The organism is Bartonella sp. PS7NMGDW (assembly GCF_042193585.1).
GTDB lineage: Bacteria > Pseudomonadota > Alphaproteobacteria > Rhizobiales > Rhizobiaceae > Bartonella > Bartonella grahamii.
In genome coordinates this window covers 57,672-115,342 of record NZ_JBHILX010000009.1, presented here as the reverse complement: position 1 = coordinate 115,342, position 57,671 = coordinate 57,672, and the positions used below count along the sequence as shown (strand labels likewise).

Here is a 57,671-nt window from a genome sequence, read left to right as displayed (position 1 = left end):
ACAGTCTTTCCCTGTTATCTTTAGAATATATGCATAGATATAGGCAATTTCTTCTAGCTTTGAAAAACGTCCAGCTGCACCAGCGTGCCCTGAATCCATATTAATACGTAATAAAATTGCATTATCGTCTGTTTTTAAGTCTCGTAATTTTGCCACCCATTTTGCAGGCTCCCAGTAAGTTACACGAGGATCTGTTAATCCTGCCATCACAAGTATAGGGGGATAGTTTTGAGCTTTGACATTATCGTAGGGCGAATAGGAAGCAATAAGCTTATAATCTTCTTCTGATTCAAGAGGATTCCCCCATTCGGCCCATTCTGGAGGTGTGAGTGGCAATGAAGCATCTAACATTGTCGCTAAGACATCAACAAAAGGCACATTCGCTACGATTCCAGCAAAATCCTGTGGAGCTATATTGGCAATGGCTCCCATCAACATGCCCCCTGCTGAACCACCATGAGCAATAAGCCGGTCGTGAGAAGTGAATTTATTGTTTACGAGGTAACGCCCACAAGCAATAAAATCTGTAAATGTATTGTGCTTAAAGAGATGTTTTCCTTTCTCATACCATTCTACTCCCTTTTCTTTTCCTCCGCGAATATGAGCAATCGCGTAAATAAAACCTCTGTTTACTAGAGAAAGTATATTACTATTGAAACTGGCAGGAATAGAGATCCCATAAGCACCATAACCGTAAAGCAGACAAGGCGCACCACCATCAAGAGGAGTGTTTTTGTGATAAAAAAGTGAAATAGGAATCTTCTCACCATCGTCTGCTATTGCTGTAATACGTCGTGTTACATATGCATCTTTATTATGCCCAGAGGGAATTATTTGCGTTTTTAAAAGCATTCGTTTACGACTTTTCATCTCATAATCAAACACTTGATCAGGTGTTGTCATAGACGAATAGGAAAAACGAATAGTTGGACTGTTATATTCTGCAACCCCTTGTAGACCTAAAGAATAAGCCTCTTCAGTAAAAGCAATGGAATTAACTTGTTTAGTGGTACGTTCCATTACCTTTATACGTGGAAGCCCCTCAAACCGTTCGATCCAGACAAGAAAATCTTGATAAGCATCATGGGATAAGATTAGGCACCCAAGCTGATGTGGGACAAACTCAGACCAATTTTCTGATTGTGGGGATGTATATGGCGCTACCATAATTTTGAAATCTTTTGCATTATCTAGATTGGTCAGAATATAGAAGACATCACCACCTGCTGTAAGTGAATATTCAATACCTTTTTGTCGTTTCCGTACACATTGGGGATTAGTAAAAGGCGCCTCAGCAGGAATCAACCAGATCTCTGATGTTTCATGATCATGAATATTAATATAAATAATATCGTTAAGCTTAGAGCCGCTTACATCTAAGAAAAAACTTGGATTGTCTTCGCGAAAAATAAGCTTATCTTGTGATTGATCAGTGTTTAATCGGTGATAATAGAGCTCTGAAGGTCGGTGATTTTTATCCATTTTAGTATAGAAAAAACCTTCAGATTTAGCATCCCATACAATTTGACCAGATGTATCAGTAATTGTGTCCATACAGTCAGACAATGTCTCAAAATTACGAATTTTAGCTGTATAGAATTCTGATCCTTTGTCATCATAGGTCCATACCACATGTATATGGTCAGGAGATTCTTGAACTGAACCAAATTTGAAATATTCTTTGCCTTCTGCCAAGACATCACCATTAAGGTACACGTTTTTTTCTCCGCCATTCCTTGGTGTCCGAAAATAATGTGGTTGTTGGCCTCCGGTAACATAAGAGAATCCGTAAGCAAAAGGACCATGTTTTATAGGAACAGAACTATCATTCTCGTGGATCCTGTTTTTCATTTCGGTAAAAAGCAAATCTCGTAATGGTTTTGTATCAGCCATTTGAGCTGATTGATAAGCATTTTCTTTTTCAAGATAATGTCGAATATTTGGATCAAGACAGTTAGGATCTTTAAAAACATCTTGCCAGTTAGACGCACGTAACCAATGATAGGGATCATCACGAAAAATACCATGATATATTTCCTTATGAGTGATTCTAGATGCTTTGGGAGGAATTGCAAAAGTGCGGGTCATACACAATCCTATATTAAAATATGTTAACAGCTTCGTTTATATGTTAGAATCACAATTATTGATGCAAGTGTAAAAATCTATAAGTTCTATTCACTTGTAAAAATAGCGCCATGATAATTTTTAAAACTAATATCTTTCTGTCCATTACATATCACAGCTATTGTTTTCTAGGGATATAATACCATTTTTATAACGAAAGTGACTGGTAAGACAATTAAACTATGAGAAAAAGAATTGATTTTTTTTGAAACAGTATAATCTTATAACTTTATAGAAAGCAATAAGTATATTTAAAGTGTTTTCGTTTGTGTATAAAACATAAAAATATTATATGTCGTTTTAATGAATAGTTTTATATTATAAGTAATTCCACTGTGTCTTATTTATAATATAGATTGTTATTTATTATTAAATTTAATAAGTATAAATAATAAAAATAAATTTAAAGTTTATTAAAAATAAAATTACTCAATTATAAATATTCAAAATAAAAAATACTAATTTATATATTATATTTTTATAATTAGTAATTTTATTTTTACATTATCAAAAAAAATAAATAAATTTTATCCTATATTTTTTTATATTTGTAATGTATTGTATATTATGTATGATATGTTATAGGGTAAAAATATATTTTAGCATGTAATAATTTCGTTTTTCTTATTTTATATTATGACAAAAAAGAGGTATTTATTTGATTTTTTTGTGTTTTGGCAATTTTATAGAATAATTGAATTGACAAAAAAGATTTTTGTACAATATGAAACTCTTGTGCATGAGATCTTTATATCATGAGTATATGCACTATATCTCGATTTTGAATTACTCAATTTTAAATTAAAGGAAACAAGAATGGAACATCGTGCAGTCTTAGAGACTGAAAGCAATTTAGTTATTACATTGGTTGCTGATATTGTTGCTGCCTACGTGAGTAATAATTCTATTCGACCGACTGAAGTGCCAAGTTTAATTGCTGATGTCCATGCTGCTTTTCGTAAAGCAGGAAATCTAGAGTTAACAGAAGTCGAAGTTGAAAAACAAAGGCCTGCCGTTAATCCAAAGCGTTCAGTATTTCCTGATTATCTCATTTGCCTTGAAGATGGAAAGAAATTTAAATCTCTAAAGCGTCATCTCATGACACATTATGGAATGTTGCCAGAGGAATATCGTGAAAAATGGCAGTTAGATAGTTCTTATCCTATGGTGGCGCCTAATTATGCAAAAACACGATCAGCTTTGGCCAAAGAAATGGGTCTTGGACGCAAAAGTAAACGGAAAAAAACTAAATAATCTTATTTTGCGAAAATAATGGTTTTGTGTATAAATTTGATTTTAGTATACATGTTTTGTGTGAAGCTTTTGTATATATAATAATTTCTACCAAGGGGATTATATATAGCTTTCGTTACGAATCCGTTTAATCATTGATTTCAGACCATTTGATCGTTGTGGTGTAAGATTTTCATTTAAACCAAGTTTTTCAAAGAGCTCTTGAGCATCAGAATTGCGAATTTCAGAAGCTTTTTTGCCTGAATAAAAAGCAAGAAGTATGTAAATAAGTCCACGCACAATATGAGCATCGGAATCACCTTGAAACGTCAATATTGGATCTTCTGAGTTATTACGTGAAGATAAAAGCCACACTTGGCTAACACAACCAGGAACTTTGTGAGCATCGTTTCTAGCGCTTTCCGGAAAAGGTGGCAATTCATGACCAAGCTCAATGACATAACGATAACGATCTTCCCAATTATCCAAAAGCGAAAAGTTCTCTATGATATTACCGATTGTTTCCGCCATTATTTTAGTCCTGTTTCGTTTGAATAATCATTCTTAAATACACTTATAAAAAATAAATATTTATTCTTCCTAACATAAATAACACAAAGAACGTTAAAAATCCTTATTTCAAGATAACATTGTATGGCTTTATAAGAACTCTTGTATTGCGATTTTGCAAGAAACATTAGGGGAAATCTCTGATATTATTGTTGTTCCCTAATATGTTGCCTAAATATTCATAAGCAGCTCTCGCACCGTAATATGCGCGTTCACCAAGTGAACTTAAAAATGATTTTCCTACTTTGCAGGTTTCTATATTACGGTCACAAAATGCTCCTAAGTCATTTAAAGCTTTCTTAAAAGCAATAATCACATCGCTCGTTGTTGTCTCATTATTTTTGGGGCTAGAAGAATGGTTACTGTTTGGATCTGCTACAAAAAATGAAATAATGACAAAAATAAAAAATAAAAAAAATGATAATTTGATTAAAAAACGTATCATGGGCAATCAATGTACCGCAGTGGTAAATACAATAAAAGAAGCATTTTATACACTGTTTCTTTATAAACAATTTATAAAATTTGTTTTTTATAAAATTGAGTATTCATTTATTGGATCTATATCATTGGCTTTTTTATAAATATGGCACAATGCCGCTGTATAAAATGGGATACATTGTCTATTCAGTAAAAATTTAACATCCCAATTATACACTTACAGGCTGATCATATTAATGAACATACCATGATAAAAAGTGAGAGATATAACCATGATCGTGCATAAGAGTTAAGAAATGTACCCCCCACATTTATAACCTTTTATTCCACAAGAAAGTGTAGCAATGAGATAAGGATTAAACACAGAGTCCAATTTCTTTTCCATATTGTGTACATACTTATTTTAAATAATAGTTCATCATCTTAGCTTAGTTGAAAAGGCTAAAAAGAGTCAGACTCTGTTATTCTGACTCTAGTAGTGATAAAATATTTATATTATCTATAAAACTTTTACTAGAACATCACCAACATGATCAATATGTCGATCAAAAGATCAAACAATACCTTCATCTCTTATAACTCCATCTCAATATCTCAAGACAAGTTTTTCTATAACATTGTAAACATCAATTTAATTGATACAAAAGTAGCTCCACTAAAATATAATAACCTTAAGAGACCAGTATTCTCACCAAACCGTTTACAGAAAAGTAACCCTATATATGTAAATTGTAAAGAATATAATGACTCTTATCTTTTTAACGTTATAGAAAAATAGTCTCTAACTTGTTTTTAAATGATAGGCAAACACCTGCGCCAAAAATGAAGAATAACGTGATATTATTATTGAGATGATTATATGTGATAATGCAGTTTGCAAACACTAAAATGCTCTTGAACGTTAATCATTCGATGTTCTCTTTATACATATTGAAAGATTTGTAAAATCTGAAATTAATGAAAATTGATAAGAGCTCTTGTTGATTGATCAACTTATACATTGATAGAATGAAGCTGCTTATTCTAGGAGTTTGAAAGGAAAAAACAATAATGTAAATGCATTTCTCTCTAGCGAAAAGTAAGAACTAATTTGCATTCGTTTCTTTGTGAAACATAAACGCAACTGAAAATAAAAATGATGACAAAAAAACGAAAGACGACCCGAAAAAAAACTGTAAAACACCGTAAATACTCTAGTAGTATTGTTATAACACTTCTTCTTATAATTTTTCATTTTATTTTTTGGATAGCAAAAACTCTTTATTTCTATACACGAAAAAATACTTTATTTTTTGTTGGATCTCTTCTTTTTAGCATTAGTTTTTTATTTATTTCATTTAATGCTTTATTTTCGCAAATGACAACGCATCAAAATATTTTAACTCAAATGAAATTTTCCTCCGTTCAAAGTATAGGAAAGAGCTCTACTTTATTGGAAAAAGAAGCAAAATCACAAGAACTCTCTCGTGTAACTTCTCTACATTCTCCAAGTCATCACCATACAAATTCACCTTTACCTCCTCAATCAGCAAGCATGCTGGAAAAGCAAAAAGAACTAGCAAAATTAGGACTTTATGATGGACCTTTAGATGGACTGGAAGGACCTAAAACACGCCGTGCCATCACTTTATGGAAACAACAAGCTGCTCAGAGAATGCAAAAGAATGTTCTATCTAATCCCGCAACAGATGAAATTGCGATATTAATTAAGCAGAGCGAAATAGAAACAAAAAATATGACGCACTTAAAAGAAGCTATTTCAGAGCCTTCTGTCGAAGATATTATACAAGTGCAAAAAGCTTTACATATTTTTGGGAATGAAGAGGTTATTGTCACAGGAATAGAAGATCAAAAGACGATAGAAGCCTTAAAACAATTTCAAAAAATGTTTGATCTTCCTGTAACAGGTAAAATTAATCACACAATTTTAATGAAAATGCGTGAAATTGGTTTATTAAATTGAAGCTAATCATCTATACTATAAAAATAATCTCTTAATTTATAATGATAATTCATCTTTCGCTTGTTTAATGCCCTCAAACATTCCTTCATCTCAAGCCCTCTTATATTCAATCGATCAGAATGGTTTTCTTACACATTACATATTGAGCCATACAACTTGCTGTAAGAAAACCACAACCGATTGCAGAAAAAAGAAATATTGCAAAATAGCAAACGCGGTCGTTCTAGAATTTTTATTGCTTCTGATGATAAAAGGACACGAAATTTTTGTAGTATCACGTAAACCTTTCATATTATCGAGCCACTAATTGTCCATATCTTATCGTCAATTTGATCTTTATAAATATGATGCAAAGAATTTGTGCAAACATCTGTAAGGATAAGTAGACGTAAAGCTAGTTGTATTATGGTTGTTGTTTCGCAAAGTGTCTGATAAAAAATCGGCAATTCTCTCCAATCTATTGCTGGAAAGTTTTGTGTTTTATGACGTTGTTTTCTAAGAGAACGTGTGCTTTTGGTGTCGCCTATAAATTAACATCTAAACCTAACGCAGCAGCATGTTTGAAGCAAATGTTAAGACAGTTTAGTACTTTCTCAACTGCTATAGCTTTTGTATGCCAAATAGGAGGCAAGGGCATTACGTATCTCTGTTTGTATACTCTCTGAAACAGAGAGACAGTCTAATTTGGGAAGAATATGAAATTTTAAGGGTAGAAACCAATTTTCATCTTTGCCATTTCCTTTTAATTCAGCTTTACGACTTTCAAAGACATCTAAAGCAATGTCTTTAAAATAATGGAGATTACCTATTGCCTCATGCTTTTTTTAGCTCGTATCTTTTTGGGCCCACGCCTCCTCACGTAAAACAAAATGTCCTAAACGGAATATATGTGGATTGCCATTCACGGGCTTTCTTAAAAAAACATTTCTAAAGCACCCAAGCCCATTTCGCAACAACGGCCCGTGAATAATAATAGCAACCCCACTTGTGCGCTATCATCTTTATGCTTGTGACGAAGCAAGCCGGGCACCATTACAACACTATACCTACCTTCAATTTGTGACAGCTCTTGACACTTGAGATGATTCATAAGAAGCATATCCTTGCTTTATTTTTATTCACAGACGCTAATTCCGCCTGTAACATGCAAAAAACATGGTTTTGATTGATTCATTATAAAAGAAGTTGAAATGATAAATTATCATTATAAATCAACATATTGTATAACTTTGATATTCCTTCATAAATGTAAAGATGGTAGTGCATAGTAGAGTTTATATACTTTGGGAAGATTTTTATAAACTTACGGGAAATTTTACACAATCCCCATTCCACGAATGTCAATGTGAAATGGGGCATCCACTGAGAAATGTCTATCTCAAACAGCATGATGTGCAAAAAAATGCATTTGTTTGGAGCATTCTATTTTGCGTGAGGAATTCATTCCCCTATAAAAAAGCAAACGTGTAAATTGACTGCACAATAACACATTTCTCTCTATCAAGAGGTTCGTCAATAGAAAGTGTATTAATAATACATCTTTGTCTATCCTGCTTCATATTTTCTCTCATAAACTTCTCAAAAAAACACTTTCTCGTGTAACATAACTTATCGTGCATTTTAGAAGCACTTTATTTCCTTTATTAAAGAAAATAAAAGAATATATAAAAATTTATTTTAGTAATAACTATACAACAAAAAAATATTAACCCATTATACCCTTTTTTGCTATTGCGGCTTGAGCTGCTGCTAAACGAGCAATTGGTACTCGAAAAGGAGAACACGAAACATAATCTAGGTTATTTTCTTCACATAAAGCAATAGAGGCAGGATCGCCTCCATGTTCACCGCAAATTCCCAATTTTATTTTTGCACGCTTTGATCGTCCACGCTGTGCAGCAATGGTAATAAGTTCTCCTACTCCATCACGGTCAATAGACACGAAAGGATCTTGCTCTAAAAGACCTTTTTGAAAATAGGTTGCCAAAAAAGGAGCAGCATCATCACGGGAAATCCCAAAAGTAGTTTGTGTCAAATCGTTTGTTCCAAATGAAAAAAATTCAGCAGTTTCAGCAATTTCATCTGCTCGAAGCGCCGCCCTTGGAAGCTCAATCATCGTCCCAACCATATATTGAATAGTGCTTCCCTTTTCTTTCATCACTTCCTCAGCAACCTGATCAATACGCGCTTTTACAAAATCGAGTTCAGATTTAAGCGCAACAAGTGGCACCATAATTTCAAGCATAACAGGAGATCCAGATTTTTGGGCAGCTTCTGCTGCTGCTTCAAAAATCGCCCGCGCTTGCATTTCTGCAATTTCAGGATAAGTAATAGCTAAACGGCATCCACGTAATCCAAGCATAGGATTAAATTCGTGCAACTGCTGAGCGCGTTCAGCAAGAACTTCAGCAGAAACACCCATAGCTGTTGCAACATCAAGAATTTCTGCTTTCGTTTTAGGTAAAAATTCATGTAATGGTGGATCTAGCAAGCGGATAGTAACAGGTAAACCACACATAATTTCAAATAATTCAATAAAATCTGAACGCTGCATTGGCAAAAGCTTATCTAGTGCTTTACGACGACCATTTTCATCATGGCTTAAAATCATTTCACGCATGGCCACGATACGTTCATCAGAAAAAAACATATGCTCCGTACGGCAAAGACCTATACCCTCAGCCCCAAAAGAGCGCCCCATACGGGCATCAGATGGTGTATCAGCATTAGCGCGAACTCTTATACGTCGCATCCCATCAGCCCATTCCATTAATTTTGCAAAGTCTCCGCAAAGCTGAGGCTGCAACATTGCAACTTTCCCTTTGAAAATTTCTCCACTTCCACCATCAATTGTGATAACATCACCTTTTTTAAAGCTTTCTCCTGAAGCAAACAGCGTATTTGTGTTATAATCAATCCGCACACTGCCAGCACCAGAAATACATGGTTTTCCCATCCCCCGCGCAACAACAGCAGCGTGACTTGTCATACCGCCACGCGTTGTTAAAATTCCTTCCGCAGCATGCATACCATGAATATCTTCTGGGCTTGTTTCTATACGGACCAAAATAACTTTGCGACCTTCTGCCGACACAGTTTCTGCCTCTTCTGAAGTAAAAACAATTTCACCAGTTGCTGCTCCAGGAGAAGCAGGTAAACCACGTCCTATAACAAAACGTTCTGCTTTGGGATCAAGTGTTGGATGCAAAAGTTGGTCAAGCGACTTTGCATCAATACGCATCACAGCCTCTTCACGGTTTATTAACCCCTCCTCAACCATTTCAATTGCTATCTTGAGAGCCGCACGAGCCGTGCGTTTTCCTGAACGAGTCTGAAGCATCCATAATTTACCTTTTTCAATGGTAAATTCGAGATCTTGCATATCCCGATAATGCTGCTCAAGCTTCTGCGCTATCTGACATAATTTCAAAAAAGCCTCAGGCATAATTTTTTCTAATGACGGCCTATTTGAGCCAGCAACAATACGCGCATTTTCTGTAATATTTTGAGGCGTTCGAATGCCCGCCACAACATCTTCCCCTTGCGCATTAACTAAAAATTCACCATAAAGCTCTTTTTTCCCTGTTGATGGATTGCGTGTAAAAGCAACACCTGTTGCCGAATCTTCACCCATGTTGCCAAAAACCATAGCTTGCACATTAACTGCCGTTCCCCAACTTTCAGGAATATTATGTAAACGGCGATAGGTAACTGCACGTGCTGTCATCCAACTTGAAAAAACGGCTCCAATTGCTCCCCATAACTGCTGTTCAGGATTTTGTGGAAAAGGTTTTCCTAATTTTTCTTCAACATATGCTTTATAAGAAGTAATAATGTTCTTCCAATCATCTGCTGTCATTTCTGTATCAATAGTGTAACCATTGCGTACTTTTGCTTCATCAAGAATTTCTTCAAAATACGAATGATCTAACCCCAAAACAACGTTAGAATACATTTGGATAAAACGCCGATAACTATCATAAGCAAAACGTTCATTATTAGCTTGTAAAGCAATGGCTTTTACAGTCTCATCATTCATGCCAAGGTTAAGCACTGTATCCATCATCCCTGGCATAGAAGCCCTAGCTCCTGAACGAACAGAAAGCAAAAGTGGCTTTTGCTCACTTCCAAATTCACGTCCTGTTTGTTCACCAACGCGTTTTAGTGCTTTCTTAACAGATTCCTGTAGCTCTTCTGGATATGATTTGTCATGGGCATAATAAAAATTACAAACTTCTGTTGTCAGCGTAAATCCGGGTGGTACGGGTAAACCAAGATTACTCATTTCTGCCAAATTAGCCCCTTTACCTCCGAGAAGGTTACGCTCACTTGCACTTCCTTCTGCCTTTCCATCTCCAAAACTATAAACCCATTTTTTCACTGTACAAATCCTCCCATATCAGCATCAAAACATCATTCAACCTAGGCTCACTTAAAAGCAATGATTTGATTCAAAATCGGCTTAACAAAAAATATTGCTTCATAAATGCATACTATTAATCCTTCCAAAAGCGATAATGACAAAAAGTATCACTATCCATCTTCTGGAAGATTAAGATTCATTTTTTAAGAAAACTATCAATCACCGAAAAAAAGTCTTCTACTTTCATGGCACCTTCATATTTACTACCATTAATAAAGAAAGTAGGCGTTGCTGTAACACCAAGCTCTTTACCACGCTCAAAGGATGCATTCACTTCATCTAAAATGGCTTGATTTTTCAAACATGCAGTAAAACTTTCATCTGTAAAACCAGCCATTAAGCCAATTTTTTTCAATGGTGTTAGAGCATCTTTTCCGAAAGCCCATTCATTTTGTTTTTGAAATAAAACTTCTATCAAAGGAAAATAGCGATCTTCTGGTGCACACCGTGCCAACATAAAACCTGCTGTTGCCCGAGGATCAAAAGCATAATCGCGGAAAATCAGTTTTACTTTTCCTGTTTTGATATATTTTTTACGAATTTGAGGAAGTATATCATTATAAAAATGCGCACAATGGGCACATGTCAACGAAGCATACTCAACAATGATGACCGGTGCATCCGCCTCTCCCTCAAAGCGATCCTTTACTTTATCCGATTGGAGAAGCTCTTCCATATCAACAGTTGCCACTGGTTTTGGATCACGCGCTAAAGCAACTGTTACACTGTTTTGTACAATCGTTATGAAGAGAAAAATTATCCCGAAAGATAAAAAAGAACGATATTTTACCATAAATAATACTTTTCTGTTGTTATTAACGAATAAGAATCCAATGCTTTCTCATATATTAAAGAAAAATATATAAAATATCTTTCTATTTATTATTTTTTTCCAAGAAAATGCAACAGCCAAGTTTATAAAGTGATTGGCGCAAGCTTTTATCTTCAATTCCTTCAAGCATTTCTCCCACGCATTTTTTGTCTTGTTCACTCAAAGATGATTTTAGAGGCAAGTGATTCATAAAAACCGACATACTCCTTTGCTCAATCTTGATGCGATCAATAGCAATATAGCCAAAAAATCCGTTAATTCTATGAAGTAACTCCTCTGTTTCATGCATCAATTTTAACGCAGCAAATCCTTCACATGCGACAACAAGTGTTGCTGGCTGAAAAACATCATCTTGATCTGCACGACGTTTCCAAATAATTTTAAGCGGCATTGTATGTTCACTGATATCATAGCCCGCAATTTGTGGCCAATGTTCTATAAGCGCTACATTAAGCCCTGTCCGTTTGCGTAAAACTGGATCAAGTATTTTGTATACCGTCTCAGAAAGAGAATAAAAGATATGTTTTTTAAGTTGTTTTCTCATTTTTAGATCATTGTTCAATCGCTTACTAAATTAAAATCATTTGTTTCATCTAAAAATTATTGCCTCCTCAATTTATGAAATATCAACAAAATAAATAATTTTTTCTTTTGCATTTTATATCTTCCTATGCTTGAAAACAATCATGTATGAAATTTCTTCGCACCTCCTTGCTTGGTACGATCAAAATCACAGACATCTCCCATGGCGGATTACCCCCGAAAAGCAAAAACAAGGTATCCGTCCTGATCCTTATCAAGTTTGGCTTTCTGAAATCATGCTTCAACAAACAACCGTTGAAACAGTTAAGCCTTATTTTAAAAAGTTTCTGAAACTATGGCCTGATCTTTCCTCTTTAGCAAAAGCCTCACAAGATGACATCATGAAAGCATGGGCTGGACTTGGTTATTATTCACGCGCACGTAATCTTAAAAAATGTGCGCAACAACTTGTTGAAAACTACGCAGGACAATTTCCACAATCTGTAAAAGAATTGCGAACTCTAGCCGGTATTGGAGATTATACTGCCGCAGCCATTGCTGCGATTGCTTTTAACCACCCTGTAGCAGTGGTTGATGGTAATGTCGAACGTGTGGTAGCGCGCCTTTTTGCTATCACTTCAATATTACAAAAAGCAAAAGTTGAAATTAAAGAAAAAACACAAAAAATTACTGCTTTAAATCGTCCTGGTGACTTTGCTCAAGCAATGATGGATTTAGGAGCAACAATTTGTACTCCACGCAAACCATCTTGTTATATCTGCCCTCTTCAATGTTTATGTAAAGCAGCAAAGACGCAACAACCGGAATCTTTTCCAGTCAAAGCCCCTAAAAAAGAACGCCCTTTAAAAACAGGTATTGCTTTTGTGGTCCTTAATAAAAAGAGACAAATTTATTTGGAAAAACGACAGACGCAAAAGCTCCTTGGTGGAATGACCCAAATTCCTAACAATATTGGCTTAAACAACGAAAATGGGCTCCAAAACGCACCCTTTACTGCCAATTGGCAATTCAAAGGACAAATTACGCATGTTTTTACTCACTTTTCTCTAAAACTCGATGTTTACTATACTGAGGATGTTCATGAAATGAATTGTGAAAATGGTTGGTGGTGTAACATTCAACATCTTGCCGAAGAAGCACTACCTACTGTTATGAAAAAAGCCATTTCTGTAGCACTTCCCAATTCTTTCAGATTTAAATAACCTTCCCTATTCGTAAAAATGTTTTCTAACAGAGACTTTTGTATCTCTAGCAACCATTTCTTAATCTGTAAAAGAAAAATTTAAAAAAATGAAATAACCAATTTTTCCTACAGATAAGAATTAAGGAGGGATAGAAAAGCTTAGATTTAAATTTCAGGATCTATCCTTTTTTCGCTTATGAAGGAGCAAATCCGTACCATCATTATATTTACCAGTCCCCTAAAACAGCCCTTGGCACTTGAAACGGTTCATAAAAGGTACTTTTAATTTTTTCTTTAACAATTTTTATTCACACGCCAACTCCGCTGATGACATGTAAGCAAGTAAATTTCATTGATTCAATATGGAACATGTTTGAAATAAGAAAATTTGACGATATTCGGGGAAACTCAATGTGAGTAACGCTAAATTATCTTTATAAATAAATTACATCATACACACTTTACAGATGTACGTATTATCTCAAAAAAGCACTTAATTTTGAACTTCTGAATGAGCCTTTTAATTCTAGTCTTTCATTTTCATAAAATTATATTGAAATTTTACTGTTTTGGAACTCAAATTAGAACATAGAGTGAAAGTTTCTCATTTTAATTTCTTCTACAAGAAGCATAAAAATACTCGCTTGCCGCTTACAAGCGAGATTAGTGTGTCAATAAAAAACATCTAAGAAAGGCATAAAACGGCTCCACCTCCATCTCAATCAAGATCAGGTACATTGGTGATCAATAGAATGAAGCAATCAGCTTAGTTCATAAAACACCCGTTTTTAACATTTGTGAACGTATGATCATTCTTAAATGATCTATGGACTTCAAGCGTCCATTTTCCTCATAATACCAAAAAGTCCAACCATTACAACTCTGCGAATCTTGAGCCTTTCTTCCCATTGCGTGAATTGAACCCGCTTCACCACCATGCATAATCGTACCATCAGCTCTTACAATAGCAGATACTTGCTTCTTGCGATCATAAAGAACTTCTCCGGGATAGAGTAAACCTGCTTCAAGCAAACTGTTGAATGCTACGCGCGGTTCTGCTTTTTTTCTATCCAAAATCGCTAGTTCTGGTTGCGCTAAAGGTTTAACCGATGCAATTCTCTCACATGCTGCATCAATGTAATCTTGCTCGCGTTCAATCCCAACAAAATCACGCCCTAAAAGCTTGGCAACAGCACCTGTTGTTCCCGAACCAAAAAACGGATCAAGAATAACATCACCAGGTTTACTAGAAGCCATAATAATACGCGCTAATAACGCTTGCGGTTTTTGTGTTGGATGTAATTTACGCCCTGAATCATCCTTTAAACGTTCAGCTCCAGTGCAGAGAGGGAAAAGCCAATCTGAACGCATTTGTAGATCTTCATTTGCCGCTTTTAAGGCATCATAATTAAATGTGTACTTTTTATCTTTTTGATCTCGTACGGCCCAAATAAGCGTCTCATGAGCATTTTGAAAACGGCGTCCTCGAAAATTAGGCATCGGATTATTTTTGCGCCAAATAATATCATTAAGCATCCAAAAACCTAAATCTTGTAATGCCGTCCCAACTCGAAAAATATTATGGTAAGATCCGATAACCCAAAGTGTTCCGTTGGGCTTTAATACACGACGACAAGCAAGCAACCATGCACGGGTAAAAGCATCATAAGCAGCAAAACTCTCAAACTGATCCCATGCATCATCAACCGCATCAACAAGCGAATGATCTGGACGGTATAAAGCTCCGTCCAATTGCAAATTATAGGGTGGATCCGCAAAAATCATATCAATGGAATGTTTTGGAAGTTTTTCTAGAACAGAAACACAATCTCCTTTAAAAATTTTATTGCGCCATGGCATCTGTGAGGGGGTACGAAGAAAATCTTTTTGAAGCTGAATAACTGTCATGAAAAACCCAACAAAATTAACTGAATTTGCCCTATAATCAACCAAAATAGTTTATAGGCCCGCATTACCAATCCATATTTACAAAATAGCGTAAACGTATCGTTAAAATTATACAAAATTGATAATTGTTTTTGTTTTTTTAAGTAAAAAAACTTTCATATGAATGAAACCTTATTTTTCTTTTTTTCAATGTACTGTTCCCATATCTTTTATTTCGTAAAAGAATTAAGAATCATTTTCAAAGCAGATTTTTATGAAATAAGATCCTCTCAATATCGTTTTCATGAAAGTTGTCCATCTCATAACATGTAAAGGAATATCTTATGCCTCAGATAGATCTTATTATTTTTGATTGTGACGGAGTTCTCGTTGACTCTGAATATCTTGCAGCAAAAATTGGATCACAATTGCTCAAACAAACAGGATATGAAATATCACCCGAAGAATTAAGTGAGCGTTTTGCAGGGCTTATCTTTCGCGATATTCTTAAACACGTTGAACAGGAAACAGAAAAACCTATTTCTGCTCATCTCATAGATCAAATGACTAATATTTTTCGTACACAAATAAAAACTAAATTACGGGCTATTGATGATGTAAGAGAAGCAGTAGAAATTATTCAAACACGCTATCCCTACTGTATCTGCTCTAATGCAAAAAGCGTAGATATAAAAGAGATGCTCACCACGGTTGATCTCTATGACCTTTTTGAAGGTAAAATATTTTCAGCACCTGAAGTTGGAACAAAAAGAACGAAACCGGCCCCTGATATTTTCCTTTTTGCCGCACAACAATTACAGGCAGAGCCCCAAAACACTATCGTTATAGAAGATTCACTTCATGGTGTACACGCAGCCATAGCAGCAGGCATGCGTGTCATCGGCTTTACGGGAGGATCCCATAGCTATCTTGGTCACTCTAATGCACTTGCAGAAGCTGGCGCAGAAACAGTTATCGCAAAACATGCTCATTTAGGAGAAGTCTTAGAAGCAATGGCAGTATGGCGAGATCTATTATAAAAAATCTCTTGAATATATCAGTTTGTAAACTCTTGTAAGAAGCATTTTTATTCAAATGTCCTTCTCTTCTCGCTGCTCCTTTTATAATAACTTCAATAAATGCGTAATTCACAACACGGGTGAATTGTATCTCAATGTGAAGGAAAAAATATAGCACCTCGTTGAGCAATCATAAGTCAGTTAACCATTGCACGTGCTTTAAAAAAGCAAAAAACAGCGGTGCAAGCTCATAACAATCAAACCCTGCTTATCTATCTCAACTCCGATATCCACTCCCAACCTCAGCAGCCCATCCGGATAAATTATTATATTTGTCAAAAAAGGAATATTACGATGCCTTGCTCGATAAGATATGAAAATTGCTAGCCTTTTTCATCTGATCAAAAAAATCACACACTATAGTAAAATTGTAGGGTATGTGCGTATTGATTATGGAAAAAATATTAAAATTCCCAGAATCTATGGAACACAAGAGTTTATTGAAAACAATAAAAGTGTCCTTGTTGAGTTAGAATGGCTTATATTTACTCAATCCAAATCTCGTAAACTTGTTGAAGGCTTATTTACTTTACTGCTTAAACAGTATTTAAACAGCATCAATTGGTACAACCTCCCTAAGATTACAAAAGATAAAAAGAATACATTCTTATGAAGATGTGCATTTTATAAAAAACATTTCATAGCAAGTAATTTACAGGCAAAAACATTGATTTATAATCATAATTTATCATTGTTCAAATTAAATGAAAAAACCGAATATTGTAAGATTCTCTCATTTCAAATCTGGATATGCTGAATTAAATAAAGAAAGAAAAATGCCTCTTAATAAATCATCTCAAGAGGCAAAGGTTGTAGCAACATTAGGAGCGAGCAAAGTGTATGGCGATGCCATCTTTCTTCTTTATAAACGTCAAAGATTCTGATGCCCTAAGAATTTTATATCATGGGGCTTTATCATCATATCTATAATTGTAAAATAGGCTTGAGTACCTTGAGACGGATTTCTTAAAAAAGCACATAAATATGAAACATATAATAACCTTAAACAACGTAAAGAGATACCAGTAGTTGCTCAAATTTTTCCGAAAGCACTTACATAGACTTTTTAAATAAGCAATGAAATCAGATCTTTTCAAAAGTAATCCAACTTTAGGAAAGACACCCCTTCTAAAAATAAAAGCGGATTTTCAGTTTGGAAAGAAGAAAATGTTAAAAATATTATCTAATGCCGATCTTTCAGCACTCATAAATGTGTCTGAATTGATATTCTTCTATACACTGCTTTACATCACAGTAATATGCTGTTCACATTGGTGAGACAAAGATAATATCATTTATCTCTATCCAATTCGAGCTCTACTTTATACTATGAGATAATTGTATATTTTTTAGTATCTATAAATGTATTTAAAAAATAATATTAATATCATTTTATAAAAATTATACGATGACCACATGTTATTTATATATAACACATAACAAAACAATTCATAAAATTTTAAAAAATATTTTTGTAATTATTATTGTTACTTTTTTACAATAATGTTTATAAAAAATTATATTTATATTTTTATATGTATTTTTATTATTGACTAAAAATACATATTGAAATATAAAAATTGTATATAGTGTGAGATATATAAACATTATGTATATTTTCTTACATCTATAAATTAAAAATATTTGAGGTAAAGTTATGGTCAAAATATTTAAAAATTATATCTTAAGCATTTTTATAGCGAGCACTTTTTTTATTTCACAAACTGTAAATGTTAATGCAAACTATTTGAAAAACGATACTCCAAAAGAGGAACTTTCTGTTTTCCCAATGGAACAAGTAAAGTATGCAAAATCTGATGTAGTTTCTACGACTTCTTTCTATGTTCCATCTGTAAATTATCAAACAGAAAATGGAACAACAGGTCAAGGGAAAATTGAAAAGGTCGTTGAGCCTATGACTATAGGAGTGGGACTATTGTTTGCTGGATATGCAATGAGCTTTATAGGATCGATAATAAGTTGGATAAAGGACATAGTGTTAATGTTCAAATAATCCAGCCTCGTCTAGAACTCTAGAATAATAGCTTCATTGTGAATCTATTATTTGTTGTAAATAATTACATAATGAAGCTTCTCTTGATACAAGAGATAAATGTTGTAGATTATATCCAAATATCCAAAGTATAAATTTACGCATATATATATATTGAATATTATAAAATATTTGAGGTAAATTATGATTAAATTGTTAAAAAATCATATGTTAAGTATTTTCATTATGTCTGCCTTTTTTCTTTCACAGATTGTAAATGTGCATGCAAACTATTTGCAAAATAATACTCATCGTGAGAATATTTTTGTTTCTGCAATAGAGCAGAAAAGACAGGATGTAGTCCATACCGTTTCTCTCTATAGCCCCATTCTAAATCGTGGAGTGGATAATGAAACTACTCTTGAAGGAAAATTTGAAAAGGTCGTTGAACCTCTTACACTCGGAACCTTTGGTGTTGGGATGGCACTTGGATATGCATCAAGTACGATAGGCATGTTTTTAGCATGGATAATAGGTAAAATAATATCGTATTTTAAATCTCGTTAAAATTGAAATTTTATCAGAATAAAACCTTCTCATACGAAATATAAACTATGGATATATTTTGTATTTATCCATAGTTGATGACAAAAAACTAATGAATTATCACATTAAGAATGAAAAAGCTTTAAATGCTTCTGTTTCTCTCAATGTGCACTAATTCTGCCGATGCATCTATTCAATTCAATTCAAATTAAAATAAAAGTAAAAGTATTGGTGATAAATTATGATTAAAGTATTGAAAACTTACATATTAAATATTTTTATAGCAGTTGTTTTTTTGCTTTCACAAGTTATAAATGTTCATGCCAATCATTTGAAAAATGATATTCAATGGGAAACTGTCTCTCTAATAGAACAGGGAAAGAAAAAAGCTATCGATATAGCTTCTCTTTATGTCCCAAGTTTCACTCATGGAGCAAAAAGTGAAACTGCCATTGAAGGAAAATTTGAGAAAGTATTTGAACCAATTACGCTAGGAGTTTTTTCTACAGTAGGAGCTTTGGGTTTTGGATTCTTGACTGGATTTTTTATGTCCATATTTAGCGGGACAATCGGATGGGCAATAGGAAAACTTAAAGGCAAATAATTCAAAGATACTTAGTTATTTTTTTCTATTTAAAATGAGAATACTTTACAGCCTGCTTCACATCATGTAGCAGGCTGTCGTATGTTTTCTATGGATAAAATTTAGGTTACCATACTGTATAGAACAAATATAATATCTATTAGTATACAAAATAATAAATTAAGCTAAACAAAAATTATTCAAAGTATAAATTTGCGCACGAAATGCCATAAAATTACCTTATAAATCTTTCAGTATGAATTTTGATTTATATCATTTCAACATTCATTTTAGCAGATTTAATTGTTACAAAGTATAAGAGCATAAAATAAATATGAATGATTGAGTTTTACAAAAAAAATTCTTCAATAAATACCATTCTATCTATTTGATTTTATTATTTAAGAAGGTGCACAAATGAAGATATATTGCAAAATTTAAGTGAATGAATAATAGAGAAAAAAATTTCGACTTTAACAGATTTTCTGTGAACTTTTGACGTTTATATCTCAAAAATAAAAATGCTTTAGACTATTGCCTTTCATTATTGAGTAAAAAAACTATCCATTTAATAATTTAAATATTATGAAAAACGTGAAATAAATAACTTCACCAATTTTCCAGAAATAAAAAAGGACAAGACTTATGGAATATATCAGCACGAGAGGTGAAGCTCCTGCTTTAAGCTTTACGGAAACGATCATGACAGGATTGGCAAGTGATGGAGGACTTTATCTGCCAGATAAATTTCCTCAGCTCTCATTTGATGCGTTACGGGCACTTCGTGGCCAATCCTATACAACAATTGCTAAAACTATTTTGTGGCCCTTTGTGAATAACGAAATCGAATATACAGCTTTTGAAAGTATGATCGCTGAATCTTATGCAACCTTTCACCATCCAGCAATCTGTCCGTTACGACAAACTGGAGCAGATGAATTTATCCTTGAACTCTTTCATGGTCCTACTTTAGCTTTTAAAGATGTTGCAATGCAGTTTCTTTCTCGGCTGATGGATTATGTTTTGACTAAAAAAAATAGATCTGCAACGATTATTGCTGCAACATCAGGTGATACAGGAGGGGCTGCGATACAAGCTTTTGCTGGAAAAGAACACTCAGATATTTTTATTTTATTTCCCAAAGGACGTGTATCACCTGTTCAACAACGGCAAATGACAACCAATCAATGTTCAAATGTTCATGCCATTGCCATTGAAGGAAATTTTGATAATTGTCAAGCTCTTGTCAAAGCAATGTTTAATGACCACAATTTTCGTAAAAAAAGAGCGCTTTCAGGTGTTAATTCTATAAATTGGGCACGTATCATGGCGCAAATTGTTTACTATTTTTCATCTGCGCTTTCCTTAGGAGCTCCTGATAGAGCTGTTTCATTTACTGTTCCTACTGGAAATTTTGGTGATATTTTTGCAGGTTATGTTGCAGCCCGTATGGGATTACCCATTGCTCAACTGGTCATCGCAACGAATGATAATGACATCCTTGCACGTACATTGACCAGTGGTATTTACGAAACACAACCAATAGTTCATACAACATCACCTTCTATGGATATTCAGGTCTCTTCTAATTTTGAACGTTTGCTCTTTGAAAGTGGCAATCGTGATCCAATGTGGATTCGCAATGCAATGGACAACTTGAAACAATCAGGACGTTTTACTCTTGATGAAAAGCAACTCAAAAATATTCGTTCCCTATTTTCCGCTGGGAAAAGCAACATGGCTGCAACAGCTCAAACAATTGATAGTGTCTATAAGGAAAGTGGCTATCTTGTTGATCCACATACAGCCGTCGCTCTTCAAGTAGCGCGTAAAAACAAAAAACCGCATATTCCAATGATCGTCCTTGCCACGGCTCATCCAGCTAAATTTCCTGATACTATTAAAAGTGCTTGTGGCCTTCATGCCCCATGGCCATCTCATCTCAATGATGTAATGAAACGCGAAGAACACTTTATAAGTCTTGCTAATGATGAAAAAATAGTAAAAGATTATATTTCTTTAAAATCGCGTGCATCTTATTAAAGTTAGCTGCATTAATTTAAATCAAGAATATTCTAATACCCTTACAATGAGGTATTTAGCTTATTTAATGGAGTTGTAAATACATGGATGTAGATATATGTCGCCTTAGTAATGGCTTGACTATCGCCACACATACAATGCAACAAATTGATAGTGTTGCCCTCGGAATATGGGTTAAAGTGGGCTCACGCAATGAAACCTCCACACAGCATGGTATAGCTCATCTTCTTGAGCATATGGCTTTTAAAGGAACCGAAAACCGCACTGCTTTTCAAATTGCAACCGATATTGAAGATGTTGGCGGTGAAATCAATGCCACAACCAGTATTGAAACAACAGCTTACTTTGCACGTGTACTTAAAAGCGATATCCCACTTGCTATAGACATTTTAGCCGATATTTTAATGCATTCAAAATTTGACGACAATGAACTAGAACGAGAAAAACAAGTAATATTTCAGGAAATTGGTGCCGCTCATGACACTCCTGATGATATTGTTTTTGATCACTTTACAGAAACAGCCTTTCGTCATCAATCCCTTGGACGCTCTATTTTAGGAACAGCTAAAACTATTCAATCATTTACATCTACTGATCTCCATGATTTCATCAATAAACAATATAGTGCAGATCGTATGATTGTCGTTGCTGCAGGAGCTGTAAAACACGAAAGTTTCTTGCGAGAAGTTGAAAGTCGTCTTGGTACTTTTCGCTCCCATTCAACCGCACCTCTTACTAATCTTGCAAATTATGTCGGTGGCGACTTTCGTGAATATCGCGATTTAATGGATACACAAGTTGTTCTAGGGTTTGAAGGGCGTGCTTATCACGCGCGTGATTTTTATGCGGCCCAAATTCTTTCAATCATTCTTGGTGGTGGTATGTCTTCACGTCTTTTTCAAGAGGTAAGAGAGAAACGTGGATTATGCTATTCTATTTATGCTTTTCATTGGGGATTTTCAGATACTGGGCTTTTTGGTGTTCACGCAGCTACCGGACAAGAAGGGCTCAAAGAACTTATTCCCGTGATTCTTGATGAACTTTCCAAGGTCAGTAAAAACATTCACGCCAATGAACTGCAACGAGCACAAACGCAATATCGTGCGAATCTGACAATGTCACAGGAAAATCCCTCTAGTCAAGCACATCTCATTGCTCGCCAAATACTCCTTTATGGTCGACCAATTCCAATATCGGAAACAATTGAACGCCTCAATCTCATCACTCCTAAAAGATTAACTGACTTAGCACATCGTCTTTTTACAAATTCCACTCCAACACTAACTGCTGTCGGACCTGTAGGACCCCTCATAAATTTTGATGATTTAACGTCAACTCTTTCATCCAAGCTAAAGTAAAAAACTTCTTTTCAAAACAGCATCACAATAACATACACATATTTTATCGTAAAATTTACCACAAAAGCTCTTCTCATTAAATAAGTTTTGGAAATATTGGGCAAAGAAGCGTACAAAACTACCCAATTCATACTTCATGTGATAAAGATTCTAATGAGTGAAGGTATATCCGTGAAATCTGGAAATTCATGGTTTAACTTTGCCCTTTTAAAATATAAAACTTCATTCGCTTCAAGTTCCATTGAAGCAAATGGACATGTGGTCTATTTGTATATAAAACCACATAACTTAAGAAAAAGTGATAACAATTTATTATGTAAATAAATTATAAAAGGTGGACGTTTTTTCTCAAAAATCGAAATGAAAGTTAAACATCCTAAAATATTGAGAGTGGGACATTGTGAAGAGTTTGCGTAAAATAATTGACATCATTTTCATTGTAGTCGTTAGTTCTCTTGTCCATCTTACATCAGCACAAGCAATTGAGCCAGTTAAAATTTCTTCTCAGGATGCTGCTCTTGATCTCTCACAAGCAATTGAAATTCACCATACAAACAGCTCTATTTTTCAAACAAGTACAGCGCCAGGACCAGATGGTATTGTTTGGCGTATTGAAGTGCAGGCAAAAAATGAAAAATTTTCCGGAAATTGGGCAGTTTTTTCTCTTGCAAATCCAACAGATGAACAAATCGATCGTCTCATCGTTGCCCCCCACTACCGCATGGCGCGTTCTGGATTTTTTTGGCCAGACCTTGGATCAGCAAGGATTCAATCCATAACGCCAAGCGAAGGTTTTTCCCTCGATCGTCAACTTAGTGCAAACTCTGATATCTTTCGTATTACCCTTAACCCTGGTGCTGTTGTTACATTTGTGGCCGAACTTAACTCTGCAAATCTACCGCAAATCTATTTATGGCAACCTGAAGCTTATAAAGATGCAATTAATTCTTATACGCTTTATCATGGTATTCTTCTTGGGATATCAGGTCTCTTAGCGCTTTTGTTAACTGTACTCTTTGTTGTCCGTGGAACAGGACTGTTTCCTGCAACAGCTGCTGTTGCTTGGGCAGTGCTTTTTTATATTGGTATTGACTTCAACTTTTTAAATAAATTCTTTGCAGTTACACTCACAACACAACCAATCTGGCGTGCTGGTACAGAAGTAGCACTTACTGCTACACTCTTCATTTTTCTTTTTACCTATCTCAGCCTTAACCGCTGGCATTATCATTTTAGTTACGGTGCTATCGCTTGGACCATTGCCTTTTGCAGTCTAGGAGCCTTTGCTATTTATGATCCAATCAGAGCAGCTGGAATTGCGCGTTTGTCTTTTGGCCTTACCGCTGTGCTTGGTATAATATTAATCATCTATTTCTCGATCAGAAGCTATGACCGCGCCATTATGCTTATTCCAACATGGTTGCTCATTAGCTTTTGGTGTGTTGGAGCCTATGCCTGCATAGCTGGATATTTAAACAATGATATTATCCAGCCGGCATTAGCGGGGGGATTAGTGCTCATTGTTCTTCTCATCAGCTTTACTGTCCTGCAACAAACTTTTTCTAATGACGCTTTCCATGAAGGAATATTTTCCGATCTTGAACAACAAGTACTCGCAGCAAAGGGAGCTGGAAATATTATTTGGGATTGGAATATTGAGCGTGACCGTATTGTTGTACATCCAAACATGGCTACCCTTTTTGGTACTGAAATTCATAACCTCAATGGACCTATGCGCAACTGGATTTCAGCCTTGCACCATGATGATCGTGAACGCTTTCAAGGCGTATTAGATATCATTCTTAAAAATAAAAAAGGGCGCATTGATCAAATTTTTCGGCTTTCTTCCGGTGGTGGTTATTATCATTGGTTTTCTCTTCGTGCACGCCCGGCTATGCAAAAAGATGGGAAAATCACACGTGTCATTGGAACCATTGTCAATATTACTAACCATAAAAAATCCGAAGAACGCTTATTGCATGATGCAATCCACGACAGCTTAACCGGCCTTCCTAACCAACAAATTTTCTTCGATAGACTACAAAATTATACCTCTTTGGCGAAAGCAAATATCAAAATTAGACCGACTGTCTTTATGATTGATTTGGACAATTTTCGCAAAATTAATCGCAAATTAGGCATAGCAGTTGGGGATACTGTACTGCTTATAATCGCACGTCGTTTAAACCGTCTCATTAACTTTCAAGACACCTTGTCGCGACTTTCAGCAGACCGCTTTGCAATTATTTTACTCAGTGAAACTGAACCACAAAAAATTGCAGCATTTGCAGATCATTTGCACAAAACAATTTCAGCACCTATTTCACTTTCAGAAAACAAAATAATTCTTTCAACGTCTATCGGATTGGTTACATGGAGTGAAAGCCGATCGACAGCTAAAGATATTTTTAATGACAGTGAATTAGCGATGATTCGCGCAAAACAAATGGGTGGAAACCATATAGAACCTTTTCGTCCTAATTTTCGCACTTTGGGTCTCGAACATAATACTCTGGAAAAAGATGTTCATTATGCCATAAAACGTAATGAGATAAAAATCCTCTACCATCCTATTCTTAATTTATCAGACGGACATATTATTGGTTTTGAAACAATTGTAGAATGGCATCATCCCACTTATGGAAATTTAAATGTCTCTGATTTTATAAAAATCGTAGAAAACGAACAAATTGTTATGAATTTGTCACAATTTATCATCGATAGTGCCATTATCGATCTTATAAATGTACAAGAAAAGTTTTCCCAACAATCTTTCTTTATTTCAATTAATTTACCAAGCGCAGAAATGATTCATCCTCGTTTTATTAGTCAATTGCGCGCCGCTCTGCTTCGTCATCCGCTCCACAAAGGGCGTTTGATGATTGAAATATCTGAATTTGTCTTAAGAAATAATCCTGAACAATCAGCGCACTTTCTCGAACAAATTAAAACACTTGGAATGAATCTCGCACTCGATAATTTTGGAACAGGTTATTCGTCTCTGACCTATCTCGTACGTTATCCATTTGATATGGTTAAACTTGATCGTTCACTTATTTCAATCGACTCCCTTAAGAAGAAAATTGTTCTTAAGTCTATCATTAATATGGCAACAGATCTTAATTTGCAAATTATCGCAGAAGGTGTTGAAAATGAAAAAGAAGCAATCTTCCTCCGTCAAGAAGGCTGTAAATATGTTCAAAGCACACTTGTAACGAAACCGATTGCCATAGAAGAATTAATTACGCTCGTTCAAAGCCATTTCCCTTATAAAATAAAAACATAAGGGATAAAATAACGTGTAAAGTTAAAAAGCTTAGAAAAAACTCTAAGCGTGTCCCATTTCAGAAGCAAGATAAGTTGGATCGATACCCATGCGTGTTAAACTTTTATCATACTTGCAGCTTAAATCACTTTCAAAAAGAAAACTAGGTGATGTAGAACTGATTAGCCAACCATTTGTAGAAATTTCTGCCTCAAGTTGCCCCGCTTTCCATCCAGCATAACCTAACGCTACCAGTGCATGTTGCGGACCTTGTTCGCAACTGATCGCTTTTAATATATCAATAGTCGCAGTAAAACAGACCTTATCTGCAATAAAAACAGTTTCTTCACAAGCATAATCATCTGAATGAAGGACAAAACCACGCGAAGGATCAACAGGACCACCATAGCGAACTGGAAACTGTTTTATTGGTTCAGAAAGACTTTTTTTTTGGCCCCTGTCTATGACTCCCAAGTGAAGCAAAAGATCTGGAAAATCAATATGATGCAATTGATTGAGAATAATGCCCATCGCACCAGCATCAGAATGCGCGCAAATGTAAATAACAGAACGAATAAAGCGTTTGTCATTCATCCCAGGCATTGCTATGAGTAATTGTCCACCTAAAAAGCCATTACACCGCTTCATTAATTTGTTATTCTCCATAATTTACATGGTAAAAGTTTGTTCATTTAGTACACTAGGAAAATAAAAATCCAATGAAAAAAAGTCATGTATTTACAAATTTACAAAATATCGCAACTTTCTTTTATAAAAATCTTTTAGTTACTTTAAGCTTAACATTCATAGTTTTAGAATTACTTAACATTCCTGTAAATGCTCAAAAAGAACAAAAACTCCAGCTTTTCGCAACATCTTGGTATGAATCAGATGGTGGTCGTATCCGATTAGCAATCACCGAACCTTCTCTTTCTGGAATAAGAGAAGGCATTATTGAGATTGTGCTTAAACCAGGATGGAAAACTTACTGGCGTAATCCAGGTAATTCTGGCATGGCACCGTTTTTTAATTTCAACCAACAGGTTTCTTATGAAATCTTTTATCCTACCCCACAGCTTTTTGAAACAGAAAATGATTGGTCATTAGGCTATAAAGATAAAGTAATATTGCCCTTCAATCTTTCTGGTTCAAGCAAAAATTTAAGTGGTGCTTTCACTCTTGGATTATGTAATAAAATCTGTCTTCCATTTACTGTTAACTTTGATTTTTCGCCATCTGCTCTTAAAAATAAACATCTTCCTGCTTCCTTCTTAAAAAATGCCCAAGATTCTTTGCCCCGCATGATGCAGAATGCACTAAAAATAAGTGCCGAAAAAAATAACAGTACCCTTCTTATAAAAATACAAAATAACAACAAGACCACTCCTTCCTCTCTCTTTTTAGATGGAGGAGAAATGCAAATTGGAGCAGCAAAAAAAGTCAGTGATAACGCAGAATATACACTCTTCAGTGCTCCACTCTATTTCGCACCAGAAGAAATAAACCAAAAAATTTTTTATACAGTTTCTTTTAAAGATTACGCCTTAAGTGGAACATTCATATTCCATACGCAGCCAACCCCTCTTGCGACTCCGCGATAAAAGAAAAAACTCTCAAACAGTAATTATGCTGGAAAACATCCATTTTCGCGATATTGAGAAATTGCTTTGCGAGCAAGGGCATCTGCGCGTTCATTTTCTGGATGTCCCGCATGTCCTTTTACCCAGTGCCATCTGACTGTATGACAAGAACAAGCATCCTCAAGAGCTTGCCATAGCTCCATATTTTTAACAGGATTTTTTGATGCAGTGCGCCAATTATTCTTTTTCCAATCTTCAATCCACTTAGATATACCGTTACGCACATAAACTGAGTCTGTATAAAGGTCGACCAAACAGGGCTCTTTAAGTGCCTTTAATGCACAAATTGCCGCCATGAGTTCCATTTGATTGTTTGTCGTATGGACCTTACCGCCATAAAGCTCACGTTCATGACCATTCCAGCGTAAAATTGCTCCCCATCCTCCAATTCCAGGATTCCCTGAGCAAGCACCATCTGTATAAATTTCAACGACTTTTTGTTGAGTTGCCATAAAATTTAAAAACCTAATTCACTTAGCGAATTTACATTACTGAAAAAACAAAGCTTGTGCCAATACTCCCATGGATCTTTCTTAATAACAAAGCTATTAGGCGGTGTATTAAACCAATCATAAAGACGTGTGAGTAAGAAACGTAAAGACGCACCACGAGCTAACAAAACAATCTTGTCCAATTCTAAAGGGATCAATGGTCTTATTTTTTGATAATTTTCCAATAACTTACGTGCTTTGGCCAGATTATAAGAATGATCAAGCTCAAAGCACCAAGCATTTAAACAGATCGCTAAATCATAAGCAAAAAAGTCATTACAAGCAAAATAGAAATCTATTATCCCAGAAAGACGATGATTCACAAAAAAGACGTTATCATTAAATAAATCTGCATGAATAATGCCTATTGGTAAATTGAGCGGCCAATTTTCCTGTAAAAAAGCTAATTCTAACTCAATTTTTTGCCCAAATTCTTTTAATAATGCATCTTCTTTTGTTTGACAACGTTGCCACAATACCTGCCAATCCATAACAGAAAGAGTATTTTTACGACTAAGTGTAAAATCCTGTCCTGCTAAATGTAATTGTGCGAGCCCCATCCCCACTTCGCCACAATGATCTATAGTGGGCTGGCGGACCCACTCTCCTTCCAGAAAAGTAATAATAGCAGCAGGGCGTCCTGCTAATTCACAGATCATCATTCCATCATTTTGAATAACAGGTTGAGGGCAAGGCATTCCACGCTGTCCTAAATGCTGCATCAAGCGACAAAAAAAAGGTAAATCATCTTTTGAAATACGCTTTTCATAAAGTGTTAAAATAAATCGCCCTTGTGTTGTCTCTAACAGAAAATTAGAATTTTCAATCCCCTCCTCTATACCTTGATAAGACAAAAGTGACCCTATTGCATAACGTGTTAAAAACACTTTTAAATCATTTGAATGAATATCTGTATAAACGGCCATTATTCTGCTTTCGTTGTAGACATGTCTGTATTCTGATTTTCATTTTTTGCATTATTTGCTTGACCATTGACGAAAGCCATATCTTGCGACGTTAAAATGACGTCACGTAATTCGCGACTCACTAAAAATTTTTCCGTTTCTACTGCTGTTTCAGCTAATTCTATTGTGACATTATAACGCTCACGAAACGCTGAAATAATTTCATCAATAATAATTTCAGGAGCCGAAGCCCCTGCTGAAAGACTGACAATAGAAAGAGCTTTTAGGTTTTCAAAATTAATTTCATCAGCGCGCTGAACTAAAATAGCTTGCCGCGCACCAGACTTTTCGGCAACCTCTACTAAACGTCGTGAATTAGAAGAATTTGGCGCTCCAACAATCAAAAACAAATCACTCCCCTTTGCTGCTGCCTTAACCGCATCTTGTCGATTCGTTGTAGCATAGCAAATTGACTCAGCCGCTGGGGCTGCTAATGTAGGGAAACGTTGTTGTAATATATCGAGAATTCCTGCCGTATCTTCAACAGAAAGCGTTGTTTGTGTAACAAATCCTAATTTATCTGGATCATTGGGGAGATAATGCAAAGCATCTTCTATCGTTTCAATAAGCGTCACAGCCCCTTCTTCAAGCTGTCCCATTGTCCCTATCACCTCAGGATGACCAGCATGACCAATCAATATAACATGACGACCATGACGTTGATGTCGTACCGCTTGTTTATGAACTTTCGAGACCAACGGACATGTTGCATCGAGATAAAACAAATTATAGCATCGTGCTTCTTCTGAAACAGATTTTGGTACACCATGAGCAGAAAAAACAACCGGTTGATTGCGATGTTCTTCTGGAATCTCATCAAGTTCTTCAACAAAAATAGCTCCCCGTTGCTGTAATCCCTCAACCACGTAGCGGTTGTGCACAATTTCATGACGAACATATACTGGAACACCATATTTTTTTAATGCAAGGAGAACAATCTGGATAGCACGATCAACCCCTGCACAAAATCCACGTGGACCACAAAGACGTATCGTTAAAGGGGGAAGTCCAGACATAAATCATCCTTAATCTCTATAGTTTTAGCTATATATTCAAACAACTTATCATTATACACGAATAAGCAATGTAAAAAAACTGGCAATAGCATCTTTTGCATAAGAACACACTCTATCGTGTTTTCTTACGAGATTTTCTTGCAGCAAAGCTCTTTTTAAATTTGCTTTTTCATTTTATTTGCCTAAAGAGCGATAAAATACCAAACAAGAGATTCAATCAAAAGAACTCCAAAGATAGCTGCCAAATAAAGTAACGAAAAGAAAAACAGTTTTTTTGCCATCAAAATAGTTTCATTATGTGTATCAGCTTTCCACAAACGATAGGCAAAATAAACAAAGATAATGCTTAAAATTGTTGAAAAAATACCATAAAAAATTCCGCCAAGACCAGTAAAGCAAGGAGCAGCAGCGCACAATGCCATCAAAATAGTATAAAATAAAATCTGCTTTTTTGTTGAATGTTCACCTCGAACATTAGGCATCATAGGAATACCTGCAGCCTCATAATCAAGGGATGAAAATAAAGAAAGAGCCCAAAAATGAGGGGGGGTCCACATAAAAATGATTAAAAATAATAAAAAGCTATCAATACTCACTGTCCCTGTTGTCACGGACCATCCAATCATTGGTGGGAAAGCCCCAGAAGCACCACCAATAACAATATTTTGTGGTGTGATACGTTTTAACCAAATTGTATAGATAACGACATAAAAGAAAATCGTAAACGCAAGAAAAAATGCTGCAAACCAATTAATGAAGCTCCCCATAACCAATACCGAAAGCATAGAAAGAACCATGCCCAAAATAAATGCTTTTTGGGAACTGATTTTACCCATAGGAATAGGACGCTTTTTGGTCCGTTCCATCACGGCATCAATGTCAGCATCATACCACATATTCAGTGCTCCCGCACCGCCACCACCGATGGCAATACATAAAATCGCTAAAAAACCATACAACGGATTAATAGAAACTGGCGATACAAGCAAACCAACTAGAGCCGTAAAGACCACAAGAGACATAACACGTGGCTTTAATAGTGTGATATAATCACTAATACCGGATTTTGGTGGCGTTGATTTACTATTCACGACCGATAACTCTCCTGAAACTGACATTCCGCTCAAAGCCCTTTTCCATTTCTGTCATTCACAAACCAATATTATCTAGCGTATGGAAATGATCAATTAAGACCAATCGTATTTTTGAGAAAATATGAAATACCTCGTTCGCACGTATCCCCTAAAAATAGATGGAATATTGGCAACAAAAATACATTTTTTCAATCAACATTCTCTCCTACATTACAAATGTATCATAAAAATATATCCTATGGATTAATATATTTGGGTAAATACTGATTTTGTGTTATAGTTTTTATGTGGGGAATTCATTTTTTTATGTAAATCTATGTATGGTTGTATGTGTGTTGAGTCGGGTAGGATTTTCTGTGATACTTTATAAATTACTCAAAAAAACTTTTTTTATTGGTGCTGTTCTTTACACACTTTATAGTAGTTTTATCAATCATGCATTTGCACAAACACCTTATGCGCAAAATGTCCCTGCTCCACAAACCTATGGTGCATGGACAAAAGTTTGTGCTCTACCGCCAGGTACACCTAACATGCAGTGTGAAGTTGTACAAAACGTTCATACACAAGGTCGTCATGATATTACTTTGCGTGTTACATTTTATAAACTTCCTCAAAAGCAAGGTGCTTTGATGCGTGTTTTTGTTCCGATTCGCGTTGAATTACGTCCTGGCGTTGGAATTAAAATTGACGATAAAAATATGGGCAGAATGGAATATCGTCGTTGTCTTGGTGATAATTGTGTTGCTGAAGCCTTTCTTAAAGAAGACATATTGCAGCTCTTTTTAAAAGGAAAAATGGCAACCTATTTTATCTTTACAACTCCTGAACAAGGGATTGGAGGTTTTGTTGACCTTCATGGTCTTGCCGACGCCTATGCAACCTTACCTACATGAATGAAATCGATACACTTTAGACGATTAAAATCTCATCGTATATTTTGAAAGCTTCTTAAATTAGATTAATAAAAATCTTCTAAGTTCCCATAAAAATAGGATAATTCTTATGAAATCGCTGATAGATCATTTTGATATTACTTCCTCTAAAGTGCAATCACTTGTACAAGAAACGCTTCATCATGCTGATGATGGTGAGCTTTACCTTGAGTATACAGAAAGCGAAGCTCTTTTATTTGATAATGGACAGCTTAAAAACGGCTCTTTCCATCAAGATATGGGGTTTGGGCTGCGTGTCGTTGCTGGAGAAGCTACCGGATATGCATATTCTAGTGAATTATCAGCTGCTGCACTCAAACGTGCTAGTGAAGCAGCTAAAGCTATTACCTATAATAATCATGCGGGAACTTATAGCATAGCACCTCAACAAACAAACAAAAAACTTTATCAACCGCATAATCCCCTTGATGCTCCATCATTTGAGGAAAAAAGTGCTCTTTTGCAAAAAATTGATGCCTATTTACGTGCTAAAAATGATAAATTGCATCAAGTGACTGCTTCTCTTTCCGGCTCGCTACAACATGTTGAAATTTTACGTGCAGATGGTTATTTGGTTCGTGATATTCGTCCCCTTGTGCGACTTTCTATATCTGTGGTCGCAGCTGAAGGCAATCGACGTGAAAATGGTTTTTATGGATGTGGAGGGCGACAAGCATTTGACCAATTTATTCATGAAGACAATTGGAAAAAAGCTGCGGATGAAGCCTTACGTATGGCTTTAACAAATTTAGAAGCAGAAGCAGCACCTGCAGGATCTTTTGATGTTGTCTTAGCCAATGGATGGCCTGGCGTTATGCTCCATGAAGCCGTAGGTCATGGTTTAGAAGGTGACTTTAACCGTAAAAAAACATCCGCTTTTGCTGGACTTTTAGGACAACAAGTTGCGGCAAAAGGTGTTACAGTTGTTGATGATGGAACAATTCCACAATGCCGTGGCTCTCTCACTGTCGATGATGAGGGGACCCCTTCAGGATATAACGTTCTCATTGAAGATGGAAAGCTCGTTGGTTTTATGCAAGACAGGCTTAATGCACGGCTTATGGGAGGTAAATCAACTGGAAATGGACGGCGTGAATCTTATGCTTATGCACCAATGCCACGAATGACCAATACAATCATGCTAGGAGGAGATAAAACACCTGAAGAAATCCTTTCTTCACTCAAACATGGTATCTATGCTGTTTCATTTGGTGGAGGACAAGTTGATATTACTTCTGGAAAATTCGTCTTTGAATGTACTGAAGCATACCGAGTAGAAAATGGTAAAATTGTAGCACCAATCAGAGGCGCAACTCTTATTGGAAATGGACCGGATGCTATGAAACGTATTACAATGATTGGTAATGATAGTAAACTTGATAATGGTATCGGTATGTGTGGAAAAGCTGGCCAAAATGTCCCTGTTGGTGTTGGTCAACCTCATCTTCGAATCAATAATATGACAATCGGTGGAACTGCGCTTATAAAAGAATAAGCTTTCTCATTCCTTCCCAATATTGCCTCCTTATCATCTATCACGACCATTTTGTGAGGAGGTTACAATACATTGATTTATAAAGATAATCTATCGTTGTTCATATTAAATTAGAACCTTGAATACCATAAGATTCTCTCATTTCAAATCTGTTCCATATTGAATCAATCAAAATCATTCGTTTGTACGTTACAGATGGGGAGAGTCATATGAATAAAACCTGTACAAGAAAGGACCAAAGATTCCTCTTATGGACCGTCTCAAGTAACAAGAGTTATAGCCACATTGGAAGATGACAAATATAACACTGGCACCGGCTTGTTCAGACACATCTTCTTCTTAATACATTAGTCTTTTGTGTGGGATAATTTGCCTTTTATATTTCATAATAAAAAGTTCAAAATAAAAAACACTTTCTACATTCAGTGCTCTTAATTCAACGAGAAAAAGGTTATTATTATAGATAATTTTTGGAGAGATTTTATAATAATACTCAAGTAAACTTTAAAAAAAATCTTCATGGCATTAAAAAATTTTTAAGCTAAAGCTTCCAACCTTTCTTTTTTTTCTTTTTGCTCAAAACAGCAACAATTTCGACATGTGGTGACCATAAAAATTGATCAATCGGTATGATTTTTTCTACTGTATACCCCCCTGCAACAAGAAGAGATAAATCACGAGCAAATGTAGTAGGATTACAGGAAATTGCCACAACACGTGATACTGTCGTCTTAGCTAATTCACGTACTTGTTGCTCTGCACCAGCACGGGGAGGATCAAAAACAACACTCTCAAAACACTCAAGTTCCTTTACAGAAAGGGGATGTCGGAAAAGATCACGTTTTTCACAAGTGACCGTTTTTAAACCAGTCGCAAAACGTGCTGCTGTATTTAGATTTCTTAATGCATCTTCATTATTTTCTACTGCATGAACATTCATCTTTTTTGCCATACGCAAAGTAAATGTTCCTATCCCTGAAAACAAATCAACAGCATTCTTTGCTTTTTTTAAATGAGTCAAAATAATATTGCCCATTATATTTTCAGCTTCGCAGGTTGCTTGAAGAAAACCACCAGAAGGAAATTCAACACGGACATCTCCAAAGTAAATCTCTGGTTTTTCTCGTTCAACCAAAACTTCACCATCAACAGATAAACGTATAATCCCATATGAAAGAGCAGCACTGATCATTTTCTGACGAAGTGATTCATGGTGTACAATGCAACCGCTTAAAGCAACATCTAAACCATTTTCAACACGTGTTATTGTAACATGAAACCGTTTGGCAGAGCTGCTTAGAAAAGCACAGAGCTCTCTGATATTATGCAACTGAGAAATAAGCTCTGGACAGCTTACTGGACATTCCTCAAGAGCTACAATCTCATGAGAGAGATAACGGTTAAAACCAACTTTTTGCCCCTGTGGGGTCATAGATGCTGTTAGAGTAATCCGCCGTCGGCTATAAGGTTTACATTCTATTAAAGGCGCAACAACATTATTAAGTCCATACTTTTTAAGCGCATCAACAACCAATTGTTGTTTCCATACGCGATAAGCATCCATATGCCAATGCTGAAGAGTACACCCTCCACATTCTCCAAAATGCTGACAAAGAGTATCAATGCGTTCTAATGATTTTTCTTTTAATGCTATACATGTTGCATATTTTCCATGAACAGTAATTTCAGCACACTCTCCTGGTAAAGTAAAAGGAACATAAACGAAGCCGCGAGACGTCCTAGAAGTACCATACCCATTTGCTCCGATATGGTCGATTATGACATTGTCACTCACTCTTGTTTTTCTCCGAATAGTAAATATTCCACGTTGCCATCACCACCTGTAATAGGGGAAGGAATTAAACCTCTTGCGCTCCACCCTGTTTGTGTATTTAACCAAACAAAAAGCGCCTCAGCAGTTTCTTTAGCTATTGATGGATTTAATATTCCCCTCTTACTAAAGTGTTTACGACCAACCTCAAACTGAGGCTTTACCAGTAAAACAGCTTGAGCGCCCTTCTTGGCTAAAGACAAAACGGGAGGCAATGCAAGTTTGAGAGAAATAAAGCTAACATCTGAAACGATAAGATCAATTTCTCGCCCACCTAAATGGTTATGTTGAAAATCTCTAACATTCAAGCCTTCTAATAACGTTATAGCACTGTTGCCCAATAAACGTTTATCAAATTGATGATGCCCAACATCAACGGCAATTACATGAGCCGATCCACGTTCTAAGAGAACTTGTGTAAAACCACCTGTTGATGCACCAACATCAATGGCCGTCACTTTATCTGTTATAATCGGAAATGCATCAAGTGCAGCAATCAATTTTAACGCTGCCCGAGAAACATAATTCTGCGCTGGATCACAAACAGCAATCTCTGCATCACCAAAAACAATTTGCCCAGCTTTAAAAACGATTTCGCCGTTAACTTTAACAGTTTGACGCATGACAGCATCACGTGCGCGTGAACGTGTCGTAAAAAAGTTTTTTTCAACTAAGAGAATATCGAGCCTTTTTCTGGCAGCCATATCATACTCGAATTTTTTATCCTGTTCGAATCTCGCGGCCTAAAGCAGCAAAAACCGTGTTGACAATACCCATAGCATCAAGCCCGATAGTTGAGAGAACTTTTTCTGGTGCACCATGATTCAAATACTCATCAGGAAGTTTTAGTGTACGAACTTTCAAACCATGCTCTAAGAGCCCTTCTTGCGCTAAAAATTGTAATATGTGCGCTCCAAAACCACCGATTGCCCCTTCTTCAATTGTCACCAATACTTCATGCTCACGTGCCAAACGACACATCAAATCCTTATCTAAAGGTTTCGCAAACCGTGCATCTGCAACCGTTGTAGATAATCCTTCAGCCTCTAACGCATCAGCAGCTTGCAACACTTCTGACATCCGCGTTCCAAAACAAACCAAAGCGATCCTATTTCCTTCACGCAGAACACGCCCCTTTCCAATTTCTAATAACTCGCCACGTTGCGGTAAATCTATACCAATACCCTCACCACGTGGATAACGAAAAGAAATTGGTCCCTGATCATAAGCTGCAGCTGTACGCACCATATGCATCAGTTCAAGCTCATCAGAAGGTGCCATAACAACAAACCCAGGAAGAGTGGACAAAAAAACAATATCAAAACTTCCAGCATGTGTTGCACCATCTGCCCCCACAAAACCTGCGCGGTCAATAGCAAAACGTACCGGTAATTTTTGAATTGATACATCATGAATAATTTGATCATAAGCACGCTGTAAAAAAGTAGAATAAATTGCAACAAAAGGCTTGTACCCTTCACAAGCAAGTCCTGCCGCAAAAGTTACGGCATGTTGCTCAGCGATACCAACATCAAACATTTTTTCAGGAAATTTTTTTGCAAAAGAATCAAGACCTGTCCCTGTTGGCATCGCTGCTGTTATGCCAACAATCTTATCATCATGGCGAGCTTCTTCTATTAAAGCTTTAGAAAATACCTTGGTATAGGGTAGAATATTACTTGATGCTTTAACCTGTTTTCCTGTCGTGACATCAAAACGATTAACACCATGATATTTATCAGGTGATGCTTCTGCAGGTGGATATCCCTTTCCCTTATGTGTGACAACATGCACCAAAACAGGACCACTAGGATATTCACGAACATTTTTTAAAACAGGCAATAAATGCCCCAAATTGTGCCCATCTATGGGTCCAAGGTAATAAAAGCCAAGCTCATCAAATAAAGTTCCCCCAACCAAAAGTCCACGCGCAAATTCCTCTGAACGACGCGCCTTATCCAAAAAAAACTTTGGCAATTTTTCGCTCAACATCTTTACGCGTTCACGCAAATGACGATAAGAAGGACGAGATACTAATCGTGCAAGATGTGCACTCATAGCACCTGTAGGTGGTGCGATAGACATATCGTTATCATTAAGCACAACAATCAAGCGTGCATCCAAAGCGCCAGCATTATTCATTGCTTCATAAGCCATGCCCGCAGACATTGCACCATCACCGATGACAGCTATGATATTGCGTCTTGTCTCTGCTTTCAAAGCACTTGCCACCGCCATGCCAAGCCCCGCTGAAATAGAAGTAGACGAATGACCCGCTCCAAATGAATCATACACACTTTCTGAACGTTTTGTAAAACCTGATAATCCGCCCTCTTGACGTAATGTGCGAATTTTTTCTCTACGCCCCGTTAAAATCTTGTGTGGATAGGTTTGATGACCAACATCCCAAATAATCCTATCCTCTGGTGTATTAAAAATATAATGTAATGCAACAGTGAGCTCAACAACACCAAGTCCTGCCCCAAGATGACCACCTGTTACAGAAACCGCATCAATTGTTGCGGTCCGCAACTCATCAGCCAACTGTACCAAATCAGACTCAGGCAATGCCCGCAAATCTTGCGGAAAACAAATACGGTCAAGCAATGGTGTTAAAACCTGAGACAAAAAAACCTTCCTATTATCTTAACTCAAGAAAACGCAACGATAAAAATGTATCTTCTCTACTCTTATTTATAGTTTTGCATCTTTTTTACTCAAAAATGTTCTTTTCTATTTGAGATGAGCTATAACTTCCTCATTTTTAACTTATTTTATAAAAAAGAAATCAATCGATTTAATTTTCTATAAAAAAGGTTATTATATCTCCTCGTTTCACAATAAATATCCAAAATATTTAATATTATTTAGCATCAAGTGGTTCTACTCCTTCTGGAGAACCTTCTTCTGAAAGTTGTATTTTTTCAATTTTAGCTTCAGCAACTCTTAAGAGTTTTTCACAATGCTTTTTAAGCGCTTCACCGCGTTCATAAATATCAATGGATTGTTCCAAAGGCACATCGCCACGTTCCAAATTTTCGACAATAACTTCAAGTTGCTGAAGCGCTTGCTCAAAGCTTAAAGTCGTAATATCCCCCTCTTGTATCTCTTTTTTCATATGAACCTCAAAAAATATCTGTTCTGGATATACGAATTCCAAAACCTTCTAAACCTACATAATGATGTTCTTTAGCTGCATAAACAATAACAGAGCCTATTCCTAGATATTTTAAAATTTGTGATCCTAAACCAATTTTGCGCCATTCTTCTTCGCGTTCAATCGCCTGCACATGGTTTTCTGAACTGTCTCTTGCCATATTTTGAATATCAATAGTTGATTGCATAACAGAGCCTTTACGCAAATAAATAAATACGCCACGTTTTTCTTTTTCCATCATACGCCGCATCATCACCATAATATCTGAAGCTTGACAAAAAACGTCATTTATAATGTTTTCATGATGTAAATACACAGGAATATCACCACCCTCACGGACATCACCAAAAACAATTGCAATATGCTGAACGGCTTCCCAAGGGAGTTGATAACTATGAACAATAGCGGGACCTACAGATGTTTCAATAGGCATTTCTCCAACATGCTTGATCAATATTTCCTTACGTTGGCGGTAAGCAATTAAATCTGCAACCGTTATCATATGCAACCGGTGTTCTTGCGCAAATTGCATGATCTGATCGCCATGTTTAACGCTGCCATCATCATTGACCAACTCACCAATAACACCAACTGGTGGCAAACCAGCTAATTTACATAAATCAACAGCGGCCTCCGTGTGACCTGAACGCATGAGCACCCCCCCTTCATGCGCAATCAAAGGAAAAATATGTCCTGGACGGACAAAATCGTGAGCACCAGCATTTGGATTAGAAAGATTACGAACTGCCAATGTGCGGTCATGTGCGGAAATACCCGTCGTTATCCCATGTTTAAAATCCACAGTAACAGTAAATTGCGTCCCATGTGCAGATTTATTATCTGGTACCATAGGAGCAAGATTAAACCGTTGTGCTTCTTTTTTTGGCATAGGTGTACACACAATACCTGTTGTGTGACGAAGAATAAACGCCATCTTTTCTTCTGTACAATGCACTGCAGCAAGAGTTAAATCACCCTCATTTTCACGGTCATCATCATCTGTCACCACAACAATTTCACCGCGTTCAAAAGCTTTAAGTGCAGAAACAATTTTTTTTTCATCATACGCCATTGTTCACCTTCTCAATCACCCAATTTGACCGCGATGTCTTAGATAATGGTCAGCAATAGCACAAGCAACCATCGCTTCACCAACAGGAACGGCACGAATCCCAACACATGGATCATGACGTCCCTTCGTTATAACATCTATATCATGACCATCAACATCAATGGAGCGACGAGGCGTTAAAATTGATGAAGTAGGCTTTACAGCAAAACGTGCAACAATTGGCTGTCCACTCGATATTCCCCCTAAAATACCACCAGCATGATTGGATAAAAAAAGCGGTTTTCCATCATTTCCCATTCGCATTTCATCGGCATTTTCTTCTCCCCTCAAGCGGGCTGCCGCAAAACCATCACCAATTTCCACTCCTTTTACCGCATTAATCGACATAAGTAATGATGTAATATCTTGATCAAGCTTTGCGTAAATAGGGGCTCCTAAACCTGCCGGAACATTTTCTGCAACGATCTCAACAACCGCACCAACAGATGTTCCCTCTTTACGGAGTTTACTGATATAATCACTAAAAATGGGAACCATCTCTGCATCAGCTGTAAAAAAAGGATTATTATCAACCTCTGACCAATCCCAACGATCACGATTAATATTATGAGGACCAATTGCTATCACTGCTCCTCGTACAATCAAACCAGGAACGATTTTACGAGCAAATGCACCAGCTGCAACACGTGCGGCCGTCTCCCGTGCTGAAGCACGTCCCCCACCTCGAAAATCACGAATGCCATATTTAATATCATAAGTATAATCCGCATGTCCTGGACGATACTGATGGGCAATCGAGCTATAATCCTTCGAACGCTGATCTGTGTTTCGAATCAACAGAGAAATTGGTGTACCTGTTGTCACCAATGTCGTCCCATCGTCTTGAACAACAACTCCTGAAAGGATCTCTACTTCATCTGGTTCTCGGCGCTGCGTTGTATACTTTGATTGTCCTGGTTTGCGTTTATCAAGATAAGCTTGAACTTCTGCAAGAGTAAAAATAATTCCAGGTGGACAACCATCAATGACACAACCAAGAGCAGCACCATGACTTTCACCCCATGTTGTTACACGAAACAAATGACCAAATGTATTATGCGACATGAAAAAATATCCGTTTCTCTGTCAAATATTACAACGACAACGTATGTTGTGTGCCATACACAAGGTAGCTCTTTGCTCCCAAATACTCTCAGCCACTTTAAATTTGGTCAAATTACTGCTGTCCAATAAAATCCTATAAACCAAACTTTATTCTTTAACGACAGAAATGTCTGGTGCATCAACTGCTTTCATACCTATGATATTATAACCCGAATCGACATGATGGACTTCACCGGTAACAGAACGAGACAAATCTGAAAGAAAATAAAGCGCAGAATCACCAACCTCTTCAATTGTTACCGTACGACGTAATGGAGCATTATATTCATTCCATTTTAAAATATAACGAAAATCACCAATACCTGAAGCCGCTAACGTTTTAATTGGTCCAGCAGATATAGCATTAACACGAATATTTTGAGGACCTAAATCTACCGCTAAATATTTCACGCTCGCTTCAAGAGCTGCTTTGGCAACCCCCATTACATTATAATTGGGAACAACCTTTTCTGCACCATAATAGGTCAGTGTCAAGATTGAACCACCATCTGACATCAATTTCTCTGCACGCTTCGTTAGAGCTGTTAGGGAATAAACCGAAATATTCATGGTCATCATAAAATTTGATTCGCTGATATCAATATAACGACCACTTAACTCATCTTTATCAGAAAAACCAATAGCATGAACTAAAAAATCGAGCTTTCCCCATTTCTTCTCTATTTCTCTAAAGACCGTATCAATAGAGACACTGTCAGAAACATCACAATGTCCACAAACAAATCCCTTTAATTCTTCAGCCAAAGGCTCAACACGCTTTTTCATTGCTTCACCCTGATAGGTAAAAGCAAGCTCTGCCCCTGCGCTACTTGCCGCTTTAGCGATTCCCCAAGCGATGGAGCGATTATTGGCCAACCCCAAAATTAAACCACGCTTACCGTACAATAAACCATTACCCTTAGCCATCAGCACTGCCCCATTGTTACTTAAAATTAATATTATTCATCTGCCTATGACACAGGTCAACTTTTTCTTCAAGTAATTGGTTTAAAATCAAACAAAAACTACGCTTTTATATATAAAAAATTTTAAAATTAATCTTGTTGCATTTGCAAAAACTGTTCTAGCGCGGCATTTTTACCTTCTGGCAACATAATGCGAACATGCACATAAAGATCATCTCTTGTACCATTTTTTAAACGAAGCCCTTTCCCTTTCAACCGTAAAACGCGATCAGAACTTGACCAAGCAGGAATCGTTAAAACCACACGTCCCTCCAATGTCTCAACTTCTTCTTTTGCTCCCAAAACAGCATGTTTAAGAGAAACTGGTAAATCAAGATGGAGTGCTCTTCCTTCAACCCGAAAACGAGGATGTTTTTGAATCTGAATGGTTATCAACGCATCTCCTGCTTGCCCAAGAGGTACCTCTTCTCCCTGACCTTTTAATCGAATAGTCTGTCCGTCTTCAATATAATCTGGAAGTTTAATTTTTAACTTTTTTCCATTTGGAAAAACAGCTTCCACCTTTTCTGCGCCAACCATCTGCTCTAATGTTATAGCAAGATTAGCACGAACATGTGCTCCTTGTTGGGGACGGTTATAGTGTGTGGAATTCGAAAAGCTACCACCTCCTCCAAACAGATCCCGAAAAATATCACTCGCATCAAAACCTGCACCACCTGAAGAGGAAAAATCAAATCCCTTTGCTCTTCCTGAAAAGGGATTTTGTTTATTGCTAAAATTTTCACCAGTACCATAGGCTTGATAAAGCGGTTTTCCTTCCATATCAATTTCACCGCGGTCAAATTGTGCCTTTTTATCCTTATCACCTATAATTTCATAAGCTTGATTAATTTCAGCAAATTTTTCTTTAGCCTTTGTATCATCTTTATTATGGTCTGGATGATACTTCTTTGCTAATCTTCTAAATGCCGATTTAATCTCTTGTGATTTTGCGGTACGTGCCACACCCAGAATCGTGTAGGGATCACGCATATTGCCCTCTTTTCAATTTTTTCGGTTTCAAAATATCAACTGATCCGTTGTTCAATATCCCTTATATCTTCATCAGTCTATTCTAGAGAATAATTTCTTCTTTCCTCTTTATATGTCTATCAATAAACTAAAATACCAGATAAAATGAGACATTTATTTAATATAGCTCATTGTAGTCTATGCTAAAGTAAAAATAATTAAACTACCATAGAAATACACAATAGCATTGGCTTTTTGAAAATAAGAAAAAATAGTACTGTAACTTTTTGATGATAAAGTAAATGAGAAAATGCCTTACCCATGCTCACTGATATTTGGAGAAACTATGAGCAACAAAATACCAACAGATGATCATTTTATGAAAATGCAAAAACCTTTTGAACTTTTCGCAAAGTGGCTTGAAGAAGCAACGATAAGTGAAATAAATGATCCAAATGCTATGGCATTAGCAACAGTTGACGAAACAGGACTCCCTAATGTTCGTATGGTTCTCCTCAAAGACTACAGTCCCCAAGGCTTCGTCTTCTATACCAATTATGAAAGCTGTAAAGGACAAGAAATTTTAAAATCAATGAAAGCATCTTTAGGTTTTCATTGGAAATCGCTCCGTCGTCAGGTCAGAATTAGAGGAATTGTTGAAAAAGTAAGTCAACAGGAAGCCGATGCCTATTTCCAATCGCGACCACGTGGTAGTCGAATTGGTGCATGGGCATCTAAACAATCTCAACCTTTAGACAATCGTTTTGTGCTCGAAAAAGCAATTGCTCAATATACTGCACGTTATGCTCTAGGCAATATTCCACGACCACCTTATTGGTCTGGGTTTCGTGTTAAACCCCTTTCTATAGAGTTCTGGTGCGATCGCCCATTTCGTTTACATGATCGTCTGCTTTTTACACGCGATTGTGTTGAACACAGCGATTGGAAAAGACAAAAACTTTATCCCTAATCCTTCAAACTTCATCGTTATAAAGATTTTTTCTTCCCGACAGTTAAAAAAATATTTTTTATTTGAAAAATTCTAAAATAAGATGATTTAGTTTATTTAAATAGAAGAATTTCATTTTCACTGTAAAAGTTGATTGGTAATATTTTCTACTGTATCGCTTAAAACAGATTAGCAACAAACTTATTTAAAAGAAAATACTGTATTCAGCAGAAACTATGATTTTAGCTAACTTATTTTTAGATCGCAGGATAAAATATCGTCCATATACCCCCAAATACCAAACCAGCAAAAATCACAAAACCAATAAGCGAATTAGATTTGAAAAGCCTGAGGCATTGTGAACTGTCATCTATATCAATGACTTTAATTTGAATAAACATATGGATGCTTGCCGCAAAAATCCCCAAAAAACTAAGAACAGGGACTCCAGCTAAATAAAATGCTAGACTAACGAACACCACAAAACCACCATACAAAAATACTAAAGCACGCTTGGTTCCTTTACCAAAGAGAAGAGCCGTAGAACGGACACCAACAGTAGCATCATCTTCTTTATCTTGATGTGCGTAGATTGTATCGTATCCTATGGTCCACAAGATTGATCCCACATAAAGCAAGATTGGGGCCCAACTTAAACTTCCAAAGACAACAGCCCACCCCATTAATGCCCCCCAATTAAACGCAACGCCTAAAAAAAACTGCGGCCAATATGTTACGCGTTTCATAAAAGGATAAAACGCAACAGCTATCAATGACGAAATACCTAGAAAAAAACTAAACCTATTAAATTGTGATAAAACGACTAAACCAACCAAACATTGCATAAGTATAAAAACTCTGGCTTGAAACCGACTCACATGACCTGTCGGCAATGGACGAGAACGTGTCCTTTCTACCTGAGCATCAATTTTATGGTCAATAAGATCATTCCAAGTACATCCTGCCCCTCGCATAGCAATAGATCCCAGAAAAAAAAGAAAAAGATACCAAACCCAATGAAGAAACATTGATAAAAGAGTATCGTAATGCATGTTATAAGAGAAAAAAGCCATTGTTGTTGACCAAAAACAAGGCCACATCAACAATTGCCATCCGATAGGCCGATCCCAACGCGCCAATTGCGCATAAAACCATAAAGAACAGGGAAGGAAATTGTAGACCCATTGTTTGGAAGATGCGTCCATAACCCGTCCCTGACTCTCACAGGATTGAACATGCGCGATATTTTTATTTTTTTTCATCAAATGATTTACCTTTGGTCTTGCGATAGAGACATTTCATTCTTATGAGAAAGAGATGAGATTAATCATCTTTTATGAGAGGAGCAAGCAATGAATATTCTTCTTATTGGCTCAGGTGGACGAGAACATGCTTTAGCATGGAAAATAGCAGCATCACCACTGCTAACAAAGTTATATTGTGCTCCTGGAAACCCTGCAACAACAGAATTTGGTGAAAATATTAATTTAAACATTGATGACCATCCCCTTGTTATTGATTTTTGTAAAAAACATTCTATTGATCTTGTGATTGTAGGACCAGAAGCACCATTGGTTGCGGGTATAACAGACTCTCTTAATAGCGCTAACATCTGTGTATTTGGTCCTACTCAAAAAGCTGCTCAACTAGAAGGTTCAAAAGCTTTTACAAAAGATTTATGTCGTAAGAATAACATTCCTACAGGAAGTTACCAATGTTTTAATGATGCTTCTAAAGCTAAAGCTTACATTCATCAACAAGGTGTTCCCATTGTTATTAAAGCTGATGGCTTAGCAGCTGGCAAAGGTGTCGTGGTTGCAACAACTATGGAAGAAGCATTTAACGCAGTCGATGCCTGCTTCAAAAGTGCATTTGGAGATGCAGGAAACAAAATTGTTGTAGAATCTTTTCTTGAAGGTGAAGAAGCAAGCTTCTTCTGCCTTTGTGATGGTAAAATTGCTCTTCCTTTTGGATCTGCCCAAGATCATAAACGTGTAGGTGATGGGGATATTGGAGCAAACACCGGTGGTATGGGTGCTTATTCACCAGCGCCCATCATGACCCAAGAAATAGTGAATCGTACCCTCAAAGAAATTGTTGAACCAGCTTTAAAAAGCATGAAAGAAATGGGCGCCCCCTTTAAAGGTATTCTCTTCGTCGGATTAATGATAACGCAAAAAGGACCCGAATTAATTGAATTTAACGTACGATTCGGTGATCCTGAATGTCAAGTTTTAATGATGCGTCTCAAAGATGACATTTTGCCAATTTTTCTTGCTGCAGCTCAAGGAAAACTTGAACATAAGCCTCTTCGGTGGTCTGAAAAAACTGCTCTCACCGTTGTTATGGCTGCCAATGGTTATCCAGACTCTCCCCAAAAAGGTACTGTCATCCGTAACGTTGATAAAGTAAACACTCTTCCCGATGTGAAAGTTTTTCAAGCTGGTACAGTATTGCGTGATGGAGAACTCATTGCAAATGGTGGACGTGTTCTCAATATAACAGCAACAGGAAAAACGATTACGCATGCACAAAAACGTGCTTATGAAGCTGTTGATTGTATTGATTGGCCAGAAGGTTTTGTTCGTCGTGATATCGGATGGAGAGCCATTGCGCGAGAAAACTAAATCCTTTGAATATTCTTTTTTACGATTTGATTATTTTATATAAGAGCATAGTACAAAAATTTTCTCACTGTTTTACGTTGATCATAATTTTGAAAAAATGAGTGTGCTTTCCTTTGAACAATCAAATATTGTAAATAGGATATCTACTCATGATAAAATAGGAAATTTCTCTGAATATGACACTGTCATATAAACTGATCATTTTACTGTTGTATTTACTTTAAACGTATTTTCTCATCACTTTTATAAACACTTTCTTTCTTATAAAATCCTGAAGAAAAACATATATACTATCATTTCTTTTATTTATTGCGTTTTTTAATGAAATTCCGCTTTTACGAAAAATAAAATGCCAAAAAAAAGATACTGATGTTATTCACGTACAAATTCTTAAACAATACCCCTCATGCTCGTCACTCCCATTTTACGATACTACCTGCAAATAGTATAAATCCATACTGCCATCTTTCTTGAATAAAGATAAAAACCGATACCATCATTGTATTTTCCAACTCTCAATATTACGATAACCCTTTCTATCTAAATGCTTTTGATTATAAGAGAGAGAGATGAAATAAGAATATTTTGTAATATTTAAAGCTCTCATTCAACATGGAGAAATGATTTATAAAAAAAATCAAAAACACTTCCAGCAATCTTCTGGTGTTTTAACGATGTGGCAAAAACCAAAAATTACACCGCCAAAAAAAACGGTTTCTATTGTTATGAAAGTCGTTTTACCTCTCCGAGAAAAGCGTTTAACATAACCGATTCCTGCTGCAAATATATGGTGTCAAAAAATTCTCATTTACAATCATTGACTTCCTCTTTGCCTTAAAGAACCAAAAGTCACACCAAATCCCATCTGGAAACATCTGGATTCTCATTGAGCAGGTTCCTCTTGGTTCCCACTCATATGCTTCACTTACACAAAGACCGACATTTAAGAATATTCGCCATGTCCTCTAAAAATACTTCATGTATGAAGTTTACATGCCTTATATTACCGCCCAAACAACGATGTTTTACGGCACAACAAGATAAATGCTTACGGTAGTACAAAAATGAATGCATATTAATATTACTGGAGTGCAACTCGATTCGCAATCACCAAACGCAAGCCTAACGGATTGCTATAACGAAGTAAGAAACGCTTTTGTTTAGAATGTGCTGTTGTACCAAAAAAACGATGTAAATCAGAACGATCTTTTACAACTAGAATGCGATTATCTTCATTGATCATAAGCATGGGGAGGCCATAAGTATCCGCCCATAATCGCCAATCCAGAAGAACATTATTCAAATCTCTGGAAACCAAAAGCGGTATACAAGCTTCCTCATCAGCATGAAGTAATTCTAATGCAACAGCTCTTTCTCCTGAACGCGTTTTTACGGTACGTGCTGCAATTCCTTGGAAATGATAAGGCGGTATTAAATGCGATAAGCTTGAAGGCATATCCGTTTTAAAAGAAACACCACGCTCATTTAACGAACAAATAACCTGATTACCCGTTTTGGATGAAAAATATGTCGTCGTTTGTGGCAAATGGCACGGATCTAACCGAAATTCAAGCACCGCTTTTGCCTGATTAAAGCATTGATTAGCCATATACATATCCCAATTTATCTTAAATAACATACACCCTTTAGCAGCTTTTTCTCATTGGATTATTAAAAGTTTGAATAAAAAACAACTGGTTTCTTTTTTGGTTATTAAAATCTAAACAAAAATACATGATCACTATTCTTGAATTATAATACTTTTCCGGGATTCATTATCCCTAAAGGATCGAGCGTTTTTTTAATCCCTTGCATAATATCCAATGCAACAGGCGATTTAAAAGAACGAAGTTCTTCGCGCTTAAGCTGACCAATTCCATGCTCAGCAGAAAATGCACCTCTATAGTCCATTACTAAACTATGAATGCGATGATTCATTTTTGACCATAACTGCAAGAACACCGTTGTATCAGCTCCTACAGGTTGTGTAATATTATAATGTAAATTTCCATCGCCCATGTGTCCAAAACAAATCACCCGTGCTCCTGGAGAAATATCTTCAACAATAAGCGCTGCCTCAGCAATAAAATCAGGAATAGAAGCAAGTGGAACCGCAATATCATGCTTAATGGACCCTCCTGCTAACTTTTGTGCATAGGATATACTTTCCCGCAACTGCCAAAAAAAATCTTGCTGTTTTAAAGATTGTGCAACAATTGCATCTTCTATCACCGCACTCTTTAAAGCTTCTTCTAAAATAATACTCAGTACTGATAACGCCTCATCATCGCCTTGCAATGATGAAATGTTCATTAATACATACCATTCATGCTCCCGCTGAAGAGGAGGCTTCTCACACATCTTATAATCTAAAGCCATTTGCAAACTGAGATTTCCCATGAGCTCAAAACCTGTCAACATCCCTCCTCCATATTCTTGAGCCAGAGATAAAAACTCTAAAGCCTTCGCCGGACTATATAATCCCACCAAAGCAACAGCTTTTCCTTTTATTTTTGGAAACATCTTCAAAACGGCTGCGGTTATAACACCCAATGTGCCTTCTGCACCAATAAAAAGATTTTTCAAATCGTAACCACTATTGTCTTTTTTAACAAAACGCAAATCATCTAAAATACGGCCATCTGGTAAAACAACTTCCAAACCAAGACAAAGATCACGCATATTGCCATAGGCTAAAACAGCTGTCCCTCCAGCATTCGACGAAAGATTTCCTCCTACTTGACAAGAACCTTCAGATGCCAAAGAAAGAGGGAAAAAACGACCTGATTCATCCACTTTTTTCTGTAAATCCTGTAAAATAACACCAGCCTCTACAACAACAAAATTTCCCTCAATATTTATAGTTCTAATCTTATTTAATCGTTCCATGGATAAAAGAACGCTCCCTCCTTTTTCATCTGGTTGTTGTCCCCCCACAAGCCCTGTATTTCCACCCTGTGGCACAATCGGTGTGCGTGTTTTGCTCGCTAGCTGCATAATCAATGAGACCTGTGCGCAAGAAGATGGACGTAAAAGTAAAGGTGTTTTTCCATGAAAAAGCCCACGCTCTTCAAGCAAATATGGTGCAATCAACGCTTGATCTGTTATAGCATGCTTAGCACCAACAATTTCTCTAAAACCCTCAATTAATTTCTGCTCCATGTTTGTTTCTCCTTTGGAGCCGCAGCCCGTATAAGACGATCATTGATCGCCTCCCCTAATCCATATGATGGAATAGGTTCTACTGCGATACATCTCACTTTAAATGAATCTAATTCCTTCATATATTGAAATAAATGAAAGGCTGCCTCTTCCAACTTTCCATCTTCGCTAAGATTTAAAATAGAAACGGCATTTTCAGCCCCCATAACGCGCTTTGAACCAAATGCTAAAAGCGCTTCACCACTTTCCACCTTTTCTACATTCAAACGAATCGTGGCATTGGGAGCATAATGCGACTTTAACATCCCTGGAGCTTCAATCGCCGCCCTTTGATCTATCCGTTTTAAAGACTTCCCCACAACTTCTTCAATTTTATCAGCCGCAAGCCCCCCTGGACGCAAAAGATAAATATTTTCATCACAAATCTTAATAATCGTTGATTCAAGCCCTATTTTAGCAGGTCCTCCGTCCAATATCAAAGGAACAGATTCCCCTAAAGATGCAAAAACAGCCTCAGCTGAAGTAGGGCTAAGACGCCCCGATTGATTCGCACTAGGAGCAGCAAGTGGGCGGCCAAAATGTTGTACTACTTCCGCAAAACGACTGTCTGGAAAACGAACAGCCAAGGTATTCAAACCAGAGGTTGTTAAAGGATGAATATTATGCTGTTCCTTTAAAGGCAAAACCAATGTCAAAGGCCCTGGCCAAAATTCTTCCATTAATTGGCGTGAAAGAAAGTCAATTTTAACATAACGTTCCGCCATTTCGATGCCGCTGACATGCGCAATAAGAGGATTAATTTGCGGACGACTCTTTGTAGAAAAAATAGAATAAATTGCCCTCCCATTGGTTGCATCGCCCGCTAATCCATAAACAGTTTCCGTTGGTAATGCTACTAACTTCCCTTGTTCAAGAAGCGCTATTGCCTCTCTTATCGAAGCACTATTAAGTGGTAGAATCGTCATGACACACCATTTCTATAACACTCTTTTAGTGGTGCAAAACTATAACGATGTAATCCTATAATTGGTCCATATTTATCAAGAGCTGTACGATGCGCTAGTGTTGCATAACCTACATGCTTCTCTAAACCATACCCTTTATAAACTTGTCCTGCACACTCCATCATCCGATCACGCGTTACTTTCGCAATAATAGATGCGGCTGCAATTGAAACCGAACGCTGATCGCCCTTAATCAATGCCATTGCAGGACAGGACAACTCAGAAGGAATATCACGTCCATCAACAAGGACATAGTGGGCTGGAATGGCTAACCCCATAATACAGCGACGCATTGCCTCTAAAGTTGCTTTTCTAATATTAGATTGATCAATTGTACGAGCACAAAGACTAGCGATTGAAACCGCTAATGCACTTTGCAAAATTTCATGATAAAGTCTATTTCGTTGGAGAAAAGAAAGTTTTTTTGAATCATTTAACCCATTAGGAATATGGTCTTTATCCAAGATAACTGCTGCCGTTACCACAGGTCCAGCGAGAGGCCCCCGTCCTACTTCATCAACACCTGCTATATGAAAAAAACCCTGTTTTTGCAAATCCAATTCGCACGAAAAATTTGGTTGAAGCGGAACATTAAACATCTTTGATAAATCACAAATACAACAAACATACATCTATTTCTGTAGCCTAATCATTTTTTGCAAGCATTACAGTTTTAAATGGCTCTCCAAACATTCTGCAAATTCTTGCACAAAAGATAAAAAACACATTTCTTTGGTTACCCTTTTTCATTGTGTATAATAAAATCATGACGAAATAAACGCTTTTATATTTATTTATCAGATATTTCCTAAAGTCATGATCGGTTTTACAAACCAATTTGGGTGCATTGATTTGATAAAAAGAGCTGCTTGTTGCGCTGTTTGTTTATTTTTAAAAATGCCAAAGCAAGTTGCTCCCGTTCCAGACATGCGGGAAAAAAGAGCGCCACATTCATCTAATACAGATAACACTTCAGCTAACTGAGGTGCTATTTTTAATGCAGAAGAAAAAAGATCATTACGCGTTTCTTGTAAAGCTTCAACCAATGAATCAACACTCTTTAAAGCGTCTGTATTAATTTTTAAAGAAGGATTATGACGCTTCTCTAACGCTTTAAAAACAGTTTGTGTTGAAATCTCTTGTCCATGATTAACCAATACTATTGCAAGAGAACAGGCTCCCTTTAGTTGTATCATCTCTTGACCAATTCCTTTGACCAAAAGCGGCTGCTGATATTCTAATGCATAAAGACACATGGGAACATCAGCACCAAGAACTAAGCTCATTTTTGCTAATTCTTGGTAAGAGCAATCAAGATTCCACTGTTGACGCAACATGCTTATAACCCCAGCTGCATCACCTGAACCACCACCAATGCCTGAAGCAACAGGTAATGTTTTTACAAGCCGAAAAAAAGCAGGTTGAGCACATTCAGAAAAAGTATTATGCATAAAATCCCGTGCGCGAATAACCAAATTATCTAAATGAGACACAAGGCCTTTTGCAAACGGTCCCGTCAAAACAAACTGATTATTTTCGCAAGGTGCATAGTGTAGACAATCACCGCTAAGACTAAAATAAACCAAGCTTTCTATTAAATGATACCCATCAGCACGTTGCCCCACAACATGTAGAGCTAAATTCAATTTAATAGGTGTAAATAAATAGGAATGTCTTTTGGACGAAGCTTGTACATTTGATATCATATGACGTAATATCCACCTACACAGGGTTCTTTTACAAACTCCTCCCTTTTATCCATATTTTTTATTAGCACAAGCACTATAAACAGTTTGGAATATTCTTAATCGTTTTCTAAACAAACAATAAATATGAAGAGCACTCATACAAAATAAACGACATGTTCTCATTCGTATCATTTCAAGCCTTTTTTCTTCTAAAATCTGTTTTTAGATAAAAATCCCTCTGGCTTGAATGATCCTTTCCATTACAAACCATAACGCTGCCAAAGTGCTCGCTCTTCTGCTGCCATCAATGCACTGTCAACGACTGTATAAACCGTATGTGCCGTCACTCCTGAAGGCGTTTTAGGTCCTAAGAAACTTTTTGGAGGCATAATAAGTCGAAGTTTTGCATCATTACCAAAGCGCTCCTTAATAACAGAACGTACATCATTTAATCCATCAACCAGACCAAGCTCAACGCTTTGTTTTCCACTCCAAAACATTCCTGTAAAGAGATTCGAATCATCTGATAATTTTTCAGCACGCCGTTCTTTAACCAAATCGATAAAAGTTTGATGCACTTCAAGTTGGAGAGATTTCAAATGCTCGATATCCGCCTTTTTTTCTGGCTGAAATGGATCTAATGTAACTTTGTTCTTTCCTGCCGTGTATACACGCCGTTCGATACCAATTTTCTTCAAAAGCTCCGGAAAACCAAAAGAAGCTGAAACCACTCCAATGGAACCAACAATTGAAGAAGGATCTGCAAAAATTTCATCCCCCGCACAAGCAATCATATAACCACCGGATGCTGCAATATCTTCAATAAACACAAGAACCTTTTTATTTTTTTCTTCTGCCAAGTCACGAATACGCTTGAAGATAAAACGCGATTGTACAGGTGAACCACCAGGAGAATTAATAATAAGTGCAACAGCCGGTGACTTTTTGTGTGCGAAAGCCTTCTCTAAAAGATTTGCACACCTACTGAGGGAAAGGGTCCGGGATATAGATGCTGATGAATCCATAATTGCTCCTTGAAGGCGCACCACAGGAATTTCAAGTTTATCGGAAGAAAAACGGCGTGGAATAAAACTTTTAATAAAATCCATCAAAACAAAATCTCCTTATAAATTAAGAACAATTAAATAGGCAAGGACAACAAAAAGGAACAACGTGATACCATCCAAAAGCGCCAATCAATCCCCACATTACAACCAGAAATATAACTTCACCCAAAAGCTAAACCTCCCTAATGACAAAGTGTAGACTTTAAATAATAAACTAAAAAACACAAGATACTATTAGAAAAGTTCCCACAAGCTTATATATCCATTATTAATTGCATCAACTCGGGGTGAAAAAGTATGGTCATTACCTTCATGTATAATCAATGCCGGTAAAATAGATAAAGCTGCTCGGCTTCCTCGTTTTGCGTAAAATAAAAGACGAATTGCTGCTGTTTTCGCACGTGCATGCACAGGAATTATACAAATACCACCAAAACGCCCTTCTAAAGCACGCAAAATATCTGTCAGCGATTGTGGACGTGCAATAAGCCCTAAGTATCCACCTGGCTTAACAATGGCTGCTGCACTCCGCAACCAGTTATCAAACATCGCTTCAGACATAACATGTGCTTCAGATTTTTGTTTATCAGGTGTCTTGCGATCAGTAGGATTATTAAAAGGTGGATTCATAATCGCAAAATCAAAGCTATTATCTATCAAACCTGCTTTTATACGGGCATTCCCTTTGAAGGTAACATCTGCTTCTAGCAAACAAACTCGGCTAGAAAATTGTTTATTTTGTTTTAGCATAAGCGTTTTTTGAGCGTAAGATACCATAAAAGCTGAACGTTCAACTAAGGTAACATGAACTTTCAAACAACGCGAAGCAACAGCCAACCCTGCAGCTCCAGCGCCTGCACCTAAATCAACAACCTTGCCCTTTAAATTACTTGGAACCAAACCAGCTAACAACATCGCATCCATTCCAGAACGATGACCATATTTATGGGGTTGAACCAAATAAAATTTCCCGCGGTGAAAACTGTCAATTGTTTCACCACTCTGATTCGTTGTTTTATCCATTTAAAAGCCTAATGCTCACCTTTATAAACTGCATTTTTGCCATTCAGCTGCTATTTTAAATTTTTTATTATTTCATAACAATAAGATTACACTCGCTAAAGAACATTTCTTGCCAACAACATTCCAAGCTAACACTTTTAAATGACATCAAAAGCTTGAGTCAAAACCAAACCCCCTTTATGCTAGTAAATAAAGTAAATTTTATATATGTCCATTGCAATACTCTAGGAGTAAACACATTGAGCGCAGCTATCAAACCAGAACAAATAAGAAATAATCAAATTTCTCTTCAATCTCTTGTCAACCTTACTCAAAAAGATATGGAGCGCGTAAATCAATTTATTCTCTCTATGGCAAAATCAGAGGTTGAGATGATCCCTGAAATTTCTAACCATCTTATTTTATCAGGTGGAAAGCGATTACGTCCAATGATTACGCTCGCTTCTGCTCATATGTTCGGTTATCAAAGTGACGGGCATATAAAACTCGCAACAGCTGTTGAATTTATGCATACAGCCACATTACTACACGATGATGTGATTGATGAAAGTAATTTGCGACGTGGAAAATCCACGGCACGGATGATTTGGGGAAATCAAGCAAGTGTACTTGTTGGTGATTTCCTGTTGGGTCAGGCTTTTAAAATGATGGTCGATGTCGGTTCCATAGAAGCGCTCTCTGTCCTAGCGAATGCTGCTGCAATTATTGCTGAAGGAGAAGTTATGCAACTTTCTGCTGCAAAAAATATCAAAACCAGCCCTTCAGACTATCTCAAAATCATCAATGCCAAAACAGCCGCCCTTTTTTCAGCAGCCGCTGAAGTAGGACCGATTGTTGCTGGCTATGGACATAAAGAGCGTTCTTCATTACGTGAATATGGAACATCTTTAGGTTTAGCTTTCCAATTGATTGATGATGCACTTGACTATAGCGGTAGTGCTCAAAACTTAGGAAAAAATATAGGGGATGATTTTAGAGAAGGAAAAATAACAATGCCTGTTATTATCGCATATGAACGTGGAAATATAGTAGAAAAAAAATTCTGGAAACAAGCACTTGAAGATGGCAATAACAATAATGAAGCCTTCGCACACGCGCAACACTTAATAGAAAAGTATGATAGTATCACAGATACAATAGAACAAGCACGCATCTACGGAAAACATGCAATTGATGCTCTTGTTCCCATGAACGAAAATCTTGCTTACAATGCTCTCGTTGAAACTGTTGAATTTTGTATTGCGCGCGTAAACTGAATTCTTTGCAAGAATCACAGTATTTCTCAATAAAGTAATGAGATATGACCTATAAACAACACCATCGATTAATTATCTTGAAAAGGATTAGCTCCATGTGCTCTGCAACGGTATCCCGACTTTTTACCCTCTTTATCGTGGGTATCATGCTGATGCCATTCCCCACCTACAGTAAAATAAGCACCGCAATTCATACAAGCTCATTTACAGGTGCTTATTTAGCTGGAAGGGTTGCAAATCATGAAAATAAAACAGAACTTGCTATCAATTACTTTAAACAAGCACTCGTTTATCAACCTGATAACATTGAAACACAAAAAGAGCTCCTTGAAGCTATGCTCTCGGTCGGAAACTTTAAAGAAGCTGTCCAACAAGCCCAAAAACTCAAAGAGCAAGATGTTATAACTCCCTTTGTTTCCTTAACTTTGTCAGTAGAAAGTCTCATCAAAAAAGACTATAAGAATGCCAATTTTCTTCTGCAATCAAAAGAACCTCCGAAATCCAATAATCCAATACCTGAACTCATCGGTGCTTGGATTAAATTTGGATCTGGACAAAAATCTCAGGCAATCGCTGATCTTAAGAAACTCAAAGGTCCCGTCTGGTATGACCTTTTTATATCTTATCATCTAGCACTTATGAGCGATCTCGCAGAACAGCCAAAGGATGCAAAAAAATATTTCATTAAAGCACTTAGTAACAAACAGGGGACTCTTATCGCTCCCAATACCTATGAACGTATTATCATAGCCTATGCCTCATTCCAATTGCGCCATAATATGCGTAACCAAGCTCTTCAAACAATCCAACATGGCGAACAAATGTTGTCAGGTCGAGAAGTCCTTAAAAACTTTCGAGAAAAAATTGAAAAAAATTCTTTCTTAGAGAGAGTTATTAAAACACCTCAACAAGGAGCAGCCGAGGTATTATATAATTTTGGAACTGCCCTCAACCACAAAAACTCAGGACGAATCGCACGTATTTTTAAGCAATTATCTTTCGCCTTATACCCTCAAAATGACGCAACACTGTTTCAGCTCGCACACATCTCTGCTAAATTGAGTGATCCTCATCAAGCAATTAAACTTTATCGCGCATTATCCCCTAAATCTGCTTATTATAAAGATGGACAACTTCATCTTGCATTCCTTCTTGCCAATAACAACAATTACAAAGAAGCAATAAAATTACTCACATTGTTAAATGAAAAATTTCCCAATGATCGTAATATTTTGATAACGCTCGTTGCTTTTTATATGCAGGACAATAAATTTCTTGAGGCCATTAAAACTCTAGACACCGCTATTGCCCAGATAAAAAACTTTCAGCAGGACGATTGGAAACTCTTTTATCAGCGTGGTATTGCTTTTGAACGTTTAAAGCAATGGCCAAAAGCAGAAATTGACTTGAGAAAATCACTTGATTTTTTTCCAAACCAACCGCAGGTTCTTAATTATTTAGCCTATTCCCTTGTAGAACGTGGTGAAAAGCTTGAAGAATCGCTCCGTATGCTGCAAAAAGCTTCTGCTTTGCAAGCTCACAACAGTCATATTCTCGATTCTTTAGGATGGGCTTATTATAAACTAAAAGAATATAATAAAGCAGTGCAAATATTAGAAAATGCTGTCAGATTACAACCAGAGGACCCAACACTGAATGATCATTTAGGGGATGCCTATTGGAAAGTTGGGCGTAAACGTGAAGCAATCTTTCAATGGAACCACGCAATTGATGGAAAACCAGAAAATTCTGAACAAATTCAAGAAAAGTTGAAATTTGGTTTGCAATAAACGACGCTTAACCATAAACCACATGAAATAATAAACAGAGAAACTAAAATTATTTTGGTTTTTTGTTTAGTCCAATATAAAGAGTATAAAGCGTGAAACTGCCTGAACATCTTAACCCCAAACGTTCTTTTCAGGGACTAATCTTAACTTTGCAAAATTATTGGGCACACTATGGATGTGCAATTTTGCAACCTTACGATATGGAAGTCGGAGCTGGGACTTTTCATCCCGCAACAACATTACGCTCTCTAGGTCCACGT

At 36.6% G+C, this 57,671-nt stretch carries 49 protein-coding genes (2 of these 49 cut by a window edge); 21 read left to right on the top strand and 28 right to left on the bottom strand.

Annotation, left to right across the window (positions count from 1 at the left end; translation table 11 throughout):
• Window positions 1–2,088 carry the 5' portion of a S9 family peptidase gene (locus ACFIKJ_RS06620; RefSeq protein ID WP_375648835.1) on the bottom strand. 6 nt of this gene lie to the left of the window's left edge, so only the first 2,088 of its 2,094 coding nucleotides appear in the window; it begins with the start codon at window positions 2,086–2,088; its stop codon lies beyond the left edge, outside the window.
• An 855-nt stretch (window positions 2,089–2,943) separates the two neighbouring features.
• Between ACFIKJ_RS06620 and ACFIKJ_RS06615 the strand changes: the two genes are divergently transcribed.
• Entirely contained in the window at window positions 2,944–3,381 is a 438-nt protein-coding gene (locus ACFIKJ_RS06615; protein ID WP_012754848.1) for a MucR family transcriptional regulator, read from the top strand.
• A 99-nt stretch (window positions 3,382–3,480) separates the two neighbouring features.
• Here ACFIKJ_RS06615 and ACFIKJ_RS06610 read toward each other — a convergent pair whose 3' ends face one another.
• Complete coding sequence (locus tag ACFIKJ_RS06610; RefSeq protein ID WP_273724544.1) at window positions 3,481–3,891, bottom strand: SufE family protein; 411 nt, start codon at window positions 3,889–3,891, stop codon at window positions 3,481–3,483.
• Window positions 3,892–4,057: 166 nt separating this feature from the next.
• Complete coding sequence (locus tag ACFIKJ_RS06605; protein WP_375625729.1) at window positions 4,058–4,375, bottom strand: DUF5330 domain-containing protein; 318 nt, start codon at window positions 4,373–4,375, stop codon at window positions 4,058–4,060.
• A gap of 1,134 nt (window positions 4,376–5,509) precedes the next feature.
• Between ACFIKJ_RS06605 and ACFIKJ_RS06600 the strand changes: the two genes are divergently transcribed.
• Window positions 5,510–6,334, top strand: a complete 825-nt coding sequence (locus ACFIKJ_RS06600; RefSeq protein ID WP_375625190.1) for a peptidoglycan-binding protein — start codon at window positions 5,510–5,512, stop codon at window positions 6,332–6,334.
• 1,705 nt (window positions 6,335–8,039) lie between these two features.
• Here the strand turns inward: ACFIKJ_RS06600 and ppdK are convergent.
• The 3 genes from ppdK to ACFIKJ_RS06585 form a co-directional block, all read right to left on the bottom strand.
• Window positions 8,040–10,715 carry a pyruvate, phosphate dikinase gene (gene ppdK / locus ACFIKJ_RS06595; RefSeq protein ID WP_375648092.1) on the bottom strand — a complete coding sequence of 892 codons (2,676 nt, stop codon included), beginning with the start codon at window positions 10,713–10,715 and terminating at the stop codon, window positions 8,040–8,042.
• A 178-nt stretch (window positions 10,716–10,893) separates the two neighbouring features.
• Window positions 10,894–11,550 carry a DsbA family protein gene (locus ACFIKJ_RS06590; protein WP_375625108.1) on the bottom strand — a complete coding sequence of 219 codons (657 nt, stop codon included), beginning with the start codon at window positions 11,548–11,550 and terminating at the stop codon, window positions 10,894–10,896.
• Window positions 11,551–11,632: 82 nt separating this feature from the next.
• Entirely contained in the window at window positions 11,633–12,133 is a 501-nt protein-coding gene (locus tag ACFIKJ_RS06585; RefSeq protein ID WP_375625109.1) for a DUF721 domain-containing protein, read from the bottom strand.
• 142 nt (window positions 12,134–12,275) lie between these two features.
• Here ACFIKJ_RS06585 and mutY point away from each other — a divergent pair, with 142 nt between their 5' ends.
• Window positions 12,276–13,334, top strand: coding sequence for an A/G-specific adenine glycosylase (gene mutY, locus ACFIKJ_RS06580; RefSeq protein ID WP_375653216.1), 1,059 nt, complete (start codon window positions 12,276–12,278; stop codon window positions 13,332–13,334).
• Window positions 13,335–14,086: 752 nt separating this feature from the next.
• On the opposite strand, the gene ACFIKJ_RS06575 is transcribed toward mutY, so the two are convergent.
• Window positions 14,087–15,175 carry a site-specific DNA-methyltransferase gene (locus tag ACFIKJ_RS06575; protein ID WP_375625970.1) on the bottom strand — a complete coding sequence of 363 codons (1,089 nt, stop codon included), beginning with the start codon at window positions 15,173–15,175 and terminating at the stop codon, window positions 14,087–14,089.
• 371 nt (window positions 15,176–15,546) lie between these two features.
• Between ACFIKJ_RS06575 and ACFIKJ_RS06570 the strand changes: the two genes are divergently transcribed.
• The 9 genes from ACFIKJ_RS06570 (at window position 15,547) to ACFIKJ_RS06530 (ending at window position 26,090) form a co-directional block, all read left to right on the top strand.
• Entirely contained in the window at window positions 15,547–16,242 is a 696-nt protein-coding gene (locus ACFIKJ_RS06570) for an HAD family hydrolase (protein ID WP_375625723.1), read from the top strand.
• A gap of 352 nt (window positions 16,243–16,594) precedes the next feature.
• On the top strand, window positions 16,595–16,894 hold the full coding sequence (locus ACFIKJ_RS06565) for a hypothetical protein (protein WP_375670362.1): 300 nt from the start codon (window positions 16,595–16,597) through the stop codon (window positions 16,892–16,894).
• Window positions 16,895–16,985: 91 nt separating this feature from the next.
• The gene (locus ACFIKJ_RS06560; protein WP_375648094.1) at window positions 16,986–17,165 is read left to right on the top strand and encodes a hypothetical protein; all 180 of its coding nucleotides are present in this window, start codon (window positions 16,986–16,988) and stop codon (window positions 17,163–17,165) included.
• A 773-nt stretch (window positions 17,166–17,938) separates the two neighbouring features.
• Window positions 17,939–18,295: a hypothetical protein gene (locus tag ACFIKJ_RS06555; protein ID WP_375648096.1), complete on the top strand. Its 357-nt coding sequence runs from the start codon at window positions 17,939–17,941 to the stop codon at window positions 18,293–18,295.
• 183 nt (window positions 18,296–18,478) lie between these two features.
• Window positions 18,479–18,841, top strand: coding sequence for a hypothetical protein (locus tag ACFIKJ_RS06550; protein ID WP_375625113.1), 363 nt, complete (start codon window positions 18,479–18,481; stop codon window positions 18,839–18,841).
• Window positions 18,842–19,061: 220 nt separating this feature from the next.
• Window positions 19,062–19,424, top strand: coding sequence for a hypothetical protein (locus ACFIKJ_RS06545; RefSeq protein WP_375625717.1), 363 nt, complete (start codon window positions 19,062–19,064; stop codon window positions 19,422–19,424).
• 624 nt (window positions 19,425–20,048) lie between these two features.
• Entirely contained in the window at window positions 20,049–21,446 is a 1,398-nt protein-coding gene (gene thrC / locus ACFIKJ_RS06540) for a threonine synthase (RefSeq protein WP_375625715.1), read from the top strand.
• Between the two features lie 83 nt (window positions 21,447–21,529).
• A complete protein-coding gene (locus ACFIKJ_RS06535) occupies window positions 21,530–22,804 on the top strand; it encodes a pitrilysin family protein (protein WP_012754834.1) in 1,275 nt (424 codons plus the stop codon).
• Between the two features lie 400 nt (window positions 22,805–23,204).
• Window positions 23,205–26,090, top strand: coding sequence for an EAL domain-containing protein (locus ACFIKJ_RS06530; protein ID WP_375651582.1), 2,886 nt, complete (start codon window positions 23,205–23,207; stop codon window positions 26,088–26,090).
• Window positions 26,091–26,132: 42 nt separating this feature from the next.
• Here the strand turns inward: ACFIKJ_RS06530 and ACFIKJ_RS06525 are convergent, their stop codons facing one another.
• Window positions 26,133–26,717, bottom strand: a complete 585-nt coding sequence (locus ACFIKJ_RS06525; RefSeq protein ID WP_375625118.1) for a YqgE/AlgH family protein — start codon at window positions 26,715–26,717, stop codon at window positions 26,133–26,135.
• A gap of 71 nt (window positions 26,718–26,788) precedes the next feature.
• Between ACFIKJ_RS06525 and ACFIKJ_RS06520 the strand changes: the two genes are divergently transcribed.
• Window positions 26,789–27,670 (top strand): protein-disulfide reductase DsbD domain-containing protein, encoded by an 882-nt coding sequence (locus ACFIKJ_RS06520; RefSeq protein WP_375625119.1) that lies wholly within the window; start codon window positions 26,789–26,791, stop codon window positions 27,668–27,670.
• A 23-nt stretch (window positions 27,671–27,693) separates the two neighbouring features.
• Here ACFIKJ_RS06520 and rnhA read toward each other — a convergent pair whose 3' ends face one another.
• From rnhA to cyoE, 4 genes are all read right to left on the bottom strand, one after another.
• A complete protein-coding gene (rnhA, locus tag ACFIKJ_RS06515) occupies window positions 27,694–28,161 on the bottom strand; it encodes a ribonuclease HI (RefSeq protein ID WP_375625120.1) in 468 nt (155 codons plus the stop codon).
• A 5-nt stretch (window positions 28,162–28,166) separates the two neighbouring features.
• The gene (locus ACFIKJ_RS06510; RefSeq protein ID WP_375653207.1) at window positions 28,167–29,126 is read right to left on the bottom strand and encodes a homoserine kinase; all 960 of its coding nucleotides are present in this window, start codon (window positions 29,124–29,126) and stop codon (window positions 28,167–28,169) included.
• Window positions 29,126–30,181 (bottom strand): 4-hydroxy-3-methylbut-2-enyl diphosphate reductase, encoded by a 1,056-nt coding sequence (gene ispH / locus ACFIKJ_RS06505; RefSeq protein ID WP_375670361.1) that lies wholly within the window; start codon window positions 30,179–30,181, stop codon window positions 29,126–29,128. The genes ACFIKJ_RS06510 and ispH overlap by 1 nt, the downstream gene beginning before the upstream one ends.
• Window positions 30,182–30,363: 182 nt before the next feature.
• Window positions 30,364–31,299: a heme o synthase gene (gene cyoE, locus ACFIKJ_RS06500; protein ID WP_375651618.1), complete on the bottom strand. Its 936-nt coding sequence runs from the start codon at window positions 31,297–31,299 to the stop codon at window positions 30,364–30,366.
• A 296-nt stretch (window positions 31,300–31,595) separates the two neighbouring features.
• Between cyoE and ACFIKJ_RS06495 the strand changes: the two genes are divergently transcribed.
• Entirely contained in the window at window positions 31,596–32,171 is a 576-nt protein-coding gene (locus tag ACFIKJ_RS06495) for an invasion associated locus B family protein (RefSeq protein ID WP_375625703.1), read from the top strand.
• A gap of 109 nt (window positions 32,172–32,280) precedes the next feature.
• Complete coding sequence (tldD, locus tag ACFIKJ_RS06490; protein WP_375625125.1) at window positions 32,281–33,705, top strand: metalloprotease TldD; 1,425 nt, start codon at window positions 32,281–32,283, stop codon at window positions 33,703–33,705.
• Window positions 33,706–34,246: 541 nt separating this feature from the next.
• Here the strand turns inward: tldD and ACFIKJ_RS06485 are convergent.
• From ACFIKJ_RS06485 to ACFIKJ_RS06450, 8 genes are all read right to left on the bottom strand, one after another.
• Window positions 34,247–35,500: a class I SAM-dependent RNA methyltransferase gene (locus ACFIKJ_RS06485; RefSeq protein WP_375625700.1), complete on the bottom strand. Its 1,254-nt coding sequence runs from the start codon at window positions 35,498–35,500 to the stop codon at window positions 34,247–34,249.
• Window positions 35,497–36,240 carry a TlyA family RNA methyltransferase gene (locus tag ACFIKJ_RS06480; protein ID WP_375625127.1) on the bottom strand — a complete coding sequence of 248 codons (744 nt, stop codon included), beginning with the start codon at window positions 36,238–36,240 and terminating at the stop codon, window positions 35,497–35,499. Before ACFIKJ_RS06480 ends, ACFIKJ_RS06485 begins: the two co-directional genes overlap by 4 nt.
• A gap of 16 nt (window positions 36,241–36,256) precedes the next feature.
• Window positions 36,257–38,164: a 1-deoxy-D-xylulose-5-phosphate synthase gene (gene dxs / locus ACFIKJ_RS06475; RefSeq protein ID WP_375625698.1), complete on the bottom strand. Its 1,908-nt coding sequence runs from the start codon at window positions 38,162–38,164 to the stop codon at window positions 36,257–36,259.
• A 235-nt stretch (window positions 38,165–38,399) separates the two neighbouring features.
• Window positions 38,400–38,654, bottom strand: a complete 255-nt coding sequence (locus ACFIKJ_RS06470) for an exodeoxyribonuclease VII small subunit (RefSeq protein WP_375625129.1) — start codon at window positions 38,652–38,654, stop codon at window positions 38,400–38,402.
• Between the two features lie 7 nt (window positions 38,655–38,661).
• Window positions 38,662–39,765 (bottom strand): 3,4-dihydroxy-2-butanone-4-phosphate synthase, encoded by a 1,104-nt coding sequence (gene ribB / locus ACFIKJ_RS06465; RefSeq protein ID WP_375625130.1) that lies wholly within the window; start codon window positions 39,763–39,765, stop codon window positions 38,662–38,664.
• A gap of 15 nt (window positions 39,766–39,780) precedes the next feature.
• Window positions 39,781–40,869, bottom strand: coding sequence for a chorismate synthase (aroC, locus tag ACFIKJ_RS06460; RefSeq protein ID WP_375651584.1), 1,089 nt, complete (start codon window positions 40,867–40,869; stop codon window positions 39,781–39,783).
• Window positions 40,870–41,016: 147 nt separating this feature from the next.
• Window positions 41,017–41,835 (bottom strand): enoyl-ACP reductase FabI, encoded by an 819-nt coding sequence (gene fabI, locus ACFIKJ_RS06455; RefSeq protein ID WP_375625132.1) that lies wholly within the window; start codon window positions 41,833–41,835, stop codon window positions 41,017–41,019.
• 128 nt (window positions 41,836–41,963) lie between these two features.
• Window positions 41,964–42,866 carry a J domain-containing protein gene (locus tag ACFIKJ_RS06450; RefSeq protein ID WP_273787903.1) on the bottom strand — a complete coding sequence of 301 codons (903 nt, stop codon included), beginning with the start codon at window positions 42,864–42,866 and terminating at the stop codon, window positions 41,964–41,966.
• 325 nt (window positions 42,867–43,191) lie between these two features.
• Here ACFIKJ_RS06450 and pdxH point away from each other — a divergent pair, with 325 nt between their 5' ends.
• Window positions 43,192–43,815 carry a pyridoxamine 5'-phosphate oxidase gene (gene pdxH, locus ACFIKJ_RS06445; protein ID WP_273787902.1) on the top strand — a complete coding sequence of 208 codons (624 nt, stop codon included), beginning with the start codon at window positions 43,192–43,194 and terminating at the stop codon, window positions 43,813–43,815.
• 236 nt (window positions 43,816–44,051) lie between these two features.
• Here pdxH and ubiA read toward each other — a convergent pair whose 3' ends face one another.
• A complete protein-coding gene (gene ubiA, locus ACFIKJ_RS06440) occupies window positions 44,052–45,056 on the bottom strand; it encodes a 4-hydroxybenzoate octaprenyltransferase (RefSeq protein ID WP_375651585.1) in 1,005 nt (334 codons plus the stop codon).
• 90 nt (window positions 45,057–45,146) lie between these two features.
• Between ubiA and purD the strand changes: the two genes are divergently transcribed.
• Together purD and ACFIKJ_RS06430 are read left to right on the top strand one after the other, a co-directional pair.
• Window positions 45,147–46,421 carry a phosphoribosylamine--glycine ligase gene (gene purD, locus ACFIKJ_RS06435; protein WP_375625135.1) on the top strand — a complete coding sequence of 425 codons (1,275 nt, stop codon included), beginning with the start codon at window positions 45,147–45,149 and terminating at the stop codon, window positions 46,419–46,421.
• Window positions 46,422–47,041: 620 nt separating this feature from the next.
• Window positions 47,042–47,188 carry a hypothetical protein gene (locus ACFIKJ_RS06430; protein ID WP_375670359.1) on the top strand — a complete coding sequence of 49 codons (147 nt, stop codon included), beginning with the start codon at window positions 47,042–47,044 and terminating at the stop codon, window positions 47,186–47,188.
• Between the two features lie 314 nt (window positions 47,189–47,502).
• On the opposite strand, the gene ACFIKJ_RS06425 is transcribed toward ACFIKJ_RS06430, so the two are convergent.
• The 7 genes from ACFIKJ_RS06425 to ACFIKJ_RS06395 all read right to left on the bottom strand — a co-directional run bounded on the left by ACFIKJ_RS06425 (window position 47,503) and on the right by ACFIKJ_RS06395 (window position 54,365).
• On the bottom strand, window positions 47,503–48,030 hold the full coding sequence (locus tag ACFIKJ_RS06425; protein WP_273787899.1) for a DUF6101 family protein: 528 nt from the start codon (window positions 48,028–48,030) through the stop codon (window positions 47,503–47,505).
• 143 nt (window positions 48,031–48,173) lie between these two features.
• Entirely contained in the window at window positions 48,174–49,583 is a 1,410-nt protein-coding gene (locus ACFIKJ_RS06420) for an FAD-binding oxidoreductase (protein ID WP_375670358.1), read from the bottom strand.
• Window positions 49,568–50,548, bottom strand: coding sequence for an L-threonylcarbamoyladenylate synthase (locus tag ACFIKJ_RS06415; RefSeq protein ID WP_375670357.1), 981 nt, complete (start codon window positions 50,546–50,548; stop codon window positions 49,568–49,570). The genes ACFIKJ_RS06420 and ACFIKJ_RS06415 overlap by 16 nt, the downstream gene beginning before the upstream one ends.
• Complete coding sequence (locus tag ACFIKJ_RS06410) at window positions 50,545–51,219, bottom strand: ribonuclease HII (RefSeq protein WP_375651587.1); 675 nt, start codon at window positions 51,217–51,219, stop codon at window positions 50,545–50,547. The genes ACFIKJ_RS06415 and ACFIKJ_RS06410 overlap by 4 nt, the downstream gene beginning before the upstream one ends.
• Window positions 51,220–51,384: 165 nt before the next feature.
• Window positions 51,385–52,293: a 4-(cytidine 5'-diphospho)-2-C-methyl-D-erythritol kinase gene (locus ACFIKJ_RS06405; protein ID WP_375625139.1), complete on the bottom strand. Its 909-nt coding sequence runs from the start codon at window positions 52,291–52,293 to the stop codon at window positions 51,385–51,387.
• 242 nt (window positions 52,294–52,535) lie between these two features.
• Entirely contained in the window at window positions 52,536–53,384 is an 849-nt protein-coding gene (locus tag ACFIKJ_RS06400; RefSeq protein WP_012754808.1) for a S49 family peptidase, read from the bottom strand.
• Window positions 53,385–53,576: 192 nt separating this feature from the next.
• On the bottom strand, window positions 53,577–54,365 hold the full coding sequence (locus ACFIKJ_RS06395) for a tRNA1(Val) (adenine(37)-N6)-methyltransferase (RefSeq protein WP_375648114.1): 789 nt from the start codon (window positions 54,363–54,365) through the stop codon (window positions 53,577–53,579).
• Between the two features lie 179 nt (window positions 54,366–54,544).
• On the opposite strand from ACFIKJ_RS06395, the gene ACFIKJ_RS06390 reads away from it, so the two are divergent.
• The 3 genes from ACFIKJ_RS06390 to ACFIKJ_RS06380 all read left to right on the top strand — a co-directional run.
• Window positions 54,545–55,621 carry a polyprenyl synthetase family protein gene (locus tag ACFIKJ_RS06390; protein WP_375670356.1) on the top strand — a complete coding sequence of 359 codons (1,077 nt, stop codon included), beginning with the start codon at window positions 54,545–54,547 and terminating at the stop codon, window positions 55,619–55,621.
• 95 nt (window positions 55,622–55,716) lie between these two features.
• Window positions 55,717–57,411: a tetratricopeptide repeat protein gene (locus ACFIKJ_RS06385; RefSeq protein WP_375625142.1), complete on the top strand. Its 1,695-nt coding sequence runs from the start codon at window positions 55,717–55,719 to the stop codon at window positions 57,409–57,411.
• A gap of 92 nt (window positions 57,412–57,503) precedes the next feature.
• On the top strand, window positions 57,504–57,671 hold the start of the coding sequence (locus tag ACFIKJ_RS06380) for a glycine--tRNA ligase subunit alpha (RefSeq protein ID WP_375625678.1). It continues 774 nt past the right edge of the window; 168 of the gene's 942 nt are visible here — the first part of the coding sequence; it begins with the start codon at window positions 57,504–57,506; the stop codon falls past the right edge of the window.

What these genes read in the sequence shown, in the direction of transcription:
- purD (WP_375625135.1), top strand. Translation starts at nt 45,147, where the DNA reads ATGAATATTCTTCTTATTGGCTCAGGTGGACGAGAACATGCTTTAGCA.
- ACFIKJ_RS06405 (WP_375625139.1), bottom strand. Translation starts at nt 52,293, where the DNA reads ATGATATCAAATGTACAAGCTTCGTCCAAAAGACATTCCTATTTATTT.
- ACFIKJ_RS06525 (WP_375625118.1), bottom strand. Translation starts at nt 26,717, where the DNA reads ATGAAGCGGTGTAATGGCTTTTTAGGTGGACAATTACTCATAGCAATG.
- ACFIKJ_RS06385 (WP_375625142.1), top strand. Translation starts at nt 55,717, where the DNA reads ATGTGCTCTGCAACGGTATCCCGACTTTTTACCCTCTTTATCGTGGGT.
- ACFIKJ_RS06570 (WP_375625723.1), top strand. Translation starts at nt 15,547, where the DNA reads ATGCCTCAGATAGATCTTATTATTTTTGATTGTGACGGAGTTCTCGTT.
- ACFIKJ_RS06510 (WP_375653207.1), bottom strand. Translation starts at nt 29,126, where the DNA reads ATGGCCGTTTATACAGATATTCATTCAAATGATTTAAAAGTGTTTTTA.
- ACFIKJ_RS06495 (WP_375625703.1), top strand. Translation starts at nt 31,596, where the DNA reads ATGGTTGTATGTGTGTTGAGTCGGGTAGGATTTTCTGTGATACTTTAT.
- ACFIKJ_RS06590 (WP_375625108.1), bottom strand. Translation starts at nt 11,550, where the DNA reads ATGGTAAAATATCGTTCTTTTTTATCTTTCGGGATAATTTTTCTCTTC.
- ispH (WP_375670361.1), bottom strand. Translation starts at nt 30,181, where the DNA reads ATGTCTGGACTTCCCCCTTTAACGATACGTCTTTGTGGTCCACGTGGA.
- thrC (WP_375625715.1), top strand. Translation starts at nt 20,049, where the DNA reads ATGGAATATATCAGCACGAGAGGTGAAGCTCCTGCTTTAAGCTTTACG.
- ACFIKJ_RS06600 (WP_375625190.1), top strand. Translation starts at nt 5,510, where the DNA reads ATGACAAAAAAACGAAAGACGACCCGAAAAAAAACTGTAAAACACCGT.
- ACFIKJ_RS06410 (WP_375651587.1), bottom strand. Translation starts at nt 51,219, where the DNA reads ATGTATGTTTGTTGTATTTGTGATTTATCAAAGATGTTTAATGTTCCG.
- mutY (WP_375653216.1), top strand. Translation starts at nt 12,276, where the DNA reads ATGTATGAAATTTCTTCGCACCTCCTTGCTTGGTACGATCAAAATCAC.
- ACFIKJ_RS06430 (WP_375670359.1), top strand. Translation starts at nt 47,042, where the DNA reads ATGATTTATAAAAAAAATCAAAAACACTTCCAGCAATCTTCTGGTGTT.
- ribB (WP_375625130.1), bottom strand. Translation starts at nt 39,765, where the DNA reads ATGGCGTATGATGAAAAAAAAATTGTTTCTGCACTTAAAGCTTTTGAA.
- cyoE (WP_375651618.1), bottom strand. Translation starts at nt 31,299, where the DNA reads ATGTCAGTTTCAGGAGAGTTATCGGTCGTGAATAGTAAATCAACGCCA.
- ACFIKJ_RS06615 (WP_012754848.1), top strand. Translation starts at nt 2,944, where the DNA reads ATGGAACATCGTGCAGTCTTAGAGACTGAAAGCAATTTAGTTATTACA.
- ACFIKJ_RS06565 (WP_375670362.1), top strand. Translation starts at nt 16,595, where the DNA reads ATGAAAATTGCTAGCCTTTTTCATCTGATCAAAAAAATCACACACTAT.
- ACFIKJ_RS06560 (WP_375648094.1), top strand. Translation starts at nt 16,986, where the DNA reads ATGAAAAAACCGAATATTGTAAGATTCTCTCATTTCAAATCTGGATAT.
- ACFIKJ_RS06450 (WP_273787903.1), bottom strand. Translation starts at nt 42,866, where the DNA reads ATGCGTGATCCCTACACGATTCTGGGTGTGGCACGTACCGCAAAATCA.
- pdxH (WP_273787902.1), top strand. Translation starts at nt 43,192, where the DNA reads ATGAGCAACAAAATACCAACAGATGATCATTTTATGAAAATGCAAAAA.
- ACFIKJ_RS06550 (WP_375625113.1), top strand. Translation starts at nt 18,479, where the DNA reads ATGATTAAATTGTTAAAAAATCATATGTTAAGTATTTTCATTATGTCT.
- ACFIKJ_RS06605 (WP_375625729.1), bottom strand. Translation starts at nt 4,375, where the DNA reads ATGATACGTTTTTTAATCAAATTATCATTTTTTTTATTTTTTATTTTT.
- ACFIKJ_RS06575 (WP_375625970.1), bottom strand. Translation starts at nt 15,175, where the DNA reads ATGCCATGGCGCAATAAAATTTTTAAAGGAGATTGTGTTTCTGTTCTA.
- ACFIKJ_RS06425 (WP_273787899.1), bottom strand. Translation starts at nt 48,030, where the DNA reads ATGGCTAATCAATGCTTTAATCAGGCAAAAGCGGTGCTTGAATTTCGG.
- ACFIKJ_RS06470 (WP_375625129.1), bottom strand. Translation starts at nt 38,654, where the DNA reads ATGAAAAAAGAGATACAAGAGGGGGATATTACGACTTTAAGCTTTGAG.
- ubiA (WP_375651585.1), bottom strand. Translation starts at nt 45,056, where the DNA reads ATGAAAAAAAATAAAAATATCGCGCATGTTCAATCCTGTGAGAGTCAG.
- aroC (WP_375651584.1), bottom strand. Translation starts at nt 40,869, where the DNA reads ATGTCGCATAATACATTTGGTCATTTGTTTCGTGTAACAACATGGGGT.
- ACFIKJ_RS06545 (WP_375625717.1), top strand. Translation starts at nt 19,062, where the DNA reads ATGATTAAAGTATTGAAAACTTACATATTAAATATTTTTATAGCAGTT.
- ACFIKJ_RS06585 (WP_375625109.1), bottom strand. Translation starts at nt 12,133, where the DNA reads ATGAGAAAACAACTTAAAAAACATATCTTTTATTCTCTTTCTGAGACG.
- tldD (WP_375625125.1), top strand. Translation starts at nt 32,281, where the DNA reads ATGAAATCGCTGATAGATCATTTTGATATTACTTCCTCTAAAGTGCAA.
- ACFIKJ_RS06535 (WP_012754834.1), top strand. Translation starts at nt 21,530, where the DNA reads ATGGATGTAGATATATGTCGCCTTAGTAATGGCTTGACTATCGCCACA.
- ACFIKJ_RS06390 (WP_375670356.1), top strand. Translation starts at nt 54,545, where the DNA reads ATGCTAGTAAATAAAGTAAATTTTATATATGTCCATTGCAATACTCTA.
- ACFIKJ_RS06415 (WP_375670357.1), bottom strand. Translation starts at nt 50,548, where the DNA reads ATGACGATTCTACCACTTAATAGTGCTTCGATAAGAGAGGCAATAGCG.
- ACFIKJ_RS06420 (WP_375670358.1), bottom strand. Translation starts at nt 49,583, where the DNA reads ATGGAGCAGAAATTAATTGAGGGTTTTAGAGAAATTGTTGGTGCTAAG.
- ACFIKJ_RS06520 (WP_375625119.1), top strand. Translation starts at nt 26,789, where the DNA reads ATGAAAAAAAGTCATGTATTTACAAATTTACAAAATATCGCAACTTTC.
- ACFIKJ_RS06395 (WP_375648114.1), bottom strand. Translation starts at nt 54,365, where the DNA reads ATGGATAAAACAACGAATCAGAGTGGTGAAACAATTGACAGTTTTCAC.
- ACFIKJ_RS06555 (WP_375648096.1), top strand. Translation starts at nt 17,939, where the DNA reads ATGGTCAAAATATTTAAAAATTATATCTTAAGCATTTTTATAGCGAGC.
- ACFIKJ_RS06610 (WP_273724544.1), bottom strand. Translation starts at nt 3,891, where the DNA reads ATGGCGGAAACAATCGGTAATATCATAGAGAACTTTTCGCTTTTGGAT.
- rnhA (WP_375625120.1), bottom strand. Translation starts at nt 28,161, where the DNA reads ATGGCAACTCAACAAAAAGTCGTTGAAATTTATACAGATGGTGCTTGC.
- ACFIKJ_RS06400 (WP_012754808.1), bottom strand. Translation starts at nt 53,384, where the DNA reads ATGGATTTTATTAAAAGTTTTATTCCACGCCGTTTTTCTTCCGATAAA.
- ACFIKJ_RS06480 (WP_375625127.1), bottom strand. Translation starts at nt 36,240, where the DNA reads ATGGCTGCCAGAAAAAGGCTCGATATTCTCTTAGTTGAAAAAAACTTT.
- fabI (WP_375625132.1), bottom strand. Translation starts at nt 41,835, where the DNA reads ATGGCTAAGGGTAATGGTTTATTGTACGGTAAGCGTGGTTTAATTTTG.